This window comes from Rhizobium sp. ZK1, assembly GCF_047782645.1.
Taxonomy (GTDB): Bacteria; Pseudomonadota; Alphaproteobacteria; order Rhizobiales; family Rhizobiaceae; genus Rhizobium.
Genome location: NZ_CP180587.1, coordinates 1,085,628 through 1,143,298, shown reverse-complemented (window position 1 = coordinate 1,143,298; position 57,671 = coordinate 1,085,628). Strand labels below are relative to the sequence as shown.

Annotated in this window: 47 protein-coding genes (2 of these 47 cut by a window edge); 20 read left to right on the top strand and 27 right to left on the bottom strand. The window is 60.3% G+C overall.

All coding sequences use genetic code 11. The features are described 5' to 3' along the window. The 6 genes from ACK9YZ_RS27835 to ACK9YZ_RS27810 all read right to left on the bottom strand — a co-directional run. A protein-coding gene (locus ACK9YZ_RS27835) for an alpha-L-fucosidase (protein WP_416066850.1) crosses the window boundary here: on the bottom strand, positions 1-474 show its beginning. 1,578 nt of this gene lie to the left of the window's left edge; the window shows 474 of its 2,052 coding nt (coding positions 1-474); it begins with the start codon at positions 472-474; its stop codon lies beyond the left edge, outside the window. A 4-nt stretch (positions 475-478) separates the two neighbouring features. Beyond that, the gene (locus ACK9YZ_RS27830; protein ID WP_416066849.1) at positions 479-1,300 is read right to left on the bottom strand and encodes a carbohydrate ABC transporter permease; all 822 of its coding nucleotides are present in this window, start codon (positions 1,298-1,300) and stop codon (positions 479-481) included. Beyond that, positions 1,297-2,256, bottom strand: a complete 960-nt coding sequence (locus tag ACK9YZ_RS27825; RefSeq protein WP_416066848.1) for a carbohydrate ABC transporter permease — start codon at positions 2,254-2,256, stop codon at positions 1,297-1,299. The genes ACK9YZ_RS27830 and ACK9YZ_RS27825 overlap by 4 nt, the downstream gene beginning before the upstream one ends. Then, positions 2,256-3,563, bottom strand: coding sequence for an ABC transporter substrate-binding protein (locus ACK9YZ_RS27820; protein ID WP_416066847.1), 1,308 nt, complete (start codon positions 3,561-3,563; stop codon positions 2,256-2,258). The genes ACK9YZ_RS27825 and ACK9YZ_RS27820 overlap by 1 nt, the downstream gene beginning before the upstream one ends. Positions 3,564-3,871: 308 nt before the next feature. Further along, positions 3,872-7,159 carry a GH36-type glycosyl hydrolase domain-containing protein gene (locus tag ACK9YZ_RS27815; RefSeq protein ID WP_416066846.1) on the bottom strand — a complete coding sequence of 1,096 codons (3,288 nt, stop codon included), beginning with the start codon at positions 7,157-7,159 and terminating at the stop codon, positions 3,872-3,874. A gap of 295 nt (positions 7,160-7,454) precedes the next feature. After that, positions 7,455-8,210 (bottom strand): SDR family NAD(P)-dependent oxidoreductase, encoded by a 756-nt coding sequence (locus tag ACK9YZ_RS27810; protein ID WP_416066845.1) that lies wholly within the window; start codon positions 8,208-8,210, stop codon positions 7,455-7,457. A gap of 220 nt (positions 8,211-8,430) precedes the next feature. Here ACK9YZ_RS27810 and ACK9YZ_RS27805 point away from each other — a divergent pair, with 220 nt between their 5' ends. Continuing rightward, positions 8,431-9,318 (top strand): AraC family transcriptional regulator N-terminal domain-containing protein, encoded by an 888-nt coding sequence (locus tag ACK9YZ_RS27805; RefSeq protein WP_416066844.1) that lies wholly within the window; start codon positions 8,431-8,433, stop codon positions 9,316-9,318. A 42-nt stretch (positions 9,319-9,360) separates the two neighbouring features. On the opposite strand, the gene cysG is transcribed toward ACK9YZ_RS27805, so the two are convergent. From cysG to ACK9YZ_RS27760, 9 genes are all read right to left on the bottom strand, one after another. Then, a complete protein-coding gene (cysG, locus tag ACK9YZ_RS27800; protein WP_416066843.1) occupies positions 9,361-10,836 on the bottom strand; it encodes a siroheme synthase CysG in 1,476 nt (491 codons plus the stop codon). Further along, the gene (locus ACK9YZ_RS27795; RefSeq protein ID WP_416068445.1) at positions 10,808-13,465 is read right to left on the bottom strand and encodes a molybdopterin-dependent oxidoreductase; all 2,658 of its coding nucleotides are present in this window, start codon (positions 13,463-13,465) and stop codon (positions 10,808-10,810) included. The genes cysG and ACK9YZ_RS27795 overlap by 29 nt, the downstream gene beginning before the upstream one ends. Beyond that, positions 13,465-13,794: a nitrite reductase small subunit NirD gene (gene nirD / locus ACK9YZ_RS27790; RefSeq protein WP_416066842.1), complete on the bottom strand. Its 330-nt coding sequence runs from the start codon at positions 13,792-13,794 to the stop codon at positions 13,465-13,467. The genes ACK9YZ_RS27795 and nirD overlap by 1 nt, the downstream gene beginning before the upstream one ends. Before the next feature lie 11 nt (positions 13,795-13,805). Continuing rightward, on the bottom strand, positions 13,806-16,256 hold the full coding sequence (nirB, locus tag ACK9YZ_RS27785) for a nitrite reductase large subunit NirB (RefSeq protein ID WP_416066841.1): 2,451 nt from the start codon (positions 16,254-16,256) through the stop codon (positions 13,806-13,808). A gap of 3 nt (positions 16,257-16,259) precedes the next feature. Further along, complete coding sequence (locus ACK9YZ_RS27780; RefSeq protein WP_416066840.1) at positions 16,260-17,057, bottom strand: ABC transporter ATP-binding protein; 798 nt, start codon at positions 17,055-17,057, stop codon at positions 16,260-16,262. 11 nt (positions 17,058-17,068) lie between these two features. Further along, entirely contained in the window at positions 17,069-17,959 is an 891-nt protein-coding gene (gene ntrB, locus ACK9YZ_RS27775) for a nitrate ABC transporter permease (protein ID WP_216760468.1), read from the bottom strand. A 59-nt stretch (positions 17,960-18,018) separates the two neighbouring features. Further along, a complete protein-coding gene (locus ACK9YZ_RS27770; RefSeq protein WP_416066839.1) occupies positions 18,019-19,317 on the bottom strand; it encodes an ABC transporter substrate-binding protein in 1,299 nt (432 codons plus the stop codon). A gap of 361 nt (positions 19,318-19,678) precedes the next feature. Beyond that, the gene (locus ACK9YZ_RS27765; RefSeq protein ID WP_416066838.1) at positions 19,679-20,956 is read right to left on the bottom strand and encodes a CmpA/NrtA family ABC transporter substrate-binding protein; all 1,278 of its coding nucleotides are present in this window, start codon (positions 20,954-20,956) and stop codon (positions 19,679-19,681) included. A 43-nt stretch (positions 20,957-20,999) separates the two neighbouring features. Next, entirely contained in the window at positions 21,000-21,587 is a 588-nt protein-coding gene (locus tag ACK9YZ_RS27760) for an ANTAR domain-containing response regulator (protein ID WP_007816832.1), read from the bottom strand. 250 nt (positions 21,588-21,837) lie between these two features. Here ACK9YZ_RS27760 and ACK9YZ_RS27755 point away from each other — a divergent pair, with 250 nt between their 5' ends. Continuing rightward, positions 21,838-24,141, top strand: a complete 2,304-nt coding sequence (locus ACK9YZ_RS27755) for an FdhF/YdeP family oxidoreductase (RefSeq protein WP_416068418.1) — start codon at positions 21,838-21,840, stop codon at positions 24,139-24,141. Here the strand turns inward: ACK9YZ_RS27755 and ACK9YZ_RS27750 are convergent. Next, positions 24,138-25,160 (bottom strand): LacI family DNA-binding transcriptional regulator, encoded by a 1,023-nt coding sequence (locus ACK9YZ_RS27750; protein WP_416068417.1) that lies wholly within the window; start codon positions 25,158-25,160, stop codon positions 24,138-24,140. The two genes, ACK9YZ_RS27755 and ACK9YZ_RS27750, sit on opposite strands and share 4 nt — an antisense overlap. 235 nt (positions 25,161-25,395) lie before the next feature. Here ACK9YZ_RS27750 and ACK9YZ_RS27745 point away from each other — a divergent pair, with 235 nt between their 5' ends. The 4 genes from ACK9YZ_RS27745 (at position 25,396) to ACK9YZ_RS27730 (ending at position 30,124) form a co-directional block, all read left to right on the top strand. Next, complete coding sequence (locus ACK9YZ_RS27745) at positions 25,396-26,535, top strand: sugar ABC transporter substrate-binding protein (RefSeq protein WP_416068416.1); 1,140 nt, start codon at positions 25,396-25,398, stop codon at positions 26,533-26,535. A gap of 78 nt (positions 26,536-26,613) precedes the next feature. Beyond that, on the top strand, positions 26,614-28,152 hold the full coding sequence (locus ACK9YZ_RS27740; protein WP_416068415.1) for a sugar ABC transporter ATP-binding protein: 1,539 nt from the start codon (positions 26,614-26,616) through the stop codon (positions 28,150-28,152). Continuing rightward, complete coding sequence (locus tag ACK9YZ_RS27735) at positions 28,149-29,144, top strand: ABC transporter permease (protein ID WP_416068414.1); 996 nt, start codon at positions 28,149-28,151, stop codon at positions 29,142-29,144. Before ACK9YZ_RS27740 ends, ACK9YZ_RS27735 begins: the two co-directional genes overlap by 4 nt. Then, the gene (locus ACK9YZ_RS27730; protein ID WP_416068413.1) at positions 29,141-30,124 is read left to right on the top strand and encodes an ABC transporter permease; all 984 of its coding nucleotides are present in this window, start codon (positions 29,141-29,143) and stop codon (positions 30,122-30,124) included. Before ACK9YZ_RS27735 ends, ACK9YZ_RS27730 begins: the two co-directional genes overlap by 4 nt. A gap of 6 nt (positions 30,125-30,130) precedes the next feature. Here ACK9YZ_RS27730 and ACK9YZ_RS27725 read toward each other — a convergent pair whose 3' ends face one another. Further along, positions 30,131-30,544 carry a hypothetical protein gene (locus ACK9YZ_RS27725; RefSeq protein ID WP_416068412.1) on the bottom strand — a complete coding sequence of 138 codons (414 nt, stop codon included), beginning with the start codon at positions 30,542-30,544 and terminating at the stop codon, positions 30,131-30,133. Positions 30,545-30,680: 136 nt separating this feature from the next. Between ACK9YZ_RS27725 and ACK9YZ_RS27720 the strand changes: the two genes are divergently transcribed. The 8 genes from ACK9YZ_RS27720 (at position 30,681) to dhaL (ACK9YZ_RS27685) (ending at position 39,753) form a co-directional block, all read left to right on the top strand. Next, complete coding sequence (locus tag ACK9YZ_RS27720) at positions 30,681-32,159, top strand: sugar ABC transporter ATP-binding protein (protein WP_416068411.1); 1,479 nt, start codon at positions 30,681-30,683, stop codon at positions 32,157-32,159. After that, complete coding sequence (locus tag ACK9YZ_RS27715; RefSeq protein ID WP_416068410.1) at positions 32,128-33,204, top strand: ABC transporter permease; 1,077 nt, start codon at positions 32,128-32,130, stop codon at positions 33,202-33,204. Before ACK9YZ_RS27720 ends, ACK9YZ_RS27715 begins: the two co-directional genes overlap by 32 nt. 96 nt (positions 33,205-33,300) lie before the next feature. Further along, the gene (locus ACK9YZ_RS27710) at positions 33,301-34,287 is read left to right on the top strand and encodes a substrate-binding domain-containing protein (protein WP_416068409.1); all 987 of its coding nucleotides are present in this window, start codon (positions 33,301-33,303) and stop codon (positions 34,285-34,287) included. 60 nt (positions 34,288-34,347) lie between these two features. Then, the gene (locus ACK9YZ_RS27705; protein WP_416068408.1) at positions 34,348-35,118 is read left to right on the top strand and encodes an SDR family oxidoreductase; all 771 of its coding nucleotides are present in this window, start codon (positions 34,348-34,350) and stop codon (positions 35,116-35,118) included. Positions 35,119-35,140: 22 nt separating this feature from the next. Then, complete coding sequence (locus tag ACK9YZ_RS27700; RefSeq protein ID WP_416068407.1) at positions 35,141-36,136, top strand: dihydroxyacetone kinase subunit DhaK; 996 nt, start codon at positions 35,141-35,143, stop codon at positions 36,134-36,136. Positions 36,137-36,151: 15 nt separating this feature from the next. Next, entirely contained in the window at positions 36,152-36,799 is a 648-nt protein-coding gene (gene dhaL / locus ACK9YZ_RS27695) for a dihydroxyacetone kinase subunit DhaL (RefSeq protein ID WP_416068406.1), read from the top strand. A 151-nt stretch (positions 36,800-36,950) separates the two neighbouring features. Further along, positions 36,951-39,041 carry a bifunctional sugar-binding transcriptional regulator/dihydroxyacetone kinase subunit DhaK gene (locus ACK9YZ_RS27690; protein ID WP_416068405.1) on the top strand — a complete coding sequence of 697 codons (2,091 nt, stop codon included), beginning with the start codon at positions 36,951-36,953 and terminating at the stop codon, positions 39,039-39,041. 55 nt (positions 39,042-39,096) lie between these two features. Beyond that, positions 39,097-39,753 (top strand): dihydroxyacetone kinase subunit DhaL, encoded by a 657-nt coding sequence (gene dhaL, locus ACK9YZ_RS27685; protein WP_416068404.1) that lies wholly within the window; start codon positions 39,097-39,099, stop codon positions 39,751-39,753. Positions 39,754-39,775: 22 nt separating this feature from the next. Here the strand turns inward: dhaL (ACK9YZ_RS27685) and ACK9YZ_RS27680 are convergent, their stop codons facing one another. Then, positions 39,776-40,534 (bottom strand): alpha/beta fold hydrolase, encoded by a 759-nt coding sequence (locus ACK9YZ_RS27680; RefSeq protein WP_416068403.1) that lies wholly within the window; start codon positions 40,532-40,534, stop codon positions 39,776-39,778. Positions 40,535-40,576: 42 nt separating this feature from the next. After that, positions 40,577-42,352, bottom strand: a complete 1,776-nt coding sequence (locus tag ACK9YZ_RS27675; protein ID WP_416068444.1) for a cytochrome c biogenesis protein DipZ — start codon at positions 42,350-42,352, stop codon at positions 40,577-40,579. Between the two features lie 232 nt (positions 42,353-42,584). Here ACK9YZ_RS27675 and ACK9YZ_RS27670 point away from each other — a divergent pair, with 232 nt between their 5' ends. The 5 genes from ACK9YZ_RS27670 (at position 42,585) to ACK9YZ_RS27650 (ending at position 46,913) form a co-directional block, all read left to right on the top strand. Beyond that, positions 42,585-42,953, top strand: a complete 369-nt coding sequence (locus ACK9YZ_RS27670; RefSeq protein WP_416068402.1) for a DUF488 domain-containing protein — start codon at positions 42,585-42,587, stop codon at positions 42,951-42,953. Between the two features lie 137 nt (positions 42,954-43,090). After that, positions 43,091-44,134: an alpha/beta fold hydrolase gene (locus ACK9YZ_RS27665; protein ID WP_416068401.1), complete on the top strand. Its 1,044-nt coding sequence runs from the start codon at positions 43,091-43,093 to the stop codon at positions 44,132-44,134. Positions 44,135-44,274: 140 nt separating this feature from the next. Beyond that, entirely contained in the window at positions 44,275-45,015 is a 741-nt protein-coding gene (locus tag ACK9YZ_RS27660; RefSeq protein ID WP_416068400.1) for a response regulator, read from the top strand. Then, complete coding sequence (locus tag ACK9YZ_RS27655; RefSeq protein WP_416068399.1) at positions 45,012-46,337, top strand: ATP-binding protein; 1,326 nt, start codon at positions 45,012-45,014, stop codon at positions 46,335-46,337. The genes ACK9YZ_RS27660 and ACK9YZ_RS27655 overlap by 4 nt, the downstream gene beginning before the upstream one ends. Before the next feature lie 159 nt (positions 46,338-46,496). Then, entirely contained in the window at positions 46,497-46,913 is a 417-nt protein-coding gene (locus ACK9YZ_RS27650; RefSeq protein ID WP_416068398.1) for an organic hydroperoxide resistance protein, read from the top strand. A gap of 292 nt (positions 46,914-47,205) precedes the next feature. On the opposite strand, the gene ACK9YZ_RS27645 is transcribed toward ACK9YZ_RS27650, so the two are convergent. From ACK9YZ_RS27645 to ACK9YZ_RS27635, 3 genes are all read right to left on the bottom strand, one after another. After that, positions 47,206-48,165: a S1C family serine protease gene (locus ACK9YZ_RS27645; RefSeq protein WP_416068397.1), complete on the bottom strand. Its 960-nt coding sequence runs from the start codon at positions 48,163-48,165 to the stop codon at positions 47,206-47,208. A 166-nt stretch (positions 48,166-48,331) separates the two neighbouring features. Continuing rightward, on the bottom strand, positions 48,332-49,516 hold the full coding sequence (locus ACK9YZ_RS27640; protein ID WP_416068443.1) for an alpha-D-ribose 1-methylphosphonate 5-triphosphate diphosphatase: 1,185 nt from the start codon (positions 49,514-49,516) through the stop codon (positions 48,332-48,334). Between the two features lie 280 nt (positions 49,517-49,796). Beyond that, positions 49,797-50,942, bottom strand: coding sequence for a M24 family metallopeptidase (locus tag ACK9YZ_RS27635; protein WP_416068396.1), 1,146 nt, complete (start codon positions 50,940-50,942; stop codon positions 49,797-49,799). Positions 50,943-51,038: 96 nt separating this feature from the next. On the opposite strand from ACK9YZ_RS27635, the gene ACK9YZ_RS27630 reads away from it, so the two are divergent. Further along, on the top strand, positions 51,039-52,337 hold the full coding sequence (locus ACK9YZ_RS27630) for an alpha/beta fold hydrolase (RefSeq protein ID WP_416068395.1): 1,299 nt from the start codon (positions 51,039-51,041) through the stop codon (positions 52,335-52,337). Positions 52,338-52,380: 43 nt separating this feature from the next. On the opposite strand, the gene ACK9YZ_RS27625 is transcribed toward ACK9YZ_RS27630, so the two are convergent. From ACK9YZ_RS27625 to ACK9YZ_RS27605, 5 genes are all read right to left on the bottom strand, one after another. After that, positions 52,381-53,478 carry an ABC transporter ATP-binding protein gene (locus ACK9YZ_RS27625; protein WP_416068394.1) on the bottom strand — a complete coding sequence of 366 codons (1,098 nt, stop codon included), beginning with the start codon at positions 53,476-53,478 and terminating at the stop codon, positions 52,381-52,383. A gap of 10 nt (positions 53,479-53,488) precedes the next feature. Beyond that, entirely contained in the window at positions 53,489-55,420 is a 1,932-nt protein-coding gene (locus ACK9YZ_RS27620) for a glycoside hydrolase family 127 protein (RefSeq protein WP_416068393.1), read from the bottom strand. A gap of 29 nt (positions 55,421-55,449) precedes the next feature. After that, positions 55,450-56,319, bottom strand: a complete 870-nt coding sequence (locus ACK9YZ_RS27615) for a carbohydrate ABC transporter permease (protein ID WP_416068392.1) — start codon at positions 56,317-56,319, stop codon at positions 55,450-55,452. Then, positions 56,319-57,239, bottom strand: coding sequence for a carbohydrate ABC transporter permease (locus tag ACK9YZ_RS27610; protein WP_216760496.1), 921 nt, complete (start codon positions 57,237-57,239; stop codon positions 56,319-56,321). The genes ACK9YZ_RS27615 and ACK9YZ_RS27610 overlap by 1 nt, the downstream gene beginning before the upstream one ends. 80 nt (positions 57,240-57,319) lie before the next feature. After that, positions 57,320-57,671, bottom strand: the 3' end of a protein-coding gene (locus tag ACK9YZ_RS27605; RefSeq protein ID WP_416068391.1) for an ABC transporter substrate-binding protein. 893 nt of this gene lie beyond the right edge of the window; 352 of the gene's 1,245 nt are visible here — the last part of the coding sequence; its start codon lies off the right edge, out of view; the stop codon is at positions 57,320-57,322.

The window sequence follows — 57,671 nt, the reverse complement described above, 5'->3', positions numbered from 1 at the left end:
CTCGCGCGCCTGTTCGAGAATATAGTGCCGCAGGCCTGCATGGTTGAGGCAGAGCGTATGCCAGGCGGGGCTAAGCTGCTTGCCGGCGGAGGGATCGGCCGGCCGGTCGTGGTGGTAGCGGTTCGAGGCGCTCATTGCACGCCATTCGGGATGTTCGCGGGCCGTCAGCTCGTCCCATTGTACGGAAATATAGATAGGGCTTTCGATATCAGCCGCCGCCAGCGCCTTCACCATGTCGCCGAGCAGGTCCGGGCGGGCAAGTTTCGGATGCGGCTTGCCGACCTTGGTTGGATAATAGGACCAGCCGTGATGGCACTTGGCGAAGATGGTGATGGAATCGACATGGGCCGCCTTCAACGTCGAGACGAAGGCATCCGGATCGAAATCGGCGCCGATCCCGGGGATATGTTCCGACGTATGAAAATCGAGATGGATCTGGCGGTAGCGTAGCGGCTTGTTCGTGGTCTTGGGCATGGTCCTATTCCTTTGCGCCGGTGCGTGTCTGCGAACCGGCGGCGAACTGACGTTGGAAAATGAGGAAGACAAGCAGGGGGACGATGGTGGTGAGGATGGCCGCCACCGATCTCAGGTCCCAGTTGATCTCGTAGCTGCCGGAAATGCGGGCGAGCAGCACGGGAAGGGGTACATCGCTGCGCAGAAAGAGCATGGGCAGCAGGAGCGCATTCCATGTCCACAGGAACTGCAGGATGCCGACGGCGAAGATCGGTGACAGGCTGTTCGGCAGCACCACATGGCGGAAGGTTGCGAGCGGCCCGCAGCCGTCAATCTTGGCGGCTTCCACCAATTCCCTAGGGAAATCCTCGAAGAAGTTTTTGACGAGGAAGATCGACCAGGCGAATGACAGCCCGACATAGGGGATGAGCACAGAGAGGATGTTGTCGATCAGCCCCATATCGCGCCAGAGCGTGAAGAGCGGAATGATAACGACCTGCTGCGGCAACACGAATGCATTGATGATGATGATCAATAAAACTCGGCGGAAGGGAAATGTCAGGAAGTGGAAGGCATAGGCGGCAGCCGGCGTCAGCAGCATGGTCAGCGCCGTCGCAATGCAAGCCGTCTTCATCGTGACCCACATGGAGTCTGCGAGCGGATATTTGTCCCAGACGCGGCGCCAGGCATCCAGCGTAAGATCGAAATGATCGAAGCGCCACCAGCCGAGCGAGACACCCTCGGGCGGGCGCAACGAGGTAACGACGATGCCGATGATCGGGATCACCCAGATGAAGGCGACGATGCCGACGACGACGATAATCCAGCGGGGAGCCTTTCCGATCATTTCGCACCTGCCGTTCGCTGGATGATGGCCGGGATCGAAACGATGAGAACCGCAAGGAGCAGGATGACGGTGGCGGCAGCCCCATAGCCCAGCTTGAACTGGGTCATGGATTCCCGATACATGAAGTAGCCGACGGTTTCCGTGGAGCGCACCGGCCCGCCGCCGGTGAGAATATAGATGATGTCGAAGGCGCGCAGTGCCGTGAGCAGGTTGATGAAGACGGCGACGCGTACACCCGGCATCGACAGTGGCATCATGATGTGCCGCATGGTCGAGACCGGTTTGGCGCCATCCATGTAGGCGGCTTCGAGCACGGATTTCGGTATTGCCTGAATGGCGGCGAAGATCAGCATCAGGGGCAGGCCGACACCGCTCCAGGAGGCCGCAATAATCAGAGCCCAGAGGGCAGTATTGGCATCGCCCAGCCAGGCATGCGCGAAGCCGGGAAAGCCCAGAAGCTGGATGAACGAATTGAGCAGGCCACCCGCATCCGGCCGATAGATGCCGATCCACATATAACCGGACACCGCTTCCGAAATGCCGAAGGCAGCGAAGATCATCACGCGGAAGGGCAGGGTCTGCCGTGGTGCGAAAGCACACAGCATCGCCAGAACCCAACCGATCGTTACCGAGATCACGGTCGTGCCTATGGTGAAGATCAAGGTTGTCAGCAGCGTGTTGCGGAAGGCCGCGTCGGCAAAGAGACGCACATAATTGCCGAAGCCGATGAAAACAGGCTTTCTGAGCCCCTGGATATCCCAGAAGCTCAGCCGGATCGTTTCTGCCAGTGGATAGATCACGGCAATCGCAAACAGCACGATAACAGGCGCAATCAGGATCAGTGCGGCGGGCGTGTCCCTGAGCAGACGCCGACGGCTTTTGGTGCCAGCCGCCAGCGGAGAACCCTGCATCACGCCCGCCGCTTCCCGCACCGGGGAAGCGGAGGTATCAGCCATCAGTAGGAACCCTTGGCCTTGGTCTCGATAGCGGCAAGAACCGTATCGATATTGGCATCGGACGGATCCTGCAGGAATTTCTGAAGCTGAACGCGATACTCGTCGACGAGATCGCCCGGCAGAAGGTCGCCGAGCACGAATTGCAGCTTCGAGCTTGCAACGGCCTGCGTCGCCACTTTCTGTACTTCGCCATAGAGCGAAGCATCGACGTTGCTGCTTGGCGAGGCATAACCGGCCTTGGCGAGAATGTTGGCGGCCTCGGCACTCGTCCAGAAATCGAGGAAGGCATCTGCCGCCTTGGGATTGGGGCCGTTCGTCGTCACCAGCAACTCCTTGGCGTCGACGCTCGATGTATCGTCATGGCCCATGCCGAGAGACGGGAACTGGAACAGACCGTAATCCTTGCCTTCGGTGAGTTTGTAGTCGTTCTTGGCGCGATTGTTCATCCACATGCCGATCAGCAGATAGTTCTTGGCATTGGCCTGGAAGACCTGATCGGCCTCGCCGTCCCAGTCGTTGGCAAGCATGGTGTTCGGCGCCCCGCAGCAGCCGGACGTCAGCATCTCGGCGTACTTTGTCAGCGCTGTCTTCACAGCTGGATCGGTCCACGGGATTTCATGAGCGCCAAGCTTCGCCGCCGTCTCCACACCTGCGGTTCTGAGCAACAGGGTTTCAAACCATTCAGCATGCGCCCAGTATTTGCCGGGGATCGCGATCGGGGCGGCATAGCCCGCCTTTGTAAGCTTCGCGAAGGAGGCGACAAATTCGTCCCAGGTCTTCGGCGGTTCGGCAATACCGGCCTTGGCGAGATGCTCCTTCTTGTACCAGATTCCGGAGCGGTCGCCGAACGTATAGGTCAGGCCGTAAGTCTTGCCGTCGATGGCGCCGAGATCCTTCCACGACTGGCTGACGAGCTTGTCCCAACCGAAGGATTTCCACTGGTCGTCGATGGGCCGGAGCATGCCGGCATCGACAAGTTCCTTGCGGAAGGCCGGCCATGTGTTGAAGAGCACGTCGACGACCTCGCCGCCCATCAGCGCGGTGCGGATGCCGCCGCGCATGTCACCCTGGCCAGTGATGGCGACTTCGCGGATCGTCACATTGGGGTATTTCGCCAGAAAGGCCTTCCGGATCGAATGCATCATGTCGAGTTCTGAGCCGCCGAGCCAGTTTAGAACGACGAGTTCACCACTCACTGCGTCCTGTGCCCGTGTCGCCCCGGTCATGGCCAATAGGGCGGTGCTTCCTGCTCCCGCGAGCAGCGTGCGGCGACGAATTTTGGGGCTAAATTTACTGCTGCTGGTCATGCCACGTCCTCCCAAACGTTGACTATTGCCGTCATGCATTCAATTTAATTGAAACGTTATCATCTATTTTTCTGCGAACAAGTCTTTTTATCGATAAACAAACAGAATGCGCATAAGGCACTGGAATATAACGAATGATTATGAACGGGCTCGCCCGCTTTCGCACGCGCGTCAAACTATAAGCGCGTCTGTCGGAGCGCCAATTGACATGTTTGACAGACATTCTCCCGTTGCGCAGTCGCACGAAAGATAACGGCAGGCCGATAAGGCCTGCCGCACATAACTCATAGGGCAATATCGATCGAATTCTAGCGTTTCGGTGCCTTCGACGGAGCCTTCAGCCGGCGCCAGGGTGCATGATCCGTCTTGATTGTGATCGATGCGGAAGACGGCAGCAGCGGTACACGCTTGCGGCGTCCAAAGTGGCGTTTGAAGCCGAGGATGTTTTCGACGAAGCTCCGGGTAAAGAGGCCCGGGCCGCTGGAATAGATGCGCCAGCCGCCATCGACGTCGATCTCGCCCTTCTTGACCTGATCCCAGTCGCTCGTCGCCCGATAACGATCAGGGAAAGCGGCGTCGCTGCTGCTGAAGTAGGTGTTGCGCTGGCGCAGTGACGCATGCGGCAGGGCGTCCGTGACAGCGATCGGGTTGGCGACGCCGATCGTCTTCCAGAGGGCCTTTGCGTCCTCGGCAATAGCAAGCGTTTCGCAGTAGCGCAGATGCGCATGCACATACATGAGGCCGATCTCGCGGCCGAAGAAGGACGAGGATTCCGCGCGCCGGAACAGCGTTTCCGGGCCGCCGGCATATGTCGCGGGCCTCTCCATCAGGCGCACGCCGTCCGGGAAGAGCAAATGTTTCTCGATCAGCTTCATGTGCTGTTGCCGCTGCTCCGGCGTGAAGAGCTTGCCGAGCATCGCCTGCGTCATCGAGATCAGCGAGTAGTGCAGCCCCGTGCGTTGGTCATCAGGATGCAGCAACAGTTCGACGCCATCGTGGGCGGGATCGAAGATGCCGTAGCCGGCAACGACCCCATCGCGGATCAGGTGCTTGTTGAAGTCGCGCCGCATCGCGCTGGCGATCTTGCGCAAGGCGGTTGCGTTCGCGCCCTGGCCGATGCGGCGCAGGATGGCGGAATAGCGCACGAGCTGCTCAAAGAGCAGGGAAACGGTCCAGCTGCTCACCATCCAGTCGCGCAGATGCGGATCGGCCGGCTGCAGGGAATCGTTCCAGTCGCCCTCGCCATAGCGGATCAGATGCGTGCCGGGGATGAAACGCTCGCGAACGGTCTCGAGAAGCTTGTCGACATGCACGGCGATCGTATCGGCCGGTGCCTTGCCCATGGTCTTGTCATCGCGCCAGGAGACTTTTTCATCGAGGATGGCAAGGTCTCCGGTCGCTTCGATATAGTCGCAGAGCGCCTTCAGCGGCCAGACGACGATATCGCCATGGCTGTCGCCGGAGCGGATGTTGGAATAGGGCTCCAGCATGAACCATTGCGGCCAGTCGCCCTTTTCGAGAAACTGTTCGCTGAAGACCGTCTTCACCACTTCCTTGGCTTCGCTATCGTGCTCGTAGGCAAGCAGGAATTCAATCGGCCCCTGGCAGGCGTCACGCGTACCCCAGGCTGCCCCGGTATATTGTTCGAGCCCATGGGGCACACTCAGATGCACGATCGCATCATGCGCCAGCCATGGCAGCATTGCCGCATGCGCTTGAACCTCGGCTTTGGGCTTGTCCAGCGTCAGGCCGCGGATGGTGTGCTGCCAGAAGCGCGATGCCGGTGTCAGCATCGCTTCCTGCGTTACGCCGCTTGCGTAGCGTTCGGCCAGACGCTCAGCCTTCGCCTTATCTGTCATCGAGCCGACGACAGCGAAGGAAAACGATTGTGTTTCCTTCGACCGCAGGGCGATGAAAGCGCCGTTGCGGGCAATGCCATCCTCATAGAGAAGCTCATCTCCGCCGATTGCCTCTATGACATCGGGTGTCGGGCTCACCAGCCAGTAGCTGGCATCGGGATAGCGTTCGCCCCAGAGCCAGTGCGGATCCGGACGGAAGAGAATGCGTTTGGCATCATTGTCGAATTCGACATGGCCGCTCGTATCATATTCCCGCTCTCCGAGAACGAGATGGCCGAAGACGAGGAACCGGCAGGGCTTGCCCTCGACGGAGACCGTCCATTGCATCGCGGGATCCTCCCCGGACGCCGCGGCTGCCACGGTGATGGTGCGATCGGCAAGACGATAGATCCAGCGGCAGTCGCTGAGGCCTATTTCGAAGACAGAGGGAACAGCGAGAAGCTGCCAGCCCTGGCCTGTGTCGGTCAGGATGCGCAATCCGGTGGTCCGCGTCAGGTTATAGGGATCGCGGGAAACGGAAAACAGCTTGTGGAAGGAGGTATTGCCGATCGTCAACTGTGCCGCGAAGATGCCCTGCATCCAGCAGGTAGAGGCCAGTGTCGCGTCGTCGAGCAGCATATTCTGCCCGCTGCGCACGATCGCGCCGTGGCGGCGTGCGACCAGCAGCTCTTTCTCTTGAAGTACGACGTGGCGGTTGAGTGAACCCTCGGGCACGAAAAAGGAGAGGAGCTTTCCATCCACACGCTCTTCGAGCATGCGCTCGGGATAGAGGCGGGCGATCGCCTTGTCGTCGAGTGCGTCAACATCAAGAAGCGCGGCATCCTGCAGGATGCTGCGCGGCGGCGTTCGTTCTGCCGGTCTGGAACCGTTCTTTTCGATCGTGGTCAGATGGTCGAGGCGGGAAAGATCGGCATCATCAGATGCCGCCTGATGATCATTAAGGAACAAGCCGAAGAAAGTCGCCGTCACGCCCTCGGCAGATATGGAGAGCGGCTTTGATTGAAGTGCTGGGCAGGCCATTTCATGCTGACGGCGCTGGCACGGCAGGTCCGTGCCGAAGGGGCCAACCAGCAGATCGTCGCTCCGGGCGGCCGATTGCACGAGCTGGATTGCGTCGGTGGCATAGGCGGCAACGCCTTCGAGGCAGCCCTGCGCGAGCCATGGATTGCGCCCGCCACCTTGCTTGAGGTTCTGCCTGTTCATCACGACAAAACCGAATGCCGGATGTTCGGCAATATGGTGGTCGACATATTGCGAGGCATAGGCTTCGCTGTTCATCAGGAAGCCACGATCGCCAAGGCCGATATCCTGAACCAGCACGAGATCGGCCGGCAGCGTCTCCTTGCCGGTATGCGTCAGCGTAACTCGCCAGAACCACGTCGTCTCGGAGGGAGAAAGCACAAGGCTCACCTGATAGTGGACATCTGCGACATCGCCGCTCCAGGAAAAGCCTGTCTCACCGTGCCCGAAGCGACCTCGCGCCCGAGGCCCGACGATCTCTGCAACGGCAGGCTTCTTGCCGCCGATCCGCAGGTAAAGACGCCCCACGCCGCCGGAAAGCGGCGATCCCTGGATCTGGTTGATCTGCACCGATCCGAGGCTATCGACATAGTCGATGGAAAAGAGCGCGCCGTTCGGCAGTGCGGATATGGAGAGGCCGGAGCCATTGGCGATTGTCAGAAGGCCAAGGTCGTCGCGGCGGGGCATTTGCAGTTTGCGATTCAGTCTCGAAGACATGTGAGATCTCGTGTCGCCTAACGGGGAATCGGAGAATGACGCAAAAATGTTTGAGCCAAATAATATCCGTTGTCACTGAGTTAGATCAGTGACGTGCTGACGAACCCACCCTAGAGCGCAATAAACATTGGCTTAAGACCGAGGACAGCAGAACCAATCCGCCTTGCGCCTCGGCGACGCGAGTATTGAAGCGCATCACCTTCCCAACGTCGAGGAACAAGATTTTCTCGGGGAAGGCAGATGCATCGAAGACATCCGAGGCCGGTCCGGCGTAACGCCGAGCCGGCCTGGCTGACTAGATATTCTGACCGCCAGACACTTCAATGCGCTGCGCCGTGACCCAGCCGTTGTCAGGGCCAATCAGGCTGGCGATCATCGGGCCGATATCGTCGGGCAACCCGACGCGGCCGAGGGCAATCATGTTTGCGAATGCTTCGTTATAGGCTGGCGTATCGCGAACCGCGCCGCCCAGGAAATCTGTCGCGATCGCACCCGGAGCGACTGTGTTCGCCGTGATACCGCGACTTCCGAGCTCTTTCGCCATGTAGAGCGTCAGGATTTCGACCGCTCCTTTGGCTGCGGAATAGGCGGAAAATCCCGGATAGGAAACGCGGGTGAGGCCGGACGAGAAATTGACGATACGGCCGCCATCGACAAGGAACGGGAGCAGGGTCTGGGTCAGGAAGAAGACGCCCTTGACGTGGACATTGAAGAGATTGTCGAACTGCGCTTCGGTGGTCTCCGCGAAACCCGCCATTTCGCCATGACCGGCATTATTGATGAGGTGATCGAAATTGGTGCGCGACCAGGTAACTGTCAGGGCGGCTCGAACGGCTTCCGCGAAGGCCGGGAACGCCGACGTGGTGCCGACGTCGAGCTGCAGCGCCACTGCCTTGCGGCCGAGAGCTTCTATTTCGGCCACGACAGCCTTGGCTTCTTCTGCGCCATTTCGGTAGGTCAAAATAACATCGCCACCATGCTTGGCGATGCTTATGGCCGTGTTACGTCCAAGGCCACGGCTGCCGCCGGTTACGATTGAGATTGTCGTCATAGGTCAACTCCTTTTGTGCTGATTGCTGATCAACACAATGCCCCCAAGCCGATGGGAACTGCTGCCTATTTCTCCAAACGAATTGCCTATTTATCCAAAACCGAAGAGTGGCATCGCCTCACGCGCTTGCGGCATGGCTCAAAGGCCTGCTAATCTGGCGTCATTCAAGGCAGGCAGACAATATCGACTTGCCTTTTTCTCCATTGCTATAGGAGTTCTGATGAGTTTGCTGGAGATCGTCCGCCGTCATGCAGACATCAACGTCGATCGCTTCGGAGCGGCAGCAACTCCGATCCCCGGTCTGACGGCTATCCGCGCCCTGAACCCAAGCGAAATCCAGTTTGCGATCAACAGGCCTCTGGTTGCACTGGTTCTCCAGGGGCGAAAGAGAGTGAGCATCGGGCCGGAAACGTTCGACTTCGGCGCAGGGGATAGCCTCCTGATCACCGCCGACGTCCCCACGGTGAGCCAGATCACAACGGCAAGCCGCGTTGCTCCCTACTATTCTCTCGTTCTCGAACTCGACCTCGCCATGATCCGCGAACTGGGTTCGGAAATTGGTCCAATGACAGTTTCGACCTCGAAACCCGTCAACCTAGAGCCGACGGAAACTGAGGTCGCGGACATCGCCGCCAGGCTCATGGGCCTCGTCGATCGGCCCGCAGTCATGCCGATCCTTGTGAGGCAGCATCTAAGGGAAATGCACTTCTGGCTGATGACCGGCAAGCACGGAGCCTCGATCCGGGCGCTCGGTCAGACAGATGGCCACGCGGAGAGAATTGGTCGCGCTATTGCCATCATCCGCGAAGGCTTTGCTCGTCCCTTACGGGTGAACGAGCTCGCCGAGACGGCGGGCATGAGCCTTTCGTCATTTCATCAGCATTTCCGCACAGTGACCACATTGTCACCACTTCAGTTCCAGAAGCAGTTGCGCCTGATCGAGGCGCGAAGGCAGATGATCTCGGAAGGCGTTCCGGCCAGTTCGGCTGCGTATTCCGTCGGCTATGAGAGCGTCACGCAGTTCACAAGGGAATATGCCCGCCAGTTTGGGGCACCGCCCGTTCGTGATCTCAAGGCGTTGCTGGAAAATGGCGTAACCGCTGCGTGAGTTTGACAAGACGAGTTTTTTGTTCCGCGTTCCGGCACTTCCTTAAGCCTGGGCAAAGAACGGCAGATTGGCTTCAGCCATCAGGCCGCAAGAGGCAAAAACCTTCCCAACGCCAATCAGTACTGGCCGGTCGAGGCCGATTTCCGCCATCGCCGAAGAAAGGCCGTCAAGACTGCCGGCCCAACGCCGCTCGTCGGTATTGGCAACAGAGCTGACGATCACAACAGGCGTTCGTGCATCGAGGCCAGCCTCAATCAGCCTGTTCTGGATTGCTCCGGCTGTCCGTCCACCCATGTAGAAGATCGTCGTTTTTCTTGTGTCTGCGATAGCCTGCCAGTCGATCGTCTCCGGCAGCTCGCCGTGGCGCGAATGTCCGGTGACGAACTGCACGCTCTGCGCATGATCGCGGTGGGTCAGGGAAATGCCAAGTCGTGATGCCATGGCGCTCGCAGCCGTGATGCCGGGGATGACCTCGACCGGAATATTGTGCTGTTTCAGATAGGCAATCTCCTCGCCGGCGCGGCCGAAGATCATCGGGTCACCGGATTTCAGCCGGGCGACATTCTTGCCTGCCTTGGCGAAGGTCAGCATCATTTCGTTGATATCCTCCTGCCGACAGCTTGTTCGGCCGCCGCGCTTGCCGACCAGCAGACGTTTTGCCTCGCGCCGCGCAAGTTCCAGAACTTCGTTCGACACGAGATCATCGAACAGGATGACATCGGCCGCCTGTAATGCCCGCACGGCCTTCAGCGTCAGATATTCTGCATCGCCCGGACCAGCGCCGACGAGCGTCACCCGTCCGACGGTCCGCCCCTGAGCCGGCTCTTCCATATCGGCAAGCAGATCGCGGGCGCTTGCTTCCGTCGGCTCAACTCCAAAAGCGCGATCCACGAAATGCTCCCAGAAGGCGCGACGCTCTGCTCCGGGTTTGAGGCGAAGGGCAATCCCCTCACGCAGCGACTGAGCGAGGGCCGCCCAGGATTTGAGCGATGCCGGCAGCAGCGTTTCGATACGGCGGCGAATGGCCTGCGCGAGGATGGGGGCTGCGCCATCCGTCGAGATCGACACCACGACGGGCGAGCGGTTGACGATGGAGCCGAACTGGAACTGACAGAAAGCCGGCTTGTCGATCACGTTGACCGGAACCCCGGCCCGCTGCGCGGCCTCGAAAAATAGCCTTGCCTCGGTCTCGTCATTACAGTCGGCCACGGCAATGGCTGTCCCGGCAAAGGCATCCTCGTGCCATGCTGCGGGGCGATGGATGAGTGCGCCTTCCGGATGCGTGGAGCCTCGCACAACGAGAGCCGCACAGGCTTCGCCAAGGTGTTCAGCATAGATCTCGACCTTCGCGCCGCAGGCAGCGAGCAGCTCCGCTTTCCAGGCGCAGGCGTCCGAGCCGCCGGCGACGATGACTCGCTGTCCGGTGAGCGACCAGAAAACCGGCAGTTTGGCGAGCGGTGCCATGCGAGCCGGCGTCCGCTCGGCAATCTCATTCGGCAGCGTCTGCAACACAGGCATTGATGATCCCCCTGATTTCGGCGCGGCAGGAACCGCAATTGGTACCGGCCTTGATTTCGCTGCCGATCGCTTCGACGCTGCGGCAGCCGGAGCGCACGGCGGCAACGATCTGGTTGACGCCGACGCTGAAGCAGGAACAGACCGTCGCGCCCGGATCGGGCATGTCAGCACCCGGGCGGCCGGCGATGATGGCAAAGCGGCGGCCTAGGTTGCGGTGGTCGGCGGTCAACTGCGACACCGCCCAATTGCGGGCGACGGCAACCGGCTCTCGTGCAAGGAAGAGCGCGGAAAGCAGTTTCTCTCCATCGAAGAAGGCAAGGCGCCGGTCACCGGATTGACGGTCGGCATAACCTAGTGGTTCGACATGGTCAGGGATGGCGAAGGTCTGCCGGCACCATGCCGTACAATCTTCGAGGCTGTCGTTGAAAGCAAGCTCCAGCCTCCAGCCACCCTCCGCCTTTGCAAGTGCCCAATAGTCCGCATTGGGAGCCTTGGGTCTCGCCATGCTGACGGCAAAGCCATAATAGTCTGCACGATAACGGCTGACGGCGACTGCGACATTCTTGGAGGCGGGTTGCCCTGAAGCGGGATCGGTCGCCGGCTTTACGACAGCTCCGATACGTCCCTGTGCGGAATTCTGGTCGCTCCAGTGCATCGGCACGAAGACGCTGCCGCGTGCCTGCCGGTCAGTTACAAGTGCGCGGATGACGGCCTTTCCGTAGGCGCTTTCGACCTGGACCAAGGCGGCATCGGCTATGCCGAGTTCCATCGCATCGCGCGGATGGATTTCCGCGAAGGGCTCGGCAATGTGGGATGATAGCCGCGCGCTCTTTCCCGTGCGTGTCATTGTGTGCCACTGGTCGCGGATGCGGCCGGTGTTTAGCGTAAAGGGATAGGCGCCATCGGTTTTGTCGGTTGCCGGCGCCTCGACCGCTATGAAGCGCGCCTTGCGATCGGGGTGAAAAAAAACACCTTCGGCGAAGAACCGCGTTTCTTGGCTGTTCGTCCCGGAAGGCTGAGGCCACTGGAATGGTTTCAACGCGTCATATGCCGGAGTACGCGTTTCGGCGTAGGCGCCGATATCGAAGTCGCGGCTGCCGTCATTCTCGAAGGCGGAAAGGGCCGCATGTTCGGCAAAGATGTCCGCCGGCGATGGATAATCGAAGGCGGCGGCAAAACCCATCCTGCGTCCGACTTCTGCCAACTGCCACCAGTCGGCACGTGCCTCTCCCGGCAAATCGAGAAAGGGGCGCTGCCTGGATATGCGACGCTCCGAATTGGTGACCGTACCATCCTTCTCGCCCCAGCCGAGCGACGGCAGGAGCACATGTGCGTGCCGTGTCGTGTCCGTCTTATGCAGGATGTCGGACACGACGACGAAGGGGCAGGCGGCAATCGCTGCCTCGACCCTGGTGGTATCGGGCAGTGAAACGACGGGATTGGTCGCCATGATCCAGAGTGCCTTGATACGCCCCCCCTCGACGGCGCGGAACAAGTCGACGGCTTTCAGACCGGGTCTGGCGGCAATGTCGGGCGCATTCCAGAAGCGCTGCACCCGGTCGCGATCATCAGCGCTTTCGATCGCCATGTGAGCGGCGAGCATATTCGCGAGCCCGCCGACCTCGCGCCCGCCCATCGCATTCGGCTGGCCCGTCAGCGAAAACGGTCCCATGCCGGGTCTACCGATGCGCCCCGTCGCCAGGTGGCAATTGATGATGGCATTGACCTTGTCGGTGCCGGAAACGGACTGATTGACGCCCTGGCTGTAGCAGGTGACGACCTTCTCGGTCGTCTCGAACAGTCGAAAGAACTCTCTCACCAACATGGCCGGCAGACCGGTGCGCTCAAGCAGGTCGTCTATGGTTAGTGCGGCGGCAGCGGCGAAGGCAGTGCCAAAACCTTCGGTATAGGCGCCGATATAGTTCTGGTCGATCGCGGGGCCTGCCGCGAGATGGGCGAGCAGCCCCATGAAGAGCGCCACGTCGCCGTCAGGCCGGATGGCGAGATGCAGGTCGGCGATATCGCATGTCATCGTCCGCCGCGGATCGATGACGACGATCTTCAGGCCCGGCCGGGCAGCCTTGGCGGCAGCGAGCCGCTGGTAGATGACGGGATGGCACCAGGCGAGGTTTGAGCCGGTCAGTATGACGAGATCGGCAAGCTCAATATCTTCATACAGGCCCGGCACCGTATCCGAACCGAAAGCGCGCCGGTGACCGGCGACTGAGGAAGACATGCAGAGACGGGAATTCGTGTCGATATTGGCCGAACCGATGAAGCCTTTCATCAGCTTGTTGGCGACGTAGTAATCCTCGGTCAGAAGCTGACCCGAGACATAAAAAGCGATGGCATCAGGACCATGTTCAGCAATGGTCTCGGAAAACCTGCTGGCGACGAGATCGAGCGCCTCATCCCAGCCTGCCTGTCTGCCATTGATTTCAGGATGGAGGAGGCGGCCATCGAGATCGATCGTTTCGGCAAGCGCCGACCCCTTCGAACAGAGCCGGCCGAAATTGGCCGGATGTTCCGGATCTCCCTTCACGGTCACCGTACCGGCCTCGTCCACACGGGCGATCACACCGCAGCCGACGCCGCAATAGGGACAGGTGGTCTTGACCTCCACTCCCATCATTCGGCCGCCATGACAAGGCTTTCGAGCGCGATATAGAGCGTGCCGCCCTCTTGTCTGAGGGGGATCGTGCGCACCGTGCCGTCATCGGCGCCGAGCGCTTTGCCGGTCTCCAGCGAGATCACCCAGTTGTGCAGCGGGCAAGTGACGGCATTGCCGTGCACGATGCCTTCGGAAAGCGGCCCGCCCTTGTGCGGGCAGCGGTTTTCGATCGCATAGACTTCGTCGTCGCTGGTGCGGAAGACGGCGATGTTCATATGCGGGGTCTTCACGCAGCGCGAGCCGCGCAGCGGAATATCGGAGATATCGCCGATCGGGTGCCAGTTCATGATGGTTCTCCTCACTCGGCTGCCTGACTGAAACCGATGGTCGCCATCGGCCGGAATTCATGCTTGTCCTTGCCGGAGACGCGCTCCGACCAGGGATCGACCTGTGCGAATTTCTGGGAAAAGACGAAGCGCTCGTAATAGGCCTTGCGCTTGTCGTGATCCTCCATGATCTGCCGACGGATCTCGTCGAGGCTGATGCGCTTGGCCCATTTGTAAATGCGTTCGAGATAGCGGGCCTGTTCGCGGTACATTTGCGTCAGCGCCACGATATGTTCGAGCGCTTCGTCTTCGGTCTTCACCAGGCCGAGCACCTCGGTGCCCTTGATGTCGAGGCCTGCAGCACCAGCGAAATGGATCTCGAAACCGGAGTCGACGCAGATGACGCCGATATCCTTGCAGGTCGCCTCGGCACAGTTTCGCGGACATCCGGAGACTGCCATCTTCAGTTTCGCCGGTGTCCAGGAGCCCCACATGAACTTCTCGATGCGGATGCCGAGGCCGGTGGAATCCTGCGTGCCGAAGCGGCACCAGTCGGAGCCGACGCAGGTCTTTACCGTGCGAAGGCCCTTGGCATAGGCTTGGCCGGAGACGAAGCCGGCTTTGCCGAGATCGGCCCAGACGGCCGGCAGGTCTTCCTTTTCGACGCCGAGCAGGTCGATGCGTTGCCCACCAGTGACCTTGACCATCGGAATGGCGAACTTGTCGACCACGTCGGCGATAGCGCGCAACTCGCCGGAATTGGTCACTCCGCCCCACATGCGCGGCACGACGGAATAGGTGCCATCCTTCTGGATATTGGCGTGGACGCGCTCGTTGATGTAGCGCGACTGGTAGTCGTCGGCATATTCGTCCGGCCAGTCGCAAACGAGGTAATAGTTCAGCGCCGGACGACATTTGGCACAGCCGCCCGATGTCTTCCATTCCAGTTCCTGCATGACGGCGGGAATGGTCTTCAGCTTCTTCGCCTTGATGAGACGGCGCACATCGTCATGGCCGAGTTCCGTGCAGGTGCACATCGGGTGCACGGCCTTCGGGTTATAGGCATCACCCAGCGTCAACGACATGAGCTGCTCGACAAGGCCGGTGCAGGAGCCACAGGAGGCAGAAGCCTTGGTATGGGCGCGCACATCATCGAGCGATGTCAGCCCCTTGGCTGTGATTGTGGACGTGATTTTGCCCTTGCAAACGCCGTTGCAGCCGCAGATTTCCGCATCATCCGGCAAGGCTGCAACGGCCGCCATAGGGTCCAGCGGGGACCCTCCCTGATAGGCTTGGCCGAAGATCAATGTGTCGCGCATCTCGGAAATGTCGACCGCCTTTTTTTTGAGGTCGTTGAACCAGGCGCCGTCTGAGGTCTCGCCGTAGAGCACCGTGCCGATAATGCGGTTGTCCTTCAGTACAAGACGCTTGTAGACGCCCGCGGTCGCATCGCGCAGCACGATCTCCTGCCGGTCATCACCGTCGGCGAAATCACCCAGAGAATAGAGCTCGATGCCGGTAACCTTGAGCTTGGTCGGCGTATCGGAATGCACGAAGCCCGGCTTGGTATCGCCCGCGAGATGGGCGGCCGCCACGCGGGCCATCTCGTAAAGCGGTGCGACAAGACCATAGACCATGCCGCCGACTTCGGCGCATTCGCCGAGGGAGTAGATGTCACCATCGGAGGTCTGCATGCCGGCATCGACGACGATGCCGCGGTTGACGGCAAGTCCGGCGTCCTTGGCGAGATTGACGTTCGGTCGAATGCCGACCGCCATGACGACAAGCGTGGCCGGAATGATCGTGCCGTTGTCGAGCTCGACGCCTTCCACCTTGCCGTTGCCGATGATCTGCTTGGTGTTGGCCTTGCAGATGACCTTGATGCCGCGGTCCTCGACCGCCTTCTGTAAGAGGTAGCCTGCGGCGGGATCGAGCTGGCGCTCCATCAGCGTTGGCATGACGTGCAGCACGGTGACATCCATGCCGCGTTGTGCAAGGCCGGCAGCCGCTTCCAACCCGAGCAGGCCGCCGCCGATGACGATGGCCTTTTGCCGCGACTGGGCGGCGAGCAGCATAGCCTGCACGTCGTCGAGATCGCGATAAGTGATGACGCCGGGCAGATCCTTGCCGGGAACGGGAATGATGAACGGAACGGAGCCCGTGGCAATGACGAGCTTGTCGTAGCTCTCGGTTACACCGTGATCCGACGTGACCGTCTTCCTGTCGCGGTCTATCGAAACGATCCTGTGGCCCTTGTAGAGGGTGATGCCATGGTCGATGTACCAGCCGTCGCCGTGAATGACGATCTGCTCGTAGGTCTTTTCGCCCGAGAGGACCGGCGAGAGCATGATGCGATCGTAATTGACGCGCGGCTCGGCGTTGAAGATCGTGACCTGATAGCGGCCCGGCGCCTGTTCGAAGAGGTGTTCCAGCATGCGCCCAGGCGCCATGCCGTTGCCGATGATAACGAGTTTTTCGGTCATGGTTTACTCCGCGGCTTCGACGAAGCGGTGACGTTCGTAGAGGAACTTCAGCACGGCTTCGCGGCATTTGAGGTAGGTTCGGTCGGAGGCGAGTTCGATCCGGTTGCGGGGACGGGCGATCGGCACGTCGAGCACTTCGCCGATGCGGGCCGCCGGCCCATTCGTCATCATCACGATGCGGTCGGAGAGCAGCACGGCCTCGTCGACGTCGTGGGTGATCATGACCATAGTGTTGCCGAGCCGGGCGTGGATCTCCATCACGGCCTCCTGCAGATGCGCACGGGTCAGGGCATCGAGCGCGCCGAAGGGCTCGTCGAGCAGCAGGATCTTCGGCTCCATCGAGAGGGCGCGGGCGATGCCGACGCGCTGCTTCATGCCGCCTGATATTTCGGAGGGGCGTCTGTCTTTCGCGTGAGCCATCTGCACAAGGTCGAGATTGGCCATGACCCAGTCGTGGCGCTCGGCCTTGCTCTTCTTATTGCTGAAGACCTTCGAGACGGCGAGATTGACGTTTTCATAGACCGTCAGCCAGGGCAGCAGCGAATGGTTCTGGAAGACGACGGCACGTTCGGGGCCAGGCTCGTTGACCTCGCGGTTTTCGAGCAGCACGGCTCCCTTCGAGACAGGCGTCAGGCCGGCGATCAGGTTGAGGAGCGTGGACTTGCCGCAGCCGGAATGGCCGATGATCGAGACGAATTCGCCCTTGTCGATGACGAGGTTGATGTCCTTCAGGACCTCTGTACGGGCGCCGGCCCGGTCGAAATGCTTGTCGATATGGTCGAGCTTCAGATAGGCGTTCATGGTCGATCCCCTCAATTGGCCGAGGCGCCGCGCGTGACGAGTTTGCCGATGGCCGCCACGAGCTTGTCGAGGGCGAAGCCGACGACGCCGATATAGGCCAGGGCCACGATGATGTCGGGCAGGCGGGAGGAGTTCCACGCATCCCAGATGAAGAAGCCGATGCCGACACCGCCGGTCAGCATCTCGGCCGCGACGATCGCCAGCCATGACAGGCCGACGCCGATGCGCAGGCCAGTGAAGATGTAGGGGGCTGCCGAGGGCAGCATGATCTTGAAAAAGAACTCGAACTGGTTGAGTCGCAGCACCTCGGCGACGTTGCGATAATCCTGCGGGATGTTGCGCACGCCGACGGCGGTATTGATGATGACCGGCCAGATCGAGGTGATGAAGATCACGAAGATCGCCGAAGGATTGCTGTCCTGGAAGGCCGCGAGCGACAGCGGCAGCCAGGCAAGCGGCGGCACTGTGCGCAGCACCTGGAAGATCGGATCGAGGCCGCGCATCGCCCAGACCGACTGGCCGATAACGGCGCCGATGACGATGCCGGCTATGGCTGCAAGACCGAAGCCATAGGCAACCCGCTGCAGCGAAACCAGCACGCGCCAGCCAAGACCGATATCCTGCGAGCCGTAGTTGAAGAAGGGATAGGCGATGAGATCATAGCTTTCCTGCCAGACCTGGTGCGGCGATGGCAGCGAAGCGTTCGGCGAAGAGCAGAGGATCTGCCAGAGGCCGAGAATGATCGCGAGAACGATCAGCGGCGGCACGATATTGCGGGCGGCGGCCACCGAAAGAAGCTGCAGATCGATCTTGCGCGCCGGCTTCTTTGCGAGATGGACGACATTGGCCGTTTTCGGCGCTACAGCCGCCTTGATGGTTTCATTCTTTGCAAGCGCTGACATGCGTTCGCTCCTTGATGGAATAAAAGGCCGGCGCGCGCCCCACGCGCCGGAGGCGGGGATTACGAAGCAGCCTTGATGGAAAGGCTGTCGAGATAGGCAGACGGGTTCTCCGGATCGAAGACCTTGCCGTCGAAGAAGGTCTCCTTGCCGCGCGACGTCGAGGCCGGAATGTCGGTCGTCGCAATGCCGAGGTCCTTTGCGGCCTCGCGCCAGATGTCCTCACGGTTGACCTTGTCGACCAGCGCCTTGATGTCCGTATCGGGCGCGAGTTTGCCCCAGCGGATATTCTCCGCAATGAACCAGGTATCGTGGCTCTTGAAGGGGTAGGAGACGCCGCCAGCCCAGAATTTCATGTAGAGATCGGTTCCATGGGTAACCCGGCCATTGCCATAGTTGATGTCGCCCTTCAGGCGGCCAAGCACATCCTTCGGCGGCACATTGAACCATTGCCGCTTGCCGAGGATGGTCGCCATTTCCTCCTTATTGTCCATGCTATCGCACCATTGCTGGGCTTCCATGATGGCCATCAGCAGGGCCTTGGCGGCATTCGGGTTCTTTTCCACCCAGTCGGCGCGCATGCCGAGGGCCTTTTCCGGATGGCCTTTCCACAATTCGCCGGTCGTTGCCGCTGTGAAGCCGATGCCCTGGTTGACGAGCTGCTCATTCCAGGGTTCGCCGACACAGAAGACGTCCATGTTGCCGACCTTCATGTTCGCCACCATCTGCGGGGGCGGCACGACGACGGTCGATACGTCCTTGTCCGGATCGATGCCGCCGGCGGCGAGCCAGTAGCGGATCCAGAGATCATGGGTACCACCGGGGAAGGTCATGGCGGCCTTCACCTCCTTGCCTTCGGCCTTCTTCTTTTCGAAGGCGGCCTTCAGCTTGGAGGAGTCGAGCTGGACGCCGGTATCGGCATATTCCTTGGCGACCGAGATGCCCTGGCTGTCGTAGTTCAGACGTGCCAGCAATGCCATCGGCACCGGCTGGTTGTTCTGGGTCACTTTGCCGGTGTGCATGAGATAGGGCAGCGGCGAGAGGATATGGGCGCCATCGATGCCGTTGGCCGCGCCGCCGAGAACCAGATTGTCACGCGTTGCCCCCCAGGATGCCTGCTTCGCCACATCGACTTCAGGAAGGCCGTGTTTTTCGAACAGACCCTTTTCTTTGGCGACGATAAGTGGCGCTGCATCTGTCAGGGCGATGAAACCAAGCTTGACGCCGGTCACTTCAGGTGCGGCTGAAGCGGCGAAGGCGCCCGAAGGAAATGCCGTCCGAACAGCGCTCACGAGGGCTGCTGCTGCGGTGGTCTTCAGCATGCTGCGACGGCTGATCGCGGTCGTGAAAATCTTGGTCATGCGCGGGCTCCTCTGGGTGGCTGCCGGAATTTTCGAAATAAAAAAACGCCGCTCGGAGATTGCGTCCTCGGGGAAGGGAGAAGTCCCGGGCAGCAAAAACCTTGCGACGTCGATGTCTTTTGTGAGCGCCTATTACGCGCCCATCCTGCATCCGATCGCCATTGACCGGTACGAGTTTAACCTTGCAAGCAGTGTGCCAGTTTGTAGGTATTTCTGCAGGCTGTTGAAATTAAAGGAGATTGCTTCGGGTAAAAGCTACCGCTGCTTTTTGAAGCACGAAATCACTCTGCAAAACTTTTGTGCGATTGCTCAGTCGCAGATCGAAAATGCTGCAAGTGATTTATGCAATGCAGTAACCCCTTCAGGTCTCATAAGAGTGCGGGATCAAGGACAGGTCGCTCTTCACTTCAAAGCCCGCAATATAATCCGGCAGTTTCGATGGATCGAAAACGTGACCGTCCATGAAGCGGTCGTTTTCGTCGGCGCCTTCGATGCGTACGTCGGCATCGATGGGCGCGCTGCCCTCGCCAAGGGCTGCACGATAAAGGTCCGGGCGATAGGCGGAAGCGGCTGCGCGTGCGGGGTTTAGTCCAAGTTCGGCCTGTCCCCAGCGGATCATCTGACTGTAGATCCAGAGCGCTTGGCTCGTGCGAGGATAGTTGGCAAAACCTGAATGGAACATGAAGTAATTATCGATGATGCGGCGGTTGCCCTTTGCATCAAGGCTGAACTCGCCGGCCAGCACGTGACGGATGATGTGAACCGGCGCTGCGATATAGCGGGCATCCGCGAGGGCCTCGGCAAGCGCATCGTGGTTTTCTGGCCGGTCGCACCAGCGAGCCGCTGCGTCGAGAGCGACAATCAGCCGGGAGACTGTTTCCGGATGGCTGTCCGCCCATTCCGGGCGCATGCCGATCACCTTTTCCGGTGCAGATGGCCAGATATCCTGTTTGGCAGCGACGATACGCCCGGCACCGCGCTCTGACGCTACCATGTTCCATGGTGCGCCGACGCAGAAACCGTCGATCGCGCCGGCAGCCAGTGCATCCGGGGTCAGCGGGGGCGGCACGACGACGAGTTTGACGTCCTTGTCCGGATCGATGCCGCCGGCGGCAAGCCAGTAACGGAATTCGTAATTATGCGAGGAAAAGGGATAGGTGACGCCGAAAGTCGGCAGTGGCTCGCAGCTTGCCTTCATTTCCGCCAGCACCGTTGAGAGCGCCTTGGCGTTTTCCAGCGCACTGGCAGTTTCAGAAAGCCCGGTCGCATTCCGCATCCTGTCGAACAGGCGGATCGAAAGCGTGATCGCATTGCCGCCGCGCCCGAGAGAGAAGGGCGTAATCGTCGGGGATGGGTTGGAGCCGAGGCCGAGCATGGAGGCAACGGGCATTGGCGAGAGCATGTGAGCAATATCGAACTGCCGGAAGGCAAGGCGATCGCGGACATTGGCCCAGGAGACATCCTTGACGAGATCGAGCTTCAGGCCTTCCTTCCGGGCGAAACCGAATTCGGAGGCAGCGATCAGTACGGAGGCATCGACAAGCGGGATGAACCCGGCTCTCAATGTTCTGTCGCCCTCGCCATTGAGCCGTGCGGGGGCGGGCAGGCTGGCGCCGGGACCGAGATTTGTCGTCATCATATTCACTCCGGCTTCCTCCGGACATCAGCACACGGAGCCGCCATCACATCAAAAGCCCCGCCGCGGTGACGACGCTCTGGGCGATGTCGGACATTTTCTTCTTCTCGTTCATGGCTGTCTGGCGAAGCAGTGCAAATGCTTCCTCCTCAGACAGGCCGCGCATCTTCATCAAAATGCCCTTTGCGCGTTCCACCACCTTGCGCTCTTCGAGAGCCGATTTGGCATCGGCAAGTTCGCGCTGCAGCCGGCTGAAGGCATTAAAGCGGCTGACTGCCATATCAAGAATGGGTTTGACGCGCTCTTTCTTCAACCCGTCGACGATGTAGGCCGAAACGCCGGCATCCACTGCGGCTTCGATCGAGGCCGTGTCGGAGCGGTCGACGAACATGGCGATCGGCCGGCCAACCGTGCGGGTGAGCTGGAACAGATGCTCCATCATGTCGCGATTGGGGTTTTCGATATCGATGATGATCACGTCGGGCCTTAACGTATCGATGATGCGCGCCACGCCCTGAACCTCGTGAATGACAGTCACCCGCGCATGGCCAGCCTCCCGCAGCCCCTCTTCAATGATGGAGGCGCGAATGGTATTTTCATCGATCACTAGAATGGTCAGATCGAGCCGGCTCATTGAGCATTTATGACGCAGCGCAGCAAGGCGCACAAGCCAAAAAGGCAAAATTTTAGGCATAAATACACAATGACCAAAAATTGATCATTTTGCTGTATATCTGTGCAATATCCGATCTGCGTATGGGTCTTTGAGAAGAGGCCGCAACATCCATGCCTTTGGGGGCCACTGCGCTACCTATGCCTCAGTATAATGCACGGCCCGATCTATCGCTGTTATCGTCGGGCGACCTTGAAGACGGAGAACGAAGATGAGCGACGAACGTCCTGATGGTGTTGAGGAATACGGGCGTCCCGCAGGGGGATGGGACGCGCTGAAGGCGGTGGCGGAGACGCTGAAGCATCAGCAGATCGTCGCGCAGGGCAGCGCCACCCTGCTCAAGGCAAACCAGCCGGAAGGTTTTGATTGCCCGGGCTGCGCCTGGCCCGATCCCAAGCACACATCCTCTTTCGAGTTCTGTGAAAACGGTGCAAAGGCGATCACCTGGGAATCGACCGCTCGTCGCGTCCCGCCTGAATTCTTTGCCGAGCATACCGTCTCCGAACTTTGGGAATGGATCGATCACAAGCTCGAGGATCAGGGTCGTCTGACGCATCCGCTGAAATACAACGGCGTCATCGACAAATATGAGGCTATCGACTGGGACGACGCTTTCAGCCTGATTGGCGCTGAGCTCAACAAGCTCGCAAGCCCGGATGAGGCCGAATTTTACACATCCGGCCGTGCTTCAAACGAGGCGGCTTTTCTTTATCAGCTTTTCGTGCGTGCCTATGGCACAAACAATTTCCCCGACTGTTCGAACATGTGCCACGAAGCGACCAGCGTCGGCCTGCCGTTGTCTCTCGGCGTTGGCAAGGGCACGGTGACGCTTGAGGATTTCGATCATGCCGATGCCATTTTCAGCTTCGGCCACAATCCCGGGACCAACCATCCGCGCATGATGACGACATTGCATGAGGCGTCCCGGCGCGGCGTTCCGATCATCGTCTTCAATCCGCTGAAGGAGCGGGCGCTGGAGCGTTTTGCCGCGCCGCAGAACCCGGTAGAGATGGTGACCTTCTCCTCGACGCGCATCGCATCAGCCTATCACCAGCTCCGCACCGGGGGCGATCTTGCCGCCCTCAAGGGCCTCATGAAGCTGATCTTCGAACGTGACGAGGCTGATATCGCTGCTGGCGGCGAGGGCGTTATCGACCGGGCCTTCATTGCCGAACATACCGCCGGTATCGAGGATCTGAAGGCTGATCTCGCCAATACCAGCTGGAGCGATATTCTCAGCGTCTCCGGCCTGACAATGGAAGCGCTGGCGAGCGCCGTCGATGTCTACCTCAACGCCCGAAACGTCATCCTCTGCTACGGCATGGGCATTACCCAGCATGCCAATGGTACGGCCAATGTCCAGCAGCTTGCCAATTTTCTGATGCTGCGCGGCAATATTGGCCGCCCTGGCGCTGGTCTCTGCCCTCTGCGGGGTCACTCCAACGTGCAGGGCGACAGAACCGTCGGCATCACCGAAATTCCGAACAAGATGCTGATCGACGGCATGGAACGTGCCTTTGGCTTCCGACCTTCCGACAGAAAAGGCCACAATGCAATCGAATCCATCGAAGCGATCGCTGCCGGTCGGTCCAAGGCCTTGATCTGCCTCGGTGGTAATCTGGCCGTTGCCATGTCCGATCCGGATGTCACCTTCGAAGCAATGCGTAAGCTCGATCTTGCCGTCCATATTGCAACCAAGCTCAATCGCTCACATCTGCTGACGGCAAAGACCTCGATCATTCTTCCCTGCCTCGGAAGAACCGACCTCGACACCCAGGCATCAGGCCCGCAGGCGGTGACGGTGGAAGATTCCATGTCGATGGTGCATGCATCGCGCGGTTTCCTGAAGCCGCCGAGCGAATTGCTCAAGTCCGAGCCTGCCATCATCGCAGGTATTGCGATGGCGACGCTGGGTACAAAATATGGCATCGACTGGACCGGGCTGATCGCCAATTACGACCGCATCCGCGACAAGATCGAAGTGGTCTTCCCCGATTTTCGCGAATTCAACAGCCGTGTTCGCGTTCGCGGCGGTTTCCGGCTCGATGTTCCGGCTTCTTACCGCGTCTGGAAGACGGCGAGCGGAAAGGCAAACTTCCTCGTCGCCCCCGGTCTCGATGAAGATCCCCGCCTGAAGGACCCTATGACGCTCGTGCTGACGACGCTGCGAAGCCACGATCAGTATAACACGACCGTTTATGGCCTCGACGACCGCTACCGCGGCATCTTCGGCCGCCGTGACGTCATCTTCATGAACAGTCAGGATCTTGCTGAACGAGGCCTGCGTGATGGAGACCGGATCGATATCCGTTCAGCCACCGGCAACGGCGGCGGGAAAACCGTCATCGGTTTCACGGCTGTCGAGTATAGTATCCCCGTCGGTTCGGTGGCGGGCTATTATCCGGAAATGAATGCGGTGATCGCGCTCGGTCACTACGATCGCAAGTCAGGCACACCCAGCTACAAAGGCGTTCCCGTCACGATCGCTAAGAGCGAGGTTCAGGCTGCGGCTTAGCCAGAAGCCGCGACGGTCACGCCCGTACTTTCGCGGGCGATGACCTCGAAGCCAAGATCGATCTGGTTCGGTGGCTGGCGGCTCGTCGAATTGAGGGCGGCCAGCACCTTTTCGGCGGCAAGCCTGCCCGTCTCGAAACGTCTCGTCATGATCGATGAGAGGGACGGTGACGCACAGGCGGAAAATTCCAGATCATGAAAACCGATGATGGCGATATCGTCAGGCACGCGGATGCCGCGCTTGCGGCATTCCTGCATGGCGCCGAGCGCCACGTTGTCGTCGGTGCAGAAGATCGCCTCGGGGCGGTCGCCGCGTTCATGCATCAGGGCTAGGAGATCGGAGCCGAGCGCAACCGAGCTGTGCCGCGGCCGCTGGGTGACGATCTCAAGGTTCTCCAGGCCTGCTTCCTGCATCGCCAGGCGATAGCCGTCGAAGCGGGACTGGGAACGATGGTCGAGGTTGCCCGCCAGGAAGGCGATACGATGGAAGCCGCGGTCGATGAGATGCTGCGTCGCCGCCTGCCCGGCGCGGTCTTGCAGCATGCCGATATTGAGGTCGATCGGATCTGGCGACAACTCGAATGTCTCGACAACTGGCAAGTGTGCCCGCGTCAGAAGATGATGGGAAAGCGGCGTATGATGGATGCCGGCGATGATGATTGCTTCGACGCGTTGGCCGAGCAACACTTTGATGGCGTTTTCCTCTTCCAGCTCGGAATACCGGCTGTTGACGACGACGACCTGAAAGCCCGCCCCGACAAGCACATCGTGCAGTGCGAAGAGATATTCGGCAAAGATGACATTGTAGAGGGTCGGGACGATGACGCCGATCGCATGCGTACGCGAAGAGGCGAGGCGGCTGGCCGCGATGTTCGGCACATAGCCGAGTTCCTGGACGGCAGCATTGACGCGCTGCCGCAGCGCCTCCGAGACCGCATCAGGCTTGCGAAGTACGCGTGAAACTGTGATTGGGCTGACGCCGGCCAGATTTGCCACGTCATCCAAGGTTATTCTTCGCATCGCTGTCTCACTCCATGCAGCAAAGTCGTGCCGATCCGTAATTTATCTCGCAATTGCGAAATATTTCCTCTCGGTCTTTGTAGTTGACAGCGCTAGCAAATCCGATTTGACAGCGCTGTCAACTATGTTAGGCTTAAATTGTACCGGAAAAGGATGGGATGGAGCCTTCCGGGATCAGCATGCCAATCAGAATTTATGGAGGGGCGGCCTGGTCCGCCTGAGGAGGAGACATTCAATGCTCAAGGTGAAGAAAGCGAAGATGGCCCGTATCGCCGCGTTTTCCGCGTCGGCGTTTGCTCTGCTCTGTAGCACAGCCATGGCGGAACCGAAGGTGGTATCCGGCCCCGCCGCCGATCCGAACTGCATGGTTCCGTGGTCGGCCGAAACCCAGTTCCTGCAATATCCGAAGAAGGATGGTCCTTACCGCATCGCGCTTGCCAATGGCTATATTGCCAATACCTGGCGCATCCAGATGGTGCAGACGGCAAAAGCCTATGCCGCCCAGCCAGATGTCGCCGCCAAGCTGAAAGAATTCAAGGTCGTGTCGACCGGCGAGGACGTTCCGGCTCAGATTTCGGCGATCAACAATTTCATCGATGCCGGCTATGATGCCATAGTCGTCAACGCTCAGAACCCGACAGCCTTCGGACCGGTCATCAAGCGCGCCAAGGAAGCCGGCGTCGTTCTCGTCGCCTTCGACAATATCCTCGACACCAAGGATGCGATCAACGTCAATGTCGACCAGAAAGGCCTTGGCGTCATCTGGGCCAACTGGCTGGTGAAGCACCTGCCGCAGGGCGGCAAGATCCTGGAAGTGCGCGGCGTTGCCGGCACCTCCGTCGATACCGATCGCCATAACGGTATTCATGAGGCTCTGGATGCTTCCGGCAAGAAATTCACCGTCACTGAAGTCGTTGGCAAGTGGGATGATGGTGTAGCGCAGAAGGCAGCGGCCGATGCGATTGCCACCAATGGCCCGTTCGATGGCATTACCGCGCAGGGCGGTGACACCGGCGTCGTGCAGGCGATGATCGACGCGAAGCACCCCTTCGTGCCGTTCGGCGGTGAGACGGAGAACGGCTTCCGCAAATTCTGCGCCGCCCATGCGGCCGATGGCCTGAAATGCTCTTCAGCGGGTACCGGCCCGGCGCAGGTTGCGGTTGCCATCAAGACTGCGATCGCGGCTCTCGAAGGTCAGGTCGTTCCTCAGGCCGTCAAGCTGCCGACGGCACTCGTTTCCGATCCTGATTTCAAGGAAGGCGAGGACTACTATCCCAAGGAATCCGACAACTTTTTCGTCGGCAATTCCTTCCCGACCTGCGGCATCAACTTCTCCGCACAGGAAATCATGGGACAGACCAAGGAAAACCAGTAGACGCCACCATCCGGACCTGACTGCGGGCGTTCGCGCCCGCAGTCTCGACCTCGACGCGACCGAATGGAGGCTGGCTGCATGATCCTTTCCGAACCGCTTCTGCGCCTGGAAGGCATATCGAAACGTTATGGCGGCGCGATAGCGCTGAAGGAGGCCAGTATCGCGATCCGGCCGGGCGCGATCCATGCCGTGCTTGGCGAAAACGGCGCCGGCAAATCGACCCTCATCAAGATCATGGCAGGGGTGGTTGCGCCGGACGAGGGACGCATGCTGCTCGATGGGAACGAGGTTTCCTTCGCCTCGCCGGCAGCCGCCAATGCCGCCGGTATCGTCTGTGTTTTCCAGGAGCTGTCGCTCATTCCCGATCTTTCGGTGGCCGACAACATCGTCATCAGCAATCCGCCACTTCGTTTCGGCATGATCGATCGTAAAAGACAGCGCCAGATTGCAGAGGCGGCACTTGCCCGCGCCGGAGCAGCCGATATCCATCCGTCGTCGCTCGTCAAGGACCTGCCCCTTTCCCGCCGGCAGATGGTGGAGATCGCCAAGGCGCTTGCCCGCAAGCCGCGGCTGATGATCCTCGACGAGGCGACCTCGGCGCTCACTCAATCGGATGTCGAGAAGGTTTTCGGGGTGCTGAAACAGCTGCGTGCCGAGGGCATGGCGCTGATCTATATTTCCCATCGTATGCATGAGATTGCGCAACTGGCCGATGACTGCACGGTTTTCCGAAATGGCCGCAGCATCGAATCCTATCCCGCCGGTACCAAGACCGATCAGCAGGTCGTGGAGCTGATGATCGGACGCGAATATACCCATGTCTTTCCACCCAAGCCGCTGCGATCGAAGGCAGACGCGCCGGTTCTGTCCTGCCGGGACCTCTCCTGGGGAGACCGGCTTTCCGGAATCGACTTCGATGTCCGGCCTGGTGAAATCATCGGTTTCGGTGGGCTGGATGGGCAGGGGCAGCGCGAATTGCTGCTGGCGCTTTTCGGCGTGTTGCGTGACCTGAAGGGCGAAGTCGCAGTCGATGGCCGGCCGGTAAGGTTGAAGAGCCCCGGTGCGGCAAAATCCGGCGATATCTCCATGGCGTTGATCCCGGAGGACCGGAAGACCGAGGGGTTGATGCTGCCGATGACGGTGCGGGAGAACCTGTCGATCGCCGCGCTCGACCGCGTTTCGCGCAATGGCGTGATCGACCGGGCAGCAGAGCTTCGGGAGATCGACGAGCTGTTGAAGCTTCTGGCCATCAAGGCGGCAACGATCGACATGCCGGTGGCTTCGCTGTCCGGCGGCAACCAGCAGAAAGTCGTGATCGCCAAATGGCTGATGAACCGCCCACGCATCATTCTGCTCAACGACCCGACCCGCGGCATCGATGTCGGCACCAAGCAGGAGATCTACGCTTTGCTGCGCAAGCTTGCCGACGCGGGTGCGGCCATCATCTTCTATTCGACCGACTATGACGAATTGGTCGGCTGCTGCGACCGCGTGCTCGTCATGTATGATGGCAGCATCATCCGCGTCCTCGAGGGAGACGAGATCAACGAGCGCGAGCTGGTCAGCGCCGCGCTCAACATCGGCGCTGGCGAGGCGCAGCAAAGGATGGCCCAATGAGCAGACAGGCGACAGGGGAATGGCGTTATTGGTACGTTCAGCAGAAGGGCACGCTCTTTGCGGCGCTTCTTTTCATCCTGATGTTCATTCTCTATGTCTCGAACCATCCGGCCGGCTTTACGCCCAATGTGGTGCAAACGGCCGCCAACAAGGCGACGTTGCTAGCTTTCGTGGCGATGGCGCAGTGTTTCGTGGTCATTACGTCAGGCATCGATCTGTCGGTCGGCATGATCCTCGTCCTGTGCAATTGCCTCGCCTCATGGCTCGTGGTCGGCACGCCGCTGCAGACCGGGCTTGGCATAATTGCCGTGTTGCTGACGGGGCTCGCCTGCGGTCTGCTGAACGGGCTCGTCATCATCTTCGGCAGGTTGCAGCCGATCGTCACGACGATTGCGACCAGCGCGGTTTTCTACGGTCTGGCATTGTTGCTGAGGCCAACGCCCGGCGGCTCGGTGAATGAGGATCTCGCCGATGCTTTCACCTCGAAGCTTTTCGGCCTGATACCGGCAAGCCTCGTGGTGCTCGCCCTCGTCGTCCTGGTGATCTGGGTACCCTTCAGCCGATCGGTGCTCGGCCGCACCGCCTATGCCGTGGGATCGGCAGAAAATGCCGCCTACATGTCGGCCATGCCGGTGAAGCGGGCAAAGCTTGCGGCTTACGCGCTGGCCGGCCTACTATCAGCGATCGGCGGGCTTTATCTGACTTTCTTCTCCTATACGGGCGAGGCGGCTTTTGCGAGCGGCAACGCCTATACGCTCTATTCGATCGCGGCGGTGGTGCTCGGCGGCGTTTCTCTGGCGGGCGGCAAGGGAAGCGCTGTCGGCGCCGTTTTCGGCGCGCTGGCCTTTCGCACCATCGGCGACCTTCTGTTCGTCTTCGATCTCGATCCGCTCTGGCAGCCGCTCTTCCAGGGCGTGGTGCTGATGCTGGCAGTCAGCATCGGCTGCATCGGCCTGTCGCGAGTTCGCAATCGTCTGGAGTGGTTCCAATGAGCGAGGGTGCTTCCGGCATGCGGCAAATTCCCTTACCCGCCCGGCTGCGCGGTGTCGACCCGGCGGTTGCGATCGCCTTCGGCTGCATCATCCTCTTGCTTCTCGGCGGCTCGCTCTATTCCGCCAATTTTCTGTCCCCGGATTACCTGATGCAGCAGTTGAAGGTGGCCTCTTTCCTCGGCGTCATTGCAACCGGCATGATGGCGGTCATCTTGCTTGGACAGATCGACCTGTCGGTGCCCTGGGTGGTGACGACGGGGGCGATGATGGCATGCGCCGCCACCGCTTACGGGACGACAGGCGCGGTTCTCGCAATTCCCTTCGGCATTCTCTGTGGTGCTGCAATCGGCTTCGTCAACGGCATTGCAGTCGCCTATCTGCGCATCCCCTCGATGATCATCACGCTCGCCACCAATGCGGTCGCTCAAGGTCTGATGGTGGTCTATACGGGCGGCTTCTCGCCGCAGGATTCGGCTTCCGCTGCCATGCGCTTCCTGGCAACGGGCTACACCATACCGGGGCTTCCGAACGGAGTTCTGGTGTGGCTCCTCGTCGGTCTGTTCGCCGTGTTCCTTTTGACGCGCACGACCTTCGGCCGGGCGCTCTATGCGATCGGCAACCGAGAACGCGCCGCCTACATGTCCGGCATCAATACGCGCAGGATCACCCTTCTGGCCTTCATCATTTCAGGCGGCCTTAGTGCGCTCGGCGGTGTGCTTCTTGCCGGTTATGCTTCGAAAGCCTCCCAGTCCATGGGCGACGCATACCTCCTACCCTCAATTGCCGCCGTGGTGCTCGGCGGCACGCACGTTCTTGGCGGCAAGGGCTCCTATCTCGGAACCGTTGCCGGCGTCATCCTGATCACGCTGCTGCAGTCGATCCTCTCGGTCATGCAGATCGAGGAGGCTGGCCGCCAGCTGATCTATGGTGCTGTCATCATCGGTATGCTGCTGCTTTACGGGCGGCAAAAGCTCTCGTGACAAAACTCAACTTTTGGCCTTGTCCAGGCGATTGATTGCCTTGACGTCTTCAGCCAAAGGCCCGTTCGGGTAGAGGCTGGAGGCATGGTAGGTGTCGATGATCGCCTTGGTGCGTTCGGGGCCGACCGCGCGCCCATATTCGCCATCGACAGCCTTCCAGACAATCTTCTGCGACGCGTCGGCATAGAAGCCCGGCTCGCTCAGATCCGTGACCGCGATGCTTATCGTTTCGGTCGGGTGAGAGGTAATGACATCGAGCAGCGGTTGGCCGCTGCTGTCGGCCCCGATGCCATTTTCAGTGTGTGTTTCCTTTCGGCTTTTCGATTTTCTGTCGGCCCTCATTCGTGCCGCTACGTCGCCCTTGCGCCCGAAAATGCAGGCCTTTTCGGTGTCGTTTCGGCTCTCGATGTGCCCTGCCATTTACGTGATCACACATCGCTTGACATTTGTCGAATACCAATCGAATATTGTCAGCATTGACATCGGGCGGAGGTTTTCAGGTGTCGAATGGCGCGCTGTATTGTGCTCGCCAGGTGCATGCGCGGAGGAGGCGGACGTGGAATTTCTGCTGGAAGTGGAGGGGCTCAAGAAGTCCTTTGGCGGTGTCGCAGCCTTGCGTGACGGCCGTTTCCAACTTCGCGCCGGCTCGGTCCATGCGCTGTGCGGCGGCAATGGCGCCGGCAAATCGACCTTCCTGAAAATCTTGATGGGCATTCACAAGCGCGATGCCGGCTCGATCCGCCGCCGCGGCCAGGAGGTGGATTTCTCCAGCCCGGCTGACGCGCTTGCCTCCGGCATTGCCATCATCGAGCAGGAGCTGAGTCCGGTTCCACACATGACGGTCGCCGAGAACATCTATCTCGGCCGAGAACCGTCAGCTCGTTTCGGCGGCATCGATTTTCGCAGCATGAACCGGGCGGCGCAGAAGCTGCTCGACGAGCTGGAATTCGATATCCGCGCTACCCAATACATGATGAACCTTTCGGTCGCGCAGATGCAGCTGGTGGAGATCGCCAAGGCGCTCAGCCACGATGCCGAAGTCATCTTCATGGACGAGCCGACATCGGCCATCGGCGAGCGTGAAGCCCAGCAGCTCTTTGCGGCGATCCGCCGCCTCCAGGCGCAGGGACGCGGCATAGTCTACGTTTCCCATCGGCTGTCGGAGATCTTCCAGATTGCCGATTCTTACACGGTCTTTCGCGACGGCTCCTTCGTTGGTGCCGGCGCCCTGTCGGAGATCGACCGGCCGAGCCTGATCCGCATGATCGTCGGACGGGAACTCGCCGAAGAATATATCAAGACCAATAGGCCGACGTCGGATATCGGTCTTGAGGTCAGCGCACTCTCCTGCCCGAACAAGATCGAGGATATTTCCTTTGCCGCCCATAAGGGCGAGATCTTCGGCATTTACGGGCTCATGGGCTCTGGCCGCACGGAGATTTTCAACTGCCTTTTCGGACTCGACAAACCGTCCGCAGGGCGCATCTCGGTCGATGGTGCGGCGATCTCGGTTGCAAAGCCATCGGATGCGATGGCCCATGGTCTGGCGCTCGTCACTGAAGATCGCAAGCAGACAGGCCTCAATCTCTCGGATTCCGTTCGCGCCAATATCTGCATGGCGAGCCTGCCTGAACTGAGCCCGGCCTTTTCCATGGACCATGCGAAGGAAGTGGATGCCAGTAAGCGCATGCGCGAACAGTTTCAGATCAAGGCAGCGCGTGACACCATGCCGGTGTCGGGCCTTTCCGGCGGCAACCAGCAGAAGGTCGTTCTCGGCAAATGGTTCCTGCGCAACCCTAAGGTCCTGCTGCTGGATGAGCCGACACGCGGCGTCGATGTCGGCGCCAAGCGGGAAATCTATCGCATCATCTGCGACTTCGCCGAAGGCGGCGGCACCGTGGTGATGATCTCATCGGAAATCGACGAAGTTCTCGGCATGTCGGACCGCATCATGGTGATGCGTGGCGGCAAGAGCGCCGGAATATACAGCCGGGAGGAGACGAATGCCCAATCACTCGTCCACTTATCGACCTGACCGGGGTCAGGGCGTTCGTCCGGCGGCAGAGGAGCAGGCAGTGTCAGTGAGTGAGAACAAGAGTGCGGGCGGCTGGTTCAAGACCGAGCAGCGACGCCTGATCGTGCAGGAATACGGGATCTTCCTCGCCTTCCTGTTGCTGGTCGTTATCCTGTCGTTCTCGAACGAGTTCTTCCTAACCGGCGGCAATATTTCCAACGTGCTGCTGCAGACGTCGATTAACGGCGTGCTGGCGATCGGCATGACCTTCGTGATCCTGACGCGCGGCATCGACCTGTCGGTCGGCTCGGTCGTGGCGCTGGCCGGCATCGTTAGCGCCAGTTTTGCCACCACTTCGGAAACGGCCGGCGTTATCGGTTCGCCCCATCCGGTTGCCATCGGCCTGCTGGTCGGTGTCCTGGTCGGTGTCGTCTGCGGCTCGATCTCTGGCGCGATCGTCTCGCGCTTTTCTGTCCCGGCCTTTGTCGCGACACTTGGCATGCTTTCGGCTGCCCGCGGCATGACGCTGATCTATGGCGGCGGCCGTCCGGTTCCGGCGCTTACACCCGCCTTCCGCTGGATCGGAACTGGTGATGTGTTCGGCATTCCCGCGCCGGTCATCGTGCTTGCGGTCGTCTTTGCGGTCTCCTGGTGGATCCTCAACCGTACGCGGTTCGGTCGCTATATCTATGCCGTTGGCGGCAATCCGCATGCGGCCAAGACCTCGGGCATCAATACCGATCGTATCCGCTTCACCGTCTACGTCATTTCCGGCGGCCTGGCAGGGCTTGCGGGCATCCTGCTCAGCGCCCGCACCGGTTCAGGCCTGCCGCAGGCCGGCGTTGCCTATGAGCTGGACGCGATTGCCGCTGTGGTCATCGGTGGCACGAGCCTTTCTGGCGGTGTCGGCCGCGTAACAGGAACATTGATCGGCGCGCTCATCATCGGCGTCATGAACAACGGTCTCGATCTGATGGGTATCCAGTCCTACTACCAGCAGGTTCTGAAGGGCGCCCTTATCGTCGGCGCCGTGATGCTCGACCAGAAACGAAACTTCGGAGCCTGAGCTCAACTCACAGAAATTCGGGGCAGGCGCTTCGTTCGCTCCGTCCGACAGGCAAGCCATGCCGGCGGCCTAAACCCAAAGTGGAGGAAATTGACAATGAAAAAGCTTCTGATTGCGCTTGCTTCGGCAACGGCGCTGCTGGCGACGTCTGCCGCAGCCCAGGAAAAGATCAAGATCGGTGCAGCACCTTACGGCCTGAACGCGGAGTTTATGCAGATCTGGACCGCAGCCCTGCAGGATCACCCGGCCGTCAAGAGCGGTGAAGTCGAACTGACGGTTTTCGATGGCCGCTATGACGCATTGGTCCAGCAGGATCAGTTCAAGACGATGATCACGCAGAAGTACAACGCCATCATCTTTGCACCGATCGACGTCGATGCAGGTGCCTCTGCCGTTCAGTCTGCGGTCGATGCCGGCATTCCCGTCATCGGCTCCAACACCCGCGTTAATTCCGACCAGCTGACCTCCTACGTCGGTTCCGACGATACGGTGTCGGGTTATCTCGAAGCCAAGAGCGTTCTGGACAAGATCGGTTGCAAGGGCAATGTCGTCATCATCGAAGGCCCGGTCGGCCAGTCTGCGCAGATCCAGCGCCTGCAAGGTAACAAGAAGGCGCTTGCCGAGTGCCCAGATGTGAAGGTTCTCGAAGACCAGACTGCAAACTGGTCACGTGCCGAAGCCCAGACGCTGATGGAAAACTGGCTGACCTCGCACCCGAACCAGATCAATGGGATTATCGGTCAGAACGATGAAATGGCGCTTGGCGCCATCGAGGCGATCAAGGCCGCCGGCCTCGACGTCAAGAGCTTTGCCATTGCCGGCATCGACGGCGTCACCGATGCGCTGCGTGCGGCCAAGGCCGGCGAGATGACCTCGATCCTTCAGGATGCCCGCGCCCAGGCGCAGGGTGCTTTGGATCTGGCGATTTTCAACGCCAAGAAAGGCAACTACAAGCCCGAATCCGATATCTGGACCACCTATAAGGACATGCCGTGGAACGACGGCAAGGATAAGACCTATAATGTTCCGTGGACCCCGGTGACGGCTGAAAACGTCGACAAGCTGCTCTCCACGCGCAAGTAATCCTCCCTGGGGCGGGATTTAGATCCCGCCCCATATCCCAGACAGATCGAGAACAGAGCCATGACTGACTCCAAACAGGTTGACCTGAACTTTTCGCTGAGCGGCAAGGTCGCTCTGGTCACGGGCGGCGCATCCGGTATCGGCAGCGCCATTGCATCCGCCATGGCTGCCAAAGGCGCCGTCGTTGCCGTCATCGACATCAATGAATCGGTGGCGCGCGCCAAAGCCGAAGAACTCGGCAATGGTGCGAAATCCTTCGTCTGTGACGTGTCCAATCCGCACTCCGTCGAAAAAGTCGTTGCCGATCTCGAGATCGCGTTCGGCCACATCGATATTGCCGTCAACAGCGCCGGCGTCGTCATGCTCGCCCCTGCAGAAGAACTCAGCCTCGATGCATGGGACAAGACCATCGCCATCAATCTGAAGGGCACGTTCCTGGTGTCCCAGGCTGCCGGCCGCGCCATGATCAAGGCGGGCCGGGGCGGCAAGATCATCAACATGGCTTCCCAGGCTGGCACTGTCGCCATCGATCAGCATGTTGCCTATTGCGCATCGAAGTTTGGCGTGATCGGTCTTTCCAAGACGCTTGCCGCTGAATGGGGAAAGCACGGCATCAACGTCAACACGATCTCTCCCACTGTTGTCCTGACCGACCTCGGCAGAAAGGCATGGGATGGCCCGCGCGGTGAGGCGCTGAAACAGCGCATTCCGTCCGGACGCTTCGCGTTCCCCGAGGAGATTGCGGCGGCGGCGGTATTCCTCGCCTCCAACGGCGCCGATATGATTAATGGCGCGGACCTTTTGGTCGACGGTGGCTACACCATTATCTGACGCGCGGTAGATAGGAGTTATCATGCAGCGGTTTATCAACAATCCGGATGAGGTCGTCGAGGATACCGTTAAGGGCTTCGTCAAGGCCCATGGCGATATCGTCAGGCTGTCTTCGGAAAATCCCCGTGTCATCGCCGCCCTTCATGCGCCGGTCTCCGGCAAGGTCGGCGTCATTACCGGCGGTGGTTCGGGTCATGAGCCTGCCTTCATCGGCTATACCGGCCGCAACATGCTGGATGCTGTCGCTGTCGGCGAACTCTTTTCCTCGCCAACCGCAAAAAGCTTCCTGGATGCGGCCCGCGCGGCCAATGGCGGCAAGGGTGTCGTCTGCCTCTATGGCAATTACGCCGGCGACAACATGAATGTGAAGATGGCGATCAAGCTTGCGGCGAAGGAAGGCATCGAGATCGCCACGGTCGTTGCCAATGACGATGTATGTTCGGCAGGCCCCGAGGAGCGCGAAAAACGCCGCGGCGTTGCCGGCGAAATCTTCATGTGGAAGTTCGGAGCGGCGAAGGCTGCCGAGGGCGCGAGCCTCGAGGAAGTCCGTGCGACGGCACAGAAGGCGATCGACAATTGCCGATCGATCGGTGTCGGCCTCGGCCCCTGCACGCTGCCCTCTGTCGGCCATCCGAATTTCGCCATCGAACCGGGTACGATGGAGGTCGGCATCGGCCATCACGGCGAGCCCGGCGTGCGTGTCGAACCGCTGAAATCGGCCAAGGAAGTTGCCGAAGAGATGGCGAAGATCGTTCTCGACGACCATCAACTTGCCGCAGGGACGGAAGTTGCGATCATCGTCTCCGGTCTCGGCGCCACGCCGCTCAACGAGCTCTATATTCTTCATGATACGATCGAATCCGAAATCACTGGACGCGGACTGAAGATCCACAAGGTCTATATCGGCAATTATTTCACATCGTTGGAAATGGTCGGTGCAACGCTGACCGTGATGGCACTGGACGACGAGCTGAAACGGCTTCTGGATATCGACGTCCAATGCCCGGCGATGCTCTGAAGGGAGGCAGGCGGAATGCAGCAATTTCAGAATGCCGGGTCGGGCGATATCGTTCTCTCGCTGGCGGACAAGATCATCGAAAACCGCGCCTATCTCAGCGAAATCGACGGCAAGATCGGCGACGGTGACCACGGCGTCAACATGGCCAAGGGGTTCGGTATGGCTGCCGAACGCATCAAGGGGGCGGACATGTCGCTGGCGCAAGCCTTCGACACGCTCGGCACGGTCTTGATGACAGAGATCGGCGGTTCGATGGGGCCGCTCTATGGCGTGATGTTCACGCAGTTCGCCGAAACTATTGAAAAGTCTGATGTGATCGACGCCGCGACCTTCAGCACCATGCTGCACAATGGCCTCGACGGTATCAAGGCAATCGGCTCGGCAAAGGTCGGCGACAAGACACTGCTCGATACGCTCGTGCCGGCAATCACAGCATTCGATACGGCGGTCGGCAGCGGCAAATCCTTTGGCGAGGCGCTTACGGCCCTCGTTGCGGCCGCTGAAGCCGGGCGGGACAGCACGCGCGATCTCGTCGCCAAGATCGGTCGCGCCAGCCGCCTTGGCGAACGTTCGCTCGGCGTGCTCGATGCGGGCGCAACCTCTTGTGCCTTGATCCTGAAGTCGCTGGCTGATGGCGTAGAGACAAGGCTCCAGCCCGCCTGACAGACCGGGCTTTGGTGAGAGCCCGTGATCCTCCCTTGCATCACCATCCCGGCCGCGGCGGCGGCCGGGAACAATCGGGCGAGGGCACGTTGAAAACTGCAGCTTTTACGCTCATCTTCGCCGTCGATTTGGATGAGGGAAACCAGGCAGGATGACCGCTAAGACATCATCGGCACGAAAGAATGGTACGGCTGATATCGCGGCCGAGCCCATTCCGTTGCGCTACGGGGACGATCCCTACGTATGGGCGTGCTGGCTCTACTACGAAGACGGCATGACTCAGGGCGATATCGCCGAAACGATGGGCATTTCGCGGGCGACGGTGAACAGCTACCTCGCCGATGCGCGTGCCCGCGGCATCGTCAACATTTCCATCGAACCAGCGCGGCTAAGTTCGCTGACCATCGCCCAGGAGCTGAAGCGGCATTTCGGTCTGCACGACTGTCTTGTCGTGCCGAGCGACGACAATACCCGTCCATTGATCGAGCGGCTCGGCTCTGCAGGCGCCCAGGCCCTGCAGAAGATCCTCAAATCCGGCGACACGCTGGCGGTTGTCTGGGGGCGCACGATCATGGCGGTCGGCGAGCAGGCTTCCATTCCGGGGCTTCAGGATATGACCGTCGTGCAGGCGACGGGCGGAACGAGCGCGACTTTCGCCTATACGCCGGAGCTTTGTGCCGCGGCCTTTGCCGATGCGGTCGATGCCAAGCTCGTCAATATTGCAGCACCTGCTATCGTCTCCAGCTCCGCGGTCCGCGATGTGTTCCTGCGCGAGCCGCTGATCGACGGGCAGTTCGAGGCGCTTTCACGGGCGAACAAGGTGATCTTCGGCATCGCCTCCATGCGGCCGAATTCCACCATCCATACAAGCGGCTTTTTCGATTCCGTATCGCTGCAGGACTATCTGGCCAAGGATGCGACCGGTGTGGTGGCGGGCCGTTTTATCGACGGTCACGGACGCCCTGTCGCGGGACCGCTGGACGACCGCACGGTCGGCATATCGCTCGATCTGTTGAAGAAAATCAACACGCGCATCGCCGTTGCCGGCGGTTTCGACAAGGTGCCGGCCATTCTTGCCGCACTCCGTGGTGGCTATGTCAATGTGCTCATCACCGATGCGGCGACCGGCCGCGGCATTCTCAATGCCGATGGCGTGACGGAGGTCGATCAGAAGCTCTCACAGCGCCCGAAGGTGGACAGCGAGATCACCACACCGCCGACTGGCTTCCGTACTCATATCAAGAAGTTCCTGAACAACCCCGACGATGTCGTGGAAGAAATGCTCGATGGAGTCGTCAAGGCACATGCGAACTACCTTCGCCCGGTCGACAGTTCCCACCGTGCGCTCGTTGCCCGTTCGGGTCCGCGGGCCGGCAAGGTCGGTCTGGTCGTCGGGGGTGGTACGGGGCATGAACCCGCCTTTCTCGGCTATGTCGGCAAGGGGCTTGCCGATGCGGTCGCGGTCGGCAACATCTTTTCCTCGCCGCCGCCGGGGCCGATCCTGCAATGCGCCAAGGCGGCATCGGGCGGAGCGGGGGTACTCTTCGTCTATGGCAATTACGCCGGCGATGTGATGAACTTCGAGATGGCCGCCGAGATGGGCGCGGAGGAGAATATCGAGGTCCGCACGGTCGTGACGACCGACGATATCTCTTCCTCGCCCTTGGAGGACCGGGATGGTCGCCGCGGTGTTGCCGGCAATTTCTTCATCTTCAAGATCGCCGGTGCAGCCTGCGACCGCGGCCTGTCGCTCGATGCCTGCGAAGCCGTAACCCGCAAGGCCAATGCACGGACCTTCACCATGGGTGTCGCGCTTGAACCCAGTTCGCTGCCGCAGACGCGTCGCCATAATTTCGAGATCGGACCTGATGACATCGAGATCGGTATGGGTATCCATGGCGAGCCCGGTGTGATGCGGGAGAGGATGATGAGCGCCGATGCCGTCGTCGATGTCGTCATGGACAGGATTTTCTCGGAGATGAAAGCGGTCTCGGGAGATCGTGTCGCCGTGCTGGTCAATTCCTTCGGCGGCACGCCGCTGATGGAGCTCTACATTCTCTTCAGGCGCGTGGAACAGCGGCTGAGTGCAAAGGGCATCAAGATCGAGGCGAATTGGGTGGGGCATTATTGCACATCGCTCGACATGGTCGGCGCATCCATATCGGTCCTGCATCTCGATCAGGAACTAACGGATATGCTGCATCATCCTTGCGATACGGCATTCCTCAGGGTCGTAGACTGAAAAAAGAGAAGACAGCATCCCAGGGGCTGGGCTGCATGGAATTGGGAGGATACGCATGTCGGCAAACGCAGCCCGCCGCCTCAGCAGGATGTTTCACCGGATCTCGGTCGCAATTTCGGCTGAGAAGGACCATCTCTCCGATCTGGATGGCGCGATCGGCGATGCCGATCACGGCATCACAATGGCACTCGGTTTCCAGGCGGTGAATGGCGAACTGGCAAAGCGCGATCTCGATGAGATGCTGCCGTCAGAGGTGTTTTCGATAGCCGCCTCGGCCTTTCTCGATGCAGTCGGTGCGTCGACCGGACCACTTTATGCGACGGCTTTTCGCAAGGCGGCGCAGGTCCTGAAGCAGGACGAAGCGCTCTCGGTTGCCGGCCAGGCGGCGATCGTTGAGGCGATGACATCAGGTATCAGGGAACGCGGCAAGGGAGAGCGCGGCGACAAGACGATGCTGGATGCCTGGATCCCGGCAACCGAAGCGGCAGCCGCCGCACGCGACCGGCAGGCGAGCGTTTCGGCCATGTGGGCCGAGATTGTCGACGCCGCCGATGCGGGCGCACGCTCGACACGCTCCATGGTCGCCACCCGCGGCCGCGCCGCCCGTCTTGGCGAACGATCGCTCGGCCATATCGACCCGGGTGCGGCGTCGGCGGTCGTCATCATAAAGGCGATGAGGGACACGTTCACAGAAAACGAGCCGGCGGAATGATCCGCCGGCTTTAACGACTTGATTATTTACCTGCTGCTTCGGCAGCCTTTTCGATGACGTCCGCGACCTTTTCCGGCTGCGAGGCGAAAACCGCATGGCTTGCCTTGATCTCGGTGACATCGCTTCCCGCCCGCTTTGCCATGTCTCGTTCGAGGTCGGGATTAATCGACCGGTCTTCTGTGGCGACAATCGTCCAGCTCTTCTTGGTCTTCCAGGCGGGTGCGCCGACTTTTGCCGAGAAGGCTTCCTTGGACGCGAAAACCTGTGATCTTGCCAGGAAGGCCGCTTCGTCTTTCGGCAGGTCAGCGGCAAAGTCGTTCGCGAAGGCGGCCGGGTCGAGATAGAGATACTTGCTGTCCTTCGTCTCGCGGATATTCATGCCGCCGGCAGGCTTCGAGCTCGCAAGGCCGATCAGGCTTTCACCCTTGTCCGGTTGGAAGGCCGCGACATAGACCAGGCCTGCAACATTGGAGTTGTTGCCGGCTTCGGTGATTACCATGCCGCCATAGCTGTGGCCGACCAGTAGGGTCGAGCCATCCTGTAGGTCAAGAACCCGGTTGGTTGCGGCGACATCATCGGCAAGCGAGGTGATCGGCTCCTGGACAATGGTGACGTTGAAGCCGCGGCCTTCGAGGATTTCGGTTGCCTGGCGCCAGCCGGAGCCGTCGGCGAGCGCACCATGTACGATGACGATGTTTTTCACCTCGGCCGCCTGGGAAGCAAAAGCGATGACACTGGTGGCAAAGGCAAGGGTTATGGTGGAAAGATACTGGTATTTCATGGTTATTGCTCCTGTTGTTCAAGTATAATGTGAGAGTGAATGTCACCCGAATGTGAAGGCGTAGGCCTGGACACCGGGATCGTAGAAGCGGATCTCGAAATTGCGTGCTTCCACCGCGCCGGACTGGCGCACGAGCTGGTAGAGTTTGGTCGAGGTCACCGTGCCGTTTCCATCGGCGTCGATATCGCTGCCATGGTCGGCACCCGGCGCCTTGCCGTCGACCGTTACCTGGAAGCGGATCGGTTTGCCGTCAGCACTTGGGCCAAGAACGAGATGCAGGTCGCGGGCGCTGAAGCGGTAGGCGATGCCGCCGCCCGCCTGATCGAGCGTGGCCTCTTCGGCACCGACAGTCCATTTGCCCGAAAGACCCCACTGGTTGAGACCCGGCAGCTTCACCGAATAGTCCCTGGTGGCATCGGCACGCATGCTTTCATTGGACGCAAAGCCGGTGGCCTGCTTGTAGCCGATATAGGTCTCGCCAGAACCGATGTCCTTCAGGTCCGGGCTCACTTCGGCACCTTTCGCATCCGGCACGACCGGTGCGCTTGTTGCCATCTCGCTGCCGGCTTCGCGCAGCAGGTCCTGGATCGCCTGCTCAGTCTGTCGATAGTTGCCTTCGCCGAAGTGATGTTCGCGGATCTGGCCCTTGGCATCGATCAGATAATGAGCCGGCCAGTAGCTGTTATCGAAGGCACGCCAGATCTTGTAGTCGTTGTCGATTGCGACCGGGTAGCCGATCTTGAAGTCGCCAATGGCCTTTTTGACATTGTCGATCTTCTTTTCGAAGGCGAATTCCGGGGCATGCACGCCGATCACCACCAGGCCCTGGTCCTTGTACTTTTCAGCCCAGGCACGGACGTAGGGGATGGTGCGGATGCAGTTGATGCAGGAATAGGTCCAGAAATCGACGAGCACGACCTTGCCGCGGAGCTGTTCCATGGTCAGTGGCTGCGAATTCAGCCATTCGACGGCGCCATCGAGCGGCGGAGCAGAGCCTTCGACTGGAAGGTCGCTGTGGAAAGGCGTCTTGGTATCGGCGAGGCCGATCATCTTGTCATTGCTTGCAACCTCGGACGGCACGCCGTCGGTCGGCTTCACGTTGAGTTTGTCGAGCACGGCCTGCTCGAAGGACGCCGTGCTGGCATAGGAAAGCTGCGACAGTAGACCGGTGTCGAGACCGAGTGCGATGACGACGACGCCTGCAAGCACGGCGGCTCCCAGCCCTTGGCGAATCCGCTCGCTGACGCCAAGCGACTTCTTCATGCCGGCAAAAATCTTTCCGCCGACGGAAAGGGCCGCCGCGAGCGAGGTGGCGGCACCTGCGGCATAGGCAATCAGCAGGAAAGTCGTCTCGAGATTGGCGCCCTGGAGAGCTGCCCCTGTCAGGACCAGACCCAGGATAGGCCCGGCGCAGGGTGCCCAGAGCAGACCGGTCGCGATGCCCAGAATGAGCGCGCTTGCCGCTGTCGGGGCAGAACCGGTCTTGCCGGACGCATTCAGCAGGCGGTTGCCGAAATCGACGACCGGCTGAGTGATGAAGCTTGCCACGCGTGGCGAAAGCAGGCTGACGCCGAAGACGGCAAGCAGGGCCAGTGCGGCAAGACGGCCATATTCATTGGCGCTGATCGCCCAGCTTCCGCCGACGGCAGCAAGTGTTGCCACAAGCGCGAAGGTGGCGGCCATGCCGATTAGCATCGGTAGCGTGCTGCGTACGAAAGGCTGTCCGGCGCGAGCAAAGACGAAGGGAAGGATGGGGAGGATGCATGGGCTGAATATGGTCAGCGCCCCTCCGAGGTAGGCAATGATAAGTAGCGTCATCATCGTTTCCTTTGAAACCGGGTTAAGGGCTCTGGACGGCGATGCGGCTCGACCAGCAACGGGGCCAATCTGGTCGAGGCGATGTATCCCGGATGTGTCCGGTTTTGCGGCGAACTGTACCGAAGTGTAGGAAGCGCCACGATCGTGGCTGCGCTATCCTTCCTCCATTGTTGCTCTATCTGGCCGGAATCATCCCGTCCGAGATCGTCGTTCAGGCACGGAGGATGTGGAGATGATCGAAGTGGAAGCCATAAAGCTCAAACGTGTCTATGCGGCCAAGGCAGGCACGGATGGCGCCCGCCTGCTGGTCGATCGGATCTGGCCGCGCGGCCTCAGCAAGGAGCGCGCCGCTCTCGACGCCTGGGTGAAAGATGTCGCGCCGAGCACGGAACTGCGTCACTGGTTCAATCATGAGCCGGATCGTTGGGAGGAGTTCCACAGGCGCTACACGGAGGAGCTTCGGCACAAGGAAGAGGAAGTGAAGCTCGTGGCAGATTTCGCGAAGAAGGGTCCTGTTACGCTGCTCTATGCCGCTCAAGATGATGAGCACAACAATGCCGTCGTGCTTCGTGACTTCCTCATGCACCGGAAGTCCGAATGAGACAGCGGAGAATTGTATCAGAACGTATCCAGTAGGCCGGATGCTACATCCGCATGCAATAGAGCCGGATGCCCGAAACATCCGGGATACATGCCGGCTGTTTTTTCCTGTCATCAACTTGAAAACGGAGAGAGCCAATGTCCAACGAAATCAATCTTCAGCGTCGTCATTTTCTCGGTGTAGCTGCCATGACGATGGCAGCGACCGAATTCGGCCTGACCGGCGCCGCCAGCGCCCAATCGATGCAAGCTACCGCGCCGACGGTTAAGGCTGGGACATACACTTCGTTTCAGGCGCTGAAGCAGGTCAAGGCTGGCGTGCTCAACGTTGGCTATGCCGAAGCCGGTCCGGCAGACGGCCCGGTTGTGCTTCTGCTGCATGGCTGGCCCTACGACATCTACAGCTTTGTCGATGTCGCACCTATCCTTGCCGATGCCGGATATCGCGTCATCATCCCGTATCTTCGCGGCTATGGCACGACCGAGTTTCTCTCTGCGAAGACCCCTCGTAACGGCCAGCAGGCCGCCATCGCGACCGATATGATCGACTTCATGGATGCTCTTGATATCGAGCGCGCCGTGATCGGTGGCTACGATTGGGGCGGTCGCACCGCAGACATCATGGCTGCTGTCTGGCCGGAACGCTGCAAGGGCCTGGTCTCCGTCAGCGGCTATCTGATCGGTAGCCAGGAAGCCAACAGGAAGCCCCTTCCGCCGCAGGCCGAGCTGTCCTGGTGGTATCAGTTCTATTTCGCCACCGAGCGGGGCCGCGCCGGCTATGAGGCCAACCGGCACGATTTCGCCAAGCTGATCTGGAAGCTCGCCTCGCCGCAATGGAATTTCGACGACGCGACCTTCGACCGCTCGGCCAAGGCTTTTGAAAACCCCGACCACGTGGCCATTACCATCCACAACTACCGCTGGCGGCTTGACCTTGCCAAGGGCGAAAAGAAGTACGACGCGCTGGAAAAGAAGCTTGCCGCCTTCCCGATCATTACCGTGCCGACCGTCACCATGGAAGGCGATGCCAATGGCGCCCCGCATCCGGAGCCATCGGCCTATGCCAAGAGGTTCACCGGAAAATACGAACACCGCACCATCACCGGCGGCATTGGGCACAACCTGCCGCAGGAGGCACCGCAAGCCTTCGCCCAGGCCATCCTCGATGTTGATCGCTTCTGAATGAAAGCTACTGTCGCCGCCGCGAACGGAATTCCTGTTTCGCGGCAACCAATTCAGAGTCAAAAAGGGGGACAGCGAGTCTGTCCCCGGGAGCAGCGGGCCTGCTTTGCACCGACCGATAGAGGATCCGAAGTCTAGAGATGGAGCATGTCGACCATATCCTGATCGTCGATGACGATCGTGAAATCCGAGAGCTGGTTTCGAGCTATCTGACGAAGAACGGTCTCCGCACGAGCGTTGCTGCCGATGGCCGCCAGATGCGCAGCTTTCTCGAGGCCAATACGGTCGACCTCATCGTGCTCGATGTCATGATGCCCGGCGACGACGGGCTGGTACTCTGCCGTGAGCTGCGCGCTGGAAAACACAAGGCGACACCGATCCTGATGCTGACGGCCCGCAGCGATGAGATGGACCGTATCATCGGGCTTGAAATGGGCGCTGACGACTATCTGCCGAAACCGTTTGCTGCCCGCGAACTTCTGGCGCGCATCAAGGCCGTTTTGCGCCGCACCCGTGCCCTGCCGCCGAACCTGCAGATATCGGAGGCCGGGCAGTGGCTGCGCTTCGGCGACTGGCGTCTCGATACCGTCGGTAGGCACCTCCTCGACAGGGAGGGAACCGAAATCGCCCTCAGTGGTGCGGAATACCGTCTGCTGCGCGTCTTCATCGATCATCCGCAGCGGGTGCTCAACCGCGACCAGCTTCTGAACCTGACGCAGGGCCGCGATGCGGAACTCTTCGACCGCTCGATAGACCTTTTGGTCAGCCGCGTGCGTCAGCGGCTGGGGGATGATGCCCGCGAGCCGACCTATATCAAGACGGTGCGCAGCGAAGGCTACGTCTTTTCCGTTCCGGTGGAGATTGAAGAGGCCAGGTCATGAGTGTGGGAGCTGTTATTCGCTCCAGATTTTGGCCGAACACCCTCAGGGCTCGACTTTTCCTAATCCTGCTATTGGGTCTGGCGATTGCCTATGGCCTGTCATTCACCGTGCTCTTCGTAGAACGGTCCATGTCCGCCAAGGCCGTCATGCTTGGAACGCTGGAAAGTGACGTCGCGACCTCGATCGCTGTTCTCGACCGTCTGCCGGCAGATCAGCGGGCCGACCTGCTCGACCGCTTGAGCCGTGGCAATTATCGCTTTGTACTCGGGCCAGGTCTTCCCGGCGTGCCCGATAATTCCAGCAAGGGCAGGGAAATCGGCAGCAGGATCGAAGAAGCGATCGGCGGCACCCATCCGATCCGAATGGAATCCATTCCCGGCAATATCAGCCGGTTGCAGGCGCATCTGACGCTGAGCGACGGAAGCCCCCTGACAATCGACATTACGCCCCGACCTCCCATGCCGATTGCGGCATGGCTGCCCTATGTGCTCGCCATCCAGATGGTGCTGCTCGTGCTTTGCACATGGTTTGCCGTCCGTCAGGCGATCCGTCCGCTCGGCGCGCTTGCTGCCGCGGCCGATGCACTCGATCCCAACAACAAAGGGCCGCCGCTCAGCGAGCGCGGCCCGAGCGAAGTTGCGCATGCGGCGCGCGCCTTCAACACCATGCGGGAGCGAATTGCGCATTATCTTGAAGAGCGCGTGCAGATTCTGGCGGCTATTTCTCATGACCTGCAGACGCCGATTACCCGCATGCGCCTGCGCGCGGATATGGCCGACGATTCCCCCGAGAAGGACAAGCTGGTGCGTGATCTCGGAGAGATCGAGCGGCTGGTGCAGGACGGGATCGCCTACGCCCGCAGTGCCCATGGCAATGGCGAGAAGTTTTCGCGCATCGACCTGTCATCCTTCATCGACAGTATCGCTTATGATTATCAAGACATGGATAAAGCCGTCGCCGTTATAGGCCTCGTGCAGGGTGTCGCATCGACAAAACCCCATGCGCTTCGACGCATTCTGACGAACTTCATCGATAATGCTCTGAAATTTGCCGGTGCCGCCGAAATCGGCGTCGAGCGAAAAGACGAGGGGGCTATCGCCATCACCGTGATGGATCGTGGCCCGGGCATTCCGGATGCCATGCTGGAAGCTGCCATGCAGCCTTTCTTCCGGCTGGAGCAGTCGCGCAATCGGGAGACCGGCGGCACGGGGCTCGGCCTTGCCATCGCTCAGCAGCTGGCCGCAGCGATCGGCGGATCGGTACGGCTCTATAACCGCGAAGGCGGCGGGCTGGCGGCCGAAATCACCATCCGCGCCAACTGAGCTTTTCACTGATTTGTATATGAAAATGTCTGGATCGGCTGGTGCTACGCTTTGATACATTTCGGCCGATTTGAGAAACATACGGGATACGTCAGGCCGTCAAAAACCACTCCGTCACCAGATGTCGCAAGCAGCGACAGGAAACGAAGGAGTGCTCAAATGACGACGATTGAAAAGGTTCTCTACACCGGCAAGACTCATACCACCGGCGGCCGCGACGGTTCGGCGCGCAGCAGCGATGCACAGCTCGACATCAAGCTTTCGCCTCCAGGCAGCGCCCATGCCGGCACCAATCCCGAACAGCTCTTCGCAGCCGGCTGGTCGGCCTGCTTCATTGGCGCGATGGGCCTGGCCGCCGGCAAGCGAAAGCTGAGGCTTCCCGCTGATACCGCCGTCGATGCTGAAGTCGATCTCGGCATGACCGGCGACGCCTATTTCCTGCAGGCGCGCCTGAACATCAGCCTGCCGGGTCTGGAACCGGAAGTTGCCCGCGCTCTCGTCGAGGAAGCCCATCAGACTTGCCCCTATTCGAAGGCGACGCGCGGCAACATCAATGTCGAGTTGAACCTCGTCTAAGGCATCAAGGATAAACGGGACGCAGACTTATTGCGTCCCCGGAGGCTTCGATGAAAAGGATCGTCATCTGTATTCTGGCCGTAAGCGTTTTTGCTGCACCTTGCATCTACGACGTGTTCTCTAATGAACCATCGCCTTTGCTGGGTTTGCTTGCCGCAGCCGCTCTTGCGCCCGAATCCTTATAATCATCGCGATTCCATGTCGCGAAAGGCAAACAGACAAGGCGCCCGCCGAAAGACGGGTGCCTCGTTACCTGAACGGCTGATTTCCAGGCACGCCATGGTGCGACCAGCTAATTCGCTCTTTTCGTTGGACGGACGGTGCGCTGTTCGATCCGTCCCGCGACGGAGAAGATCAGCACATCGATGTCGGCATCTACCGTCGCGCCGTCAAGAAGCCGAACAACGTCGTCTATCCCCGATACGGGATGCCCGCTGATGGCGAGCAGGTAATCACCTTCGCGAAGACCGGCCATGGCAGCCGGACCGCCATCTTCGACACGGCGCAGGCGGACCGTCGTCCGCTGCGGAACGCCCGCTTCAAGCGCAATGCGCCGATGCAGATCGACCGTATCGGCCGCAATGCCGATATATCCGCGCCTGACTTCTCCGAAGCGCAGAATGTCTGATACCACATGTTTGGCGGTATTCGATGCAACGGCAAAGGCAATGCTTTGCGCACCCTGGATGACGGCCGTGTTGACGCCGATTACCTCGCCCAGGGAAGAAACCAGCGGGCCACCCGAATTTCCGGGGTTGAGGGCGGCGTCGGTCTGAATGATATCCTCCATCAGCCGTCCGCTGGCAGCGCGCATCGAACGCCCGAGGGCAGAAACGACGCCGGTCGTGACAGTCCACTCGAAGCCGAGCGGATTGCCGATGGCAATCGCAATGTGTCCGCGCTTTAGCTTTTTGGAATCCGCAAGCTGCGCCCAGGCTCCGGACCAATCATTGGCCCTGATAAGAGCGAGGTCGGTGTCTCCATCCCGCCCGAGGACCCTGCCTTCGACAACCGTACCCTCGGGCGTCTTGATGGTCACGGCCTTTGCATCGCCGACCACGTGGTTGTTGGTGACGACGAGACCATCCGGTGAAATGGCGAAGCCGGAACCATGTCCCGCCCGTCCACCGACGCGTTCGATCCGGCTGACGGCCGGACCGACGGTGTCGACGGCGTTTGACACCGTTTCAGAATAGGCATCCAGCAGTCCGGCATCTGATGACGGCTGAATGTCACGATCAATGAATCCCATGAAATCTCCTCCGACGCGAGAGGCGTCGACGTTGAGGACCGGCAGCGATTGCTAGTGGCAAAGGGCTGTCAGTTCGACAGGTGAACAATGGAGATATCAGGTGAGGCTCGCGGGCTCGTCTTTCAAGAGACGCGCCGAAACGCCCCGCGAAAGGCGTTGGGCGCCTTCAGCATGAGATCGCGTATGGTGTCGACAATCCCTGAACAGTTCCATCTGAGTAGACCAGTTTTCCGCGGCAGAAGGTTGCCCTCAGCCGTGGCAGACGACCGCGCTCAGCGATGACAAGATCGGCACGCAGGCCAACGTCGATCGCGCCACGATCTGTAAGCCCGAGCGCCGTCGCTGGGTTAGCGCTGATGAGCGCCACGGATGCCGGCAGCCCGCCCGATCCAGCTTCTGCAAGCGCGATGGCGGCCGGCAGCATGGCGGAGGGGTGGTAATCGCTCGCCAGAATGTCGAGAACGCCGTGCTCGTAGGCCTCTCGGGCAGAGAGATTTCCCGAATAGGATAGGCCTCGAAGCGCGTTCGGCGCCCCCATGGCGGTTGCAAGTCCGAGCTTCCGGGCTTCCTGTGCTGCGGCCATCGTCACTGGAAATTCGCTGATGCGTGCACCCAGTCCCTCGACGATCGCGACTTTTTCGATGCTGTCATCGTCGTGGGAGGCGATGATGACACCATGATCGCGCGCGGTGGCAGCGATTCCCTCCAGATTGCCGACTGCATCATTGTTTTGGGCTCGGTATTCGATGCGCTCTCGCACGCGGCGCGCTGCCTGTTCAAGCGTAATTTTGTTGTTGCGGGCAATCGTCTCGATATGCCGCTCGACATCGCGATACTGGCCCTGTCCTGGCGTGTGGTCCATCAGCGACACGAGGTCGAGGGCGCCGGCCCGCAGCAGATCTTCGATTACGGCGCGGGCATGAGTGAAGGTGATTTCGAAGCGTGCGTGGACCCTGTGGTCGACAAGAAGACCATTTTTCCGGAGCTGAATTAGTGCCTGGATGATCGAACGCGAATGTTCTTCCGAGCGGACGTTGCCGTAGCCGTTGTTACCGTGGAAGGAAAGCGCCGCAAAGGCGGTGGTGATGCCATTGCCGGCGAGTTTCTTGTCGAGTTCGAAGAGGCCGAGCTCCAAAGGAAAGCGCACATTCAGACGCGGCTCGATCTCGCGCTCGATCATGTCTCCATGCATGTCGATGAAACCGGGAAGCAGCAGCCTGCCGTCGCCGTTGATGTCGGCGGAGGCCGCTGGCCGTTCCCTGATTTCTGCGATCATGCCGCCTTCGATCCTAACTGCGCCACGAGGTATGACCCTATCGCGCAGCACGACTTCGAAATCACTCAGCCACATCATCTGCTCCATCGTAGATTTGTCTGGTCTGCAGATACGACGGCCTCATCATCTGCTCGCGTATGTGGCCGACGCCGCAGTGTTGGAAGCTCGAAGAGCCTCCATCCACGACAATTCACTCGTGAGCTAACCTGTTACGCTGCTGCGATGACAAAATGTGTCAGCAAGATCTTCGATCCAGAGAGGCCTCATCAAAAACGAGCGGCTCGATGTGATGGCTGCAAATCAGGGCGATTACGGCCGATATGAATAGGCTTTTCGCCTGTTTGCTGGATGGAACTTAGACTGCGCAAGGGTTCGCAGCTGGCGTCGTGAACCAGTGTGGTCCGTCTTCGGCCATGTAGATATGATCTTCGAGGCGGACACCGAACGTACCGGGGAAGACAATCATTGGTTCGTTAGAAAAGCACATGCCCGATGCCAGCGGCGTTCCGTTGCCCCGCACGATATAGGGCGCCTCGTGGATTTCGAGGCCGAGACCATGACCGGCGCGATGCGGCAGGCCGGGCAGGCGGTAGTCAGGGCCGAGGCCATGGCGGGCAAAATTGTTGCGGGCAGCCGTATCCAGGCTTTCGCAGGGTGCGCCGAGTTTTGCCGCATCGAAAACGGCCTGCTGGCCCTCGCGCTCGACCGCCCAGGCGCGTTCGAATTCGCCATTACCCTCGTCGAGCATATAGGTGCGTGTCAGATCCGAATGATAGCCGTCGAGGCGGCAACCGGTGTCGACGAGAATGACATCGCCCGCCTGCAGGATCTGTTCGCCATCTGCGCCATGCGGCAGCGCGGTTGCCTCACCGAAGGAGACGATGCAGAAGGTCGAGCCGCCGTCGGCGCCTGCCGCCCGATGCTGCTGATCGATAAAGCGAACCACCTCCGAAGCCGCTGTGCCGGGTGCGAGCGTATCGCGGACCTTGCGGTGAATATCCAGCGTGATGCCCATCGCATGATGGATGAGGGCGATTTCCGCCGGCGATTTGATGGCACGCAGCGCGCGGATGAGAGGTCCGCCGTCGACGACACGCGCAGCGCCCATCTGTTCGGTAAAGGCATGATAGAAGGCAAGCGGCAGTGCGTCGTCGAGGGCGAGTTTGCCTGTTGGCCCGGCCAGCCGCGAGACGAGCGCCGCGGGGCTTTCCTCTTCTTCCCAGACGGCGATCTCACCCGGCAGATGCGGCAGCGTCTCGACACGGCTGCGCTCGAAACCGGGCACGATATAAATCAGCTTATCGTCAGTCACGAGCGCGCCGAGCAGGCGTTCGCTCAGGTGCCAGACGAGGCCGGTGAAATAGCGTAAGCTCTCGGTCGGGCCGAGCAGGGTGGCTGCGATGCCGTGCGCCTGCATGCGTTCGCGCAGGCGCGACAGGCGGCTCTGCCTTTCTTCGTCTGTGATGGCTGCGACGGGCTGGGACCAGGCTGGGAGAGACACGCTATATATCCGTGATTTTTGCCGAAATTAGATGCTTGATTCCAACATAGGGCAATTGTAGGCACTGTGTCGACAAACAATCTACAGGATTTGACCATGCTCGTCAGCGAATACACGATCCCCGGTATCCATGTCCGCGACCATCTCGTCGACGTGCCGCTCGACTGGAAAAAGCCGGATGGCGTATCGATCAAGGTCTTTGCGCGCGAGGTCTGCGATCCCACGCGTAAACAGGAAAAGCTGCCCGTCCTGCTGTTCCTGCAGGGCGGGCCTGGCGGCAAGTCACCGCGTCCGGTCGGCGGTGGCCCCTCCTGGCTGGGTGAAGCACTCAAAAACTACCGCGTCGTGCTGCTCGATCAGCGCGGCACCGGACGAAGCACGCGCATCGAGAGCGCCACCATGACCGTCTTTGCGGATGGGAAGGCAGGGGCCGATTATCTCAGCCGTTTCCGCGCAGACAGCATCATTGCAGATTGCGAACATATCCGGAAGAGCGTGTTTGGCGGGGTGCGCTGGGAGACGCTTGGCCAGAGTTATGGCGGCTTCCTGACATTGACCTATCTGTCGCAGGCCCCGGAAGGACTGGCGGCCTGTTATGTCACCGGCGGACTGGCCGGGCTTTCGGCAACAGCCGATGACGTCTATCGCCGCACCTATCCGCGCGTTGCGGCCAAGAACCGGGAATATTATCAGCGGTATCCGGCTGATCGCGATCGCATCGCCCGTATCGCCGAGCGCATTGCCGCCAATGACATCCGCCTTCCGGACGGTGATCGCCTGACGGTGCGCCGGCTGCAGACGATCGGCATCGATTTCGGCATGGCGCCGGGTTACGAGAATGTGCACTGGCTGGTGGACGAGGCCTTCTCCGATCAGGAAGAGACACGGTTTTCAGATGCCTTCCTGGCCTCGGTCATGTCGCTGACCTCTTATGACGGAAATCCGATGTTCGCCGTGCTGCAGGAGAGCATTTACGGGCAGGGCAGGGGTGCAACGGGCTGGGCCGCGGAGCGCATCCGATCGGAATTTGCCGAATTCAGTGAAGAGAGCCGGCCGCTCTATCTGACCGGCGAGATGATGTATCCGTGGATGTTTGAGGAAATCCGCTCGCTGCGGCCGTTCCGTGATGCCGTGGAGGAACTGGCGCGTTGCGACGGGTTCGAACCGCTCTACGATCCTGCGCGGCTGTCATCGAGCGAGATCCCGGTCGCGGCGGCGGTCTATTTCGACGACATGTATGTCGATGCCGAGCTGTCGCTCGCCACTGCCCGTGACGTCGGCAATATCAGGACCTGGGTGACGAATGAATTCGAACATGACGGCGTGCGCCAGTCGCCTGCCGTCTTCACACGTCTCAGGCAGATGGTGCGTGATCGCGGCGGTCCCCTCGGATAATCCGAGGGGCCTTGATCTCGGGTGTGTTCGCGAGCCTGCAGAGTCAGGCCGAAAGTGACCTGCCGCCGACGGGATCGAAGAGGTGCATGCGATTCATGTTGAAGGAGAGCGGCATTTTCGTGCGCGGACGCGGATCGCTCTCCGGATCGACATTAGCGCACATGCTGGCCGAACCGATGTCGAAATAGATCATTGTCTCCGGCCCCAGCGGCTCCACCAGATCGACATTCGCCTCAATGGTTTCGAAGCCGGGTTTCGGCGTCAGGCTTGATATCGATTCAGGCCGGATTCCGAAGATGACCGGTTTGCCGGCATGCGCCAGGTATTCCTGAGCCCGCGTCACTGGAACCGCAAGCCGGCTGCCGTCTTCCAGGATGACGACCAGTCCATTGCCGTCGGCCTCGAGCGTTGCGCTGAGGAAGTTCATCGACGGCGAGCCGATGAAACCGGCCACGAACTGACTGACAGGATTATGGTAGAGTTCCTGCGGCGGCCCGGCCTGCTCGATAATGCCGCCATTCATGACGACGACGCGATCGGCCATGGTCATCGCCTCGATCTGGTCGTGGGTGACATAGACGGTCGTGGTCGGCAGCAATTGGTGCAGGCGCTTGATCTCGGTACGCATCTGCACCCGCAGCTTGGCATCGAGGTTGGAAAGGGGTTCGTCGAACAGGAAGACCTTGGGATTGCGCACGATGGCGCGGCCCATGGCGACGCGTTGGCGCTGCCCGCCCGACAGTTGGCCGGGGCGCCGCGACAGGAGTTCGGTAATATGCAGCGTCTCCGCGGCACGGCTGATGCGCTCGTCGATCTCCGCTTTCGGCAGCTTCTGCTGCTCAAGGCAGAAGGAGATGTTCTCCCTGACGCTCATATGCGGATAAAGCGCGTAGTTCTGGAACACCATCGCAATGTCGCGCTTGCCGGGGCCGAGCCGGTTGACGACTTGATCGTCGATAACGATATCGCCGCCGGTGATATGCTCCAGTCCGGCGATCATGCGCAGCGTCGTCGATTTGCCGCAGCCGGACGGGCCGACGAAGACGACAAATTCGTTATCCTCGATATTGAGGTTGATGCCGCGCACGGCTTCGTAGATGCCGTAGGATTTGACCACGTTGCGCAGTTCAAGGCGTGCCATTGCGGTCTCCCTACTTCTCGTGCAGCCAGACGACCATCGCGCCCGGCTCTCGGTTTGCCCAAAGATGATAGGGGATTGCCCTGAACCGCGTCGGCTTCAGCGCCGGCGGCTCCGTGCGATAGAGCGTTTCTCGCCAGTCGGATGCATCGGCTTCCAGCGCATCGCCCTCGAGAACCGTGGCGCCGCCGAGAAGCGTTTCGTCGAAGCTCGCGGCAATTTCGCCCTGCGAAGGCAGCCTCAGCCGTTGCGGCTCCGTGCCGAGATCGGCTTCCTCGACGCAGAAGATCACCGGCCCGCGCCGCAGCGCAAAACGGCCATTGTCTTCGGTTGCTGCCGGATGGGCATAGAGCCGGTCGACCGGCATATCGAAGGAGAGGCGAACCTCGTCGCCATCCTTCCATTCACGTTCGATCACTGCATAGCCCCTGGTGATATCGAGCATGAGCACCTCGCCATTGACGAAAGCCTTGGCATCGCGGCACCAGCCCGGAATGCGCAGTCGCAGGGTGAAATGCTTCGGCCGCTCGAGGCCAAGCGAGATCCCGACGTCGCCGTTCCACGGATATAACGTCTTCTGCGTCAGGCGCAGGAAAGTGTTGCCGACCGAGAGCTCGGCGGCGTTTTCACCGTAGAGATGGATGGCCACCTCATCGGCTTTGGTCGAGTAGAAGTACTGGCCGAGCGAGGTGATGAAGCGGGCGATGTTGGTCGGGCAGCACGGGCAGTAGTGCCATTTCCAGCGGCGGTTCTGGCCGTGGCTTTCGAGCACGTTCTCATAGAAATAATGTTCGCCATCGCGGGAGATGCCTGACAGCGCGCCGTTGTAGAGTACGGTTTCGAGCTTGTCGGTAAACTTGCTGTCGAGCTCGATCTGCGCCATGCGATGGCTGAAGAAACCGAGCGCAACGGCTGCGCAGGTTTCGGCATAGGCCGTCTCGTTCGGCAGGTCGTATTCGCGGGTAAAGCCCTCGTTCGAAGCCGAAGGGCCGAGGCCACCGGTGACATAGAGCTGGCGTCCCACCAAATTATCGAAGAGCCGGTCGCACGCGCTTTTCAGGCTCTCGTCGTCATTCTCGAAGGCAAGGTCGGCCATGGCGGAGAACAGGTACATGGCGCGCACCGCGTGGCCGACGACCTGTGTCTGCTCGCGCACCGGCATATGGGCCTGGCTGTAGGCATAGGTCTGAAAGACGTAGCCGGCCGGGTCTTCGCCGCGCTTGCGCGCCTCTTCGTCGTAATAGGAGGGCATCTGACCGCGCTCGTCGACGAAATAGGTGGCAAGCTTTAGATGCCGGGGGTCCCTCGTCACGCGGTAGAGCTTGACCAGCGCCAACTCGATTTCCTCATGCGCATCATAGCCGCGCAGCTTGCCCGGCTCGCGGCCGAAGGTGTCGATGATGTGATCGACGGCGCGGATCATCACGTCAAGGAAGCGACGCTTGCCCGTCGCCTCGAAATAGGCGACGGCGCCTTCCAGCAGATGCCCCATCGAGTACATTTCATGCAGATCGCGCAGGTTGGTCCAGCGCTTTTCCGGCTCGCGGCGGATGAACCAGCTGTTGAGGTAACCGTCGGCCATCTGGCCGCGTTCGAGCTTTTCGACGATCGCGTCGATCTTCGCCTCGATGTCAGGGTTGGGACTGTTCTTCAGCGTGTAGCTCGCTGCCTCGATCCATTTGCCGAAATCGGAATCGAAGAAATGCTGCATCGAAAGGCCGCTCGGCTGGATCGGCCGCGCCAACGGGCCGGCCGGCTTGTCGAAGTCGAGCACTTCGAGGAAGCCTTCCTCATCGAGCCGCATGTGCTGGGTTGGAATGGTCACGTCGCGGACGGTCTCCGTCCAGCTCTTCCAGAAGCCGCCATTGAAGGCGACACGGGTGTGGTCGGCCGGCACGTATCGGTCGATCGGGGATCGTGACGGGGATTTCTGGGCGATGGACATGGGAACTCCTTGAGCGGGCGGGCCGCTTCTCATTTCACGGCGCCGGCCGTCAGGCCGCGCACATAGTAGCGTTGAAGAAGAAGGAAGAGGATGATGCAGGGGATCATGGTGACCGCGATACCCGCCTGCAGCGCACCCCAGTCGATGATGCCGTAGAGGCCAGAAGACACGTTCACCAGCATGATCGGCAGCGTGAACTTGTTCTGGTCCGACAGGAAGATGAGCGCGGCCAGGAACTCGTTCCACGAATTGAGGAAGGCAAACATCGCTACCGTCGCGACACCGGGCAGCGCAATCGGCAGCATGATACGGCGCAGGATTGTCGCCTGCGAGGCACCGTCGATGCGTGCCGCCTCGATCAGCGCCTTTGGTACGGCATCGAAGGCATTGCGCATCATGAAGACGGAGAACGGCAGCTGGAAGGTGACATAGATCAGCACCAGGCCGAACAGGTTGTTCTGCAGGCCGAGCAGCTTCAGGATCAGAAACAGCGGCGTCAGGATCGACTGAAACGGGATCATCATCGTTGCCATGATCAGCACAAAAAGGATCGACTGACCGGGAAACCTGAATTTGGAGAAGCCATAGCCGGCCGGCACCGAGACGACGACCGTCAGCACGACCGTGCCGAAGGCGATCATTACCGAATTGGCGGCGTAAACATACCAGCCGGCGCCGACATTCTCGAGCCGGCGGTAATTCTCCAGCGAGAAGGTCTTGGAAAACAGCGCAGCCGGATTGGCGAGCGCCTCGGCAGCCGGCTTGAAGGAATTCGCCAGCGACCAGACGATCGGCATGATGAAGAAGATCGCGAGCAGGATCGATGCGAGCAGGAAGAGCAGGTAGCCGACCTGGCCGCCGCGCGGATTATTATTCGTATTGGATTGCGTCGAGGTCATTAGCCTTCCTCCGGGCGCTCGCGCAACAGCACGAATTGAATGGCGCTGATGGCGACCAGCACGATCAGCAGCGCAAAGGAGAGCGCCGAACCGTAGCCAAGCCGATAGGACGAGAAGGACGCCAGGTAGATCGAAAATACCGCAGAGATCGTGCTGTTTTCCGGCCCACCCTGGGTGATGATGAAGAACTGGTCGAAAGCAAGCATGGAGGAGGTGATGTTGAGCACCAGCGCCAGTACCAGCGAATTGCGCATCAGCGGCAGAGTAATGCGGCGAAAGCGACTGAAGACGCTGGCGCCATCGATCTTGGCGGCCTCGATGACATCGTTGGAAATGCCCTGCAGCCCAGTCAGCAGAATGACCATGGTGAAGCCGGCGGTCTTCCAGACGACCATCAGGACGACCACGGCCATCGCCGGCCAGAAACTCTCGAGCGGGCGTGGCGCCGAGCTGATCAGCCCAATACCGCGCAGAACCTGCGCGAAGACGCCGCTGTCAGGGTTGAGTAACCACATCCAGAGGGTGGAGGCTGCGCCGAAGCCGATCACGACAGGCATGAAGAAAATCGTGCGAAAGAAGCCGGCCGAGCGCAGCGGGCGATCGACGAGCAGTGCCAGCGGAAAAGCCACCACGAAAATCGCCGCCGTTACGAGCACGGTGTAGAGCATCGTGAAGCCCAGCGAATGCCAGAGCTGCGTGTCGCCCAAGAGCTCGCCGTAGTTGGCGAGACCGATGAATTTCTTCCGGCCGAGCAGCGGCCAGTTGTAGAAGCTCATCCATATGGTCATGGCGAGCGGAATAAGAAACAGCACCAGGATGAAGAGGAAGCCGGGCAGGATGAAGGCGAGCCCCAGCCAGCCCTTCGGCTCCGGCTCCCCGGAGATCGGCTGGTTGATATGAGTTGTCGGCGTGTCGACCACTATTTTTCCTCGAAGATTTCAAAACCGCGTGTCGGCAATCCGGGATGTGCGGGGCGGAAAACCGCCCCGCCTCGGCAGGATTACGGATTGGTGCGGTCGAGGATCTTGGTGAAGTCACCTTGCGCCTTCTTGATCGAACCATCGACATCGTCGCCGAAGATCGTGCCCTGGATCAGGTTGAGGAACGGGCCGGTACGGCTCACGAACAACTCATCCGAGGAGAAAGTGTAGGGCGTACGCGCCTTGGCCAGGATGTCGTAGGCGACGAGATTGCGCGGGTCGAACTTGGCATAGGCCTCCTTGGCGAGGTCCGTGCGCGACGGCATGCCGGATTCCTGGGTAATGTAGACCTGCTGCTCGGGCTCCATGTAGAATTTGACAAAGTCGAGCGCGACCTTCTTCTTCTCCTCGCTGATGCCCTTGATGAGGGCT

Excerpts from the sequence above, each read along its gene's own strand:
- ACK9YZ_RS27625 (WP_416068394.1), bottom strand. The coding sequence starts at position 53,478 with ATGGCACGCCTTGAACTGCGCAACGTGGTCAAATCCTACGGCATCTAC.
- ACK9YZ_RS27675 (WP_416068444.1), bottom strand. The coding sequence starts at position 42,352 with ATGACGCTACTTATCATTGCCTACCTCGGAGGGGCGCTGACCATATTC.
- ACK9YZ_RS27715 (WP_416068410.1), top strand. The coding sequence starts at position 32,128 with ATGCCCAATCACTCGTCCACTTATCGACCTGACCGGGGTCAGGGCGTT.
- ACK9YZ_RS27830 (WP_416066849.1), bottom strand. The coding sequence starts at position 1,300 with ATGATCGGAAAGGCTCCCCGCTGGATTATCGTCGTCGTCGGCATCGTC.
- ACK9YZ_RS27620 (WP_416068393.1), bottom strand. The coding sequence starts at position 55,420 with ATGTCCATCGCCCAGAAATCCCCGTCACGATCCCCGATCGACCGATAC.
- ACK9YZ_RS27725 (WP_416068412.1), bottom strand. The coding sequence starts at position 30,544 with ATGGCAGGGCACATCGAGAGCCGAAACGACACCGAAAAGGCCTGCATT.
- ACK9YZ_RS27700 (WP_416068407.1), top strand. The coding sequence starts at position 35,141 with ATGCAGCGGTTTATCAACAATCCGGATGAGGTCGTCGAGGATACCGTT.
- ACK9YZ_RS27755 (WP_416068418.1), top strand. The coding sequence starts at position 21,838 with ATGAGCGACGAACGTCCTGATGGTGTTGAGGAATACGGGCGTCCCGCA.
- ACK9YZ_RS27690 (WP_416068405.1), top strand. The coding sequence starts at position 36,951 with ATGACCGCTAAGACATCATCGGCACGAAAGAATGGTACGGCTGATATC.
- ACK9YZ_RS27630 (WP_416068395.1), top strand. The coding sequence starts at position 51,039 with ATGCTCGTCAGCGAATACACGATCCCCGGTATCCATGTCCGCGACCAT.
- ACK9YZ_RS27705 (WP_416068408.1), top strand. The coding sequence starts at position 34,348 with ATGACTGACTCCAAACAGGTTGACCTGAACTTTTCGCTGAGCGGCAAG.
- ACK9YZ_RS27665 (WP_416068401.1), top strand. The coding sequence starts at position 43,091 with ATGTCCAACGAAATCAATCTTCAGCGTCGTCATTTTCTCGGTGTAGCT.
- ACK9YZ_RS27670 (WP_416068402.1), top strand. The coding sequence starts at position 42,585 with ATGATCGAAGTGGAAGCCATAAAGCTCAAACGTGTCTATGCGGCCAAG.
- ACK9YZ_RS27750 (WP_416068417.1), bottom strand. The coding sequence starts at position 25,160 with ATGCGAAGAATAACCTTGGATGACGTGGCAAATCTGGCCGGCGTCAGC.
- ACK9YZ_RS27795 (WP_416068445.1), bottom strand. The coding sequence starts at position 13,465 with ATGGGAGTGGAGGTCAAGACCACCTGTCCCTATTGCGGCGTCGGCTGC.
- ACK9YZ_RS27820 (WP_416066847.1), bottom strand. The coding sequence starts at position 3,563 with ATGACCAGCAGCAGTAAATTTAGCCCCAAAATTCGTCGCCGCACGCTG.
- ACK9YZ_RS27740 (WP_416068415.1), top strand. The coding sequence starts at position 26,614 with ATGATCCTTTCCGAACCGCTTCTGCGCCTGGAAGGCATATCGAAACGT.
- ACK9YZ_RS27825 (WP_416066848.1), bottom strand. The coding sequence starts at position 2,256 with ATGGCTGATACCTCCGCTTCCCCGGTGCGGGAAGCGGCGGGCGTGATG.
- ACK9YZ_RS27640 (WP_416068443.1), bottom strand. The coding sequence starts at position 49,516 with ATGTGGCTGAGTGATTTCGAAGTCGTGCTGCGCGATAGGGTCATACCT.
- dhaL (WP_416068406.1), top strand. The coding sequence starts at position 36,152 with ATGCAGCAATTTCAGAATGCCGGGTCGGGCGATATCGTTCTCTCGCTG.
- ACK9YZ_RS27765 (WP_416066838.1), bottom strand. The coding sequence starts at position 20,956 with ATGATGACGACAAATCTCGGTCCCGGCGCCAGCCTGCCCGCCCCCGCA.
- ACK9YZ_RS27650 (WP_416068398.1), top strand. The coding sequence starts at position 46,497 with ATGACGACGATTGAAAAGGTTCTCTACACCGGCAAGACTCATACCACC.
- ACK9YZ_RS27660 (WP_416068400.1), top strand. The coding sequence starts at position 44,275 with ATGGAGCATGTCGACCATATCCTGATCGTCGATGACGATCGTGAAATC.
- nirB (WP_416066841.1), bottom strand. The coding sequence starts at position 16,256 with ATGACCGAAAAACTCGTTATCATCGGCAACGGCATGGCGCCTGGGCGC.
- ACK9YZ_RS27615 (WP_416068392.1), bottom strand. The coding sequence starts at position 56,319 with ATGACCTCGACGCAATCCAATACGAATAATAATCCGCGCGGCGGCCAG.
- cysG (WP_416066843.1), bottom strand. The coding sequence starts at position 10,836 with ATGCCTGTGTTGCAGACGCTGCCGAATGAGATTGCCGAGCGGACGCCG.
- ACK9YZ_RS27810 (WP_416066845.1), bottom strand. The coding sequence starts at position 8,210 with ATGACGACAATCTCAATCGTAACCGGCGGCAGCCGTGGCCTTGGACGT.
- ntrB (WP_216760468.1), bottom strand. The coding sequence starts at position 17,959 with ATGTCAGCGCTTGCAAAGAATGAAACCATCAAGGCGGCTGTAGCGCCG.
- ACK9YZ_RS27730 (WP_416068413.1), top strand. The coding sequence starts at position 29,141 with ATGAGCGAGGGTGCTTCCGGCATGCGGCAAATTCCCTTACCCGCCCGG.
- ACK9YZ_RS27760 (WP_007816832.1), bottom strand. The coding sequence starts at position 21,587 with ATGAGCCGGCTCGATCTGACCATTCTAGTGATCGATGAAAATACCATT.
- ACK9YZ_RS27745 (WP_416068416.1), top strand. The coding sequence starts at position 25,396 with ATGCTCAAGGTGAAGAAAGCGAAGATGGCCCGTATCGCCGCGTTTTCC.
- ACK9YZ_RS27815 (WP_416066846.1), bottom strand. The coding sequence starts at position 7,159 with ATGTCTTCGAGACTGAATCGCAAACTGCAAATGCCCCGCCGCGACGAC.
- ACK9YZ_RS27770 (WP_416066839.1), bottom strand. The coding sequence starts at position 19,317 with ATGACCAAGATTTTCACGACCGCGATCAGCCGTCGCAGCATGCTGAAG.
- nirD (WP_416066842.1), bottom strand. The coding sequence starts at position 13,794 with ATGAACTGGCACCCGATCGGCGATATCTCCGATATTCCGCTGCGCGGC.
- ACK9YZ_RS27655 (WP_416068399.1), top strand. The coding sequence starts at position 45,012 with ATGAGTGTGGGAGCTGTTATTCGCTCCAGATTTTGGCCGAACACCCTC.
- ACK9YZ_RS27735 (WP_416068414.1), top strand. The coding sequence starts at position 28,149 with ATGAGCAGACAGGCGACAGGGGAATGGCGTTATTGGTACGTTCAGCAG.
- ACK9YZ_RS27805 (WP_416066844.1), top strand. The coding sequence starts at position 8,431 with ATGAGTTTGCTGGAGATCGTCCGCCGTCATGCAGACATCAACGTCGAT.
- ACK9YZ_RS27780 (WP_416066840.1), bottom strand. The coding sequence starts at position 17,057 with ATGAACGCCTATCTGAAGCTCGACCATATCGACAAGCATTTCGACCGG.
- ACK9YZ_RS27710 (WP_416068409.1), top strand. The coding sequence starts at position 33,301 with ATGAAAAAGCTTCTGATTGCGCTTGCTTCGGCAACGGCGCTGCTGGCG.
- dhaL (WP_416068404.1), top strand. The coding sequence starts at position 39,097 with ATGTCGGCAAACGCAGCCCGCCGCCTCAGCAGGATGTTTCACCGGATC.
- ACK9YZ_RS27680 (WP_416068403.1), bottom strand. The coding sequence starts at position 40,534 with ATGAAATACCAGTATCTTTCCACCATAACCCTTGCCTTTGCCACCAGT.
- ACK9YZ_RS27645 (WP_416068397.1), bottom strand. The coding sequence starts at position 48,165 with ATGGGATTCATTGATCGTGACATTCAGCCGTCATCAGATGCCGGACTG.